This window comes from Parabacteroides sp. D25 (genome assembly GCF_000307475.1).
Taxonomy (GTDB): Bacteria; Bacteroidota; Bacteroidia; order Bacteroidales; family Tannerellaceae; genus Parabacteroides; species Parabacteroides distasonis.
The window spans coordinates 439310-494424 of record NZ_JH976503.1; the positions used below are offsets into that span (position 1 = coordinate 439310).

At 46.4% G+C, this 55115-nt stretch carries 50 protein-coding genes and 1 pseudogene; 34 read left to right on the top strand and 17 right to left on the bottom strand.

Going from position 1 to position 55115, the window contains the following annotated elements; all coding sequences use genetic code 11:
- Window positions 1-98 (bottom strand): annotated as a pseudogene (locus HMPREF0999_RS23325) (integrase); the annotation flags it as partial.
- 66 nt (window positions 99-164) lie between these two features.
- Here HMPREF0999_RS23325 and HMPREF0999_RS12445 point away from each other — a divergent pair.
- The 3 genes from HMPREF0999_RS12445 to HMPREF0999_RS12455 all read left to right on the top strand — a co-directional run bounded on the left by HMPREF0999_RS12445 (window position 165) and on the right by HMPREF0999_RS12455 (window position 3600).
- A complete protein-coding gene (locus tag HMPREF0999_RS12445) occupies window positions 165-1655 on the top strand; it encodes a cobyric acid synthase (protein WP_009276059.1) in 1491 nt (496 codons plus the stop codon).
- 4 nt (window positions 1656-1659) lie between these two features.
- A complete protein-coding gene (locus tag HMPREF0999_RS12450) occupies window positions 1660-2982 on the top strand; it encodes a Gfo/Idh/MocA family protein (protein ID WP_008771916.1) in 1323 nt (440 codons plus the stop codon).
- A gap of 108 nt (window positions 2983-3090) precedes the next feature.
- On the top strand, window positions 3091-3600 hold the full coding sequence (locus tag HMPREF0999_RS12455; protein ID WP_005856408.1) for a ferritin-like domain-containing protein: 510 nt from the start codon (window positions 3091-3093) through the stop codon (window positions 3598-3600).
- 88 nt (window positions 3601-3688) lie between these two features.
- Here the strand turns inward: HMPREF0999_RS12455 and HMPREF0999_RS12460 are convergent, their stop codons facing one another.
- Window positions 3689-4261 carry a DJ-1 family glyoxalase III gene (locus HMPREF0999_RS12460; RefSeq protein WP_005868262.1) on the bottom strand — a complete coding sequence of 191 codons (573 nt, stop codon included), beginning with the start codon at window positions 4259-4261 and terminating at the stop codon, window positions 3689-3691.
- An 11-nt stretch (window positions 4262-4272) separates the two neighbouring features.
- Entirely contained in the window at window positions 4273-5544 is a 1272-nt protein-coding gene (locus HMPREF0999_RS12465; protein WP_009276060.1) for a PAS domain-containing protein, read from the bottom strand.
- A 197-nt stretch (window positions 5545-5741) separates the two neighbouring features.
- Here HMPREF0999_RS12465 and HMPREF0999_RS12470 point away from each other — a divergent pair, with 197 nt between their 5' ends.
- The 6 genes from HMPREF0999_RS12470 to HMPREF0999_RS12490 all read left to right on the top strand — a co-directional run bounded on the left by HMPREF0999_RS12470 (window position 5742) and on the right by HMPREF0999_RS12490 (window position 11633).
- Window positions 5742-7043, top strand: coding sequence for a phenylacetate--CoA ligase family protein (locus tag HMPREF0999_RS12470; RefSeq protein ID WP_009276061.1), 1302 nt, complete (start codon window positions 5742-5744; stop codon window positions 7041-7043).
- A gap of 23 nt (window positions 7044-7066) precedes the next feature.
- Window positions 7067-7492, top strand: coding sequence for a hypothetical protein (locus tag HMPREF0999_RS12475; RefSeq protein ID WP_005856397.1), 426 nt, complete (start codon window positions 7067-7069; stop codon window positions 7490-7492).
- Between the two features lie 13 nt (window positions 7493-7505).
- The gene (locus HMPREF0999_RS23330) at window positions 7506-7649 is read left to right on the top strand and encodes a symporter small accessory protein (protein WP_005856393.1); all 144 of its coding nucleotides are present in this window, start codon (window positions 7506-7508) and stop codon (window positions 7647-7649) included.
- Window positions 7646-9199, top strand: a complete 1554-nt coding sequence (locus HMPREF0999_RS12480; protein WP_005856391.1) for a sodium:solute symporter — start codon at window positions 7646-7648, stop codon at window positions 9197-9199. Before HMPREF0999_RS23330 ends, HMPREF0999_RS12480 begins: the two co-directional genes overlap by 4 nt.
- Window positions 9200-9369: 170 nt before the next feature.
- Window positions 9370-10278, top strand: a complete 909-nt coding sequence (locus HMPREF0999_RS12485; RefSeq protein WP_008778290.1) for a hypothetical protein — start codon at window positions 9370-9372, stop codon at window positions 10276-10278.
- On the top strand, window positions 10275-11633 hold the full coding sequence (locus tag HMPREF0999_RS12490; protein WP_005856386.1) for an ATP-binding cassette domain-containing protein: 1359 nt from the start codon (window positions 10275-10277) through the stop codon (window positions 11631-11633). The genes HMPREF0999_RS12485 and HMPREF0999_RS12490 overlap by 4 nt, the downstream gene beginning before the upstream one ends.
- A gap of 22 nt (window positions 11634-11655) precedes the next feature.
- Here the strand turns inward: HMPREF0999_RS12490 and HMPREF0999_RS12495 are convergent, their stop codons facing one another.
- On the bottom strand, window positions 11656-13164 hold the full coding sequence (locus HMPREF0999_RS12495) for an ATP-binding protein (protein WP_005856384.1): 1509 nt from the start codon (window positions 13162-13164) through the stop codon (window positions 11656-11658).
- Between the two features lie 152 nt (window positions 13165-13316).
- Between HMPREF0999_RS12495 and HMPREF0999_RS12500 the strand changes: the two genes are divergently transcribed.
- Window positions 13317-15443, top strand: coding sequence for a Tex family protein (locus tag HMPREF0999_RS12500; protein ID WP_009276062.1), 2127 nt, complete (start codon window positions 13317-13319; stop codon window positions 15441-15443).
- Window positions 15444-15446: 3 nt separating this feature from the next.
- Complete coding sequence (gene ybaK, locus HMPREF0999_RS12505; protein WP_005856380.1) at window positions 15447-15929, top strand: Cys-tRNA(Pro) deacylase; 483 nt, start codon at window positions 15447-15449, stop codon at window positions 15927-15929.
- Window positions 15930-16053: 124 nt separating this feature from the next.
- On the opposite strand, the gene HMPREF0999_RS12510 is transcribed toward ybaK, so the two are convergent.
- Window positions 16054-16458, bottom strand: a complete 405-nt coding sequence (locus HMPREF0999_RS12510) for a lipocalin-like domain-containing protein (protein ID WP_008771908.1) — start codon at window positions 16456-16458, stop codon at window positions 16054-16056.
- 159 nt (window positions 16459-16617) lie between these two features.
- On the opposite strand from HMPREF0999_RS12510, the gene HMPREF0999_RS12515 reads away from it, so the two are divergent.
- The 6 genes from HMPREF0999_RS12515 (at window position 16618) to HMPREF0999_RS12540 (ending at window position 22291) form a co-directional block, all read left to right on the top strand.
- Window positions 16618-17199: an HdeD family acid-resistance protein gene (locus HMPREF0999_RS12515; protein WP_005856375.1), complete on the top strand. Its 582-nt coding sequence runs from the start codon at window positions 16618-16620 to the stop codon at window positions 17197-17199.
- Between the two features lie 95 nt (window positions 17200-17294).
- A complete protein-coding gene (locus HMPREF0999_RS12520; RefSeq protein WP_005856373.1) occupies window positions 17295-18131 on the top strand; it encodes an AraC family transcriptional regulator in 837 nt (278 codons plus the stop codon).
- Window positions 18132-18405: 274 nt separating this feature from the next.
- Window positions 18406-19251: a prephenate dehydratase gene (locus HMPREF0999_RS12525; protein ID WP_008771907.1), complete on the top strand. Its 846-nt coding sequence runs from the start codon at window positions 18406-18408 to the stop codon at window positions 19249-19251.
- A complete protein-coding gene (locus tag HMPREF0999_RS12530; RefSeq protein ID WP_008780461.1) occupies window positions 19226-20404 on the top strand; it encodes a pyridoxal phosphate-dependent aminotransferase in 1179 nt (392 codons plus the stop codon). The genes HMPREF0999_RS12525 and HMPREF0999_RS12530 overlap by 26 nt, the downstream gene beginning before the upstream one ends.
- Before the next feature lie 34 nt (window positions 20405-20438).
- Window positions 20439-21509, top strand: a complete 1071-nt coding sequence (locus HMPREF0999_RS12535) for a bifunctional 3-deoxy-7-phosphoheptulonate synthase/chorismate mutase type II (protein WP_009276063.1) — start codon at window positions 20439-20441, stop codon at window positions 21507-21509.
- A gap of 8 nt (window positions 21510-21517) precedes the next feature.
- Window positions 21518-22291 (top strand): prephenate dehydrogenase, encoded by a 774-nt coding sequence (locus HMPREF0999_RS12540; protein WP_005856360.1) that lies wholly within the window; start codon window positions 21518-21520, stop codon window positions 22289-22291.
- A gap of 22 nt (window positions 22292-22313) precedes the next feature.
- Here HMPREF0999_RS12540 and HMPREF0999_RS12545 read toward each other — a convergent pair whose 3' ends face one another.
- Both HMPREF0999_RS12545 and HMPREF0999_RS12550 read right to left on the bottom strand, forming a co-directional pair.
- The gene (locus HMPREF0999_RS12545) at window positions 22314-23693 is read right to left on the bottom strand and encodes an MATE family efflux transporter (protein ID WP_009276064.1); all 1380 of its coding nucleotides are present in this window, start codon (window positions 23691-23693) and stop codon (window positions 22314-22316) included.
- 85 nt (window positions 23694-23778) lie between these two features.
- The gene (locus HMPREF0999_RS12550; protein WP_010182830.1) at window positions 23779-24342 is read right to left on the bottom strand and encodes a Crp/Fnr family transcriptional regulator; all 564 of its coding nucleotides are present in this window, start codon (window positions 24340-24342) and stop codon (window positions 23779-23781) included.
- A 319-nt stretch (window positions 24343-24661) separates the two neighbouring features.
- Here HMPREF0999_RS12550 and HMPREF0999_RS12555 point away from each other — a divergent pair, with 319 nt between their 5' ends.
- Window positions 24662-26008, top strand: a complete 1347-nt coding sequence (locus tag HMPREF0999_RS12555; protein WP_009276065.1) for an MATE family efflux transporter — start codon at window positions 24662-24664, stop codon at window positions 26006-26008.
- A 5-nt stretch (window positions 26009-26013) separates the two neighbouring features.
- Here HMPREF0999_RS12555 and HMPREF0999_RS12560 read toward each other — a convergent pair whose 3' ends face one another.
- The gene (locus HMPREF0999_RS12560) at window positions 26014-27411 is read right to left on the bottom strand and encodes an MFS transporter (RefSeq protein WP_009276066.1); all 1398 of its coding nucleotides are present in this window, start codon (window positions 27409-27411) and stop codon (window positions 26014-26016) included.
- 86 nt (window positions 27412-27497) lie between these two features.
- Here HMPREF0999_RS12560 and HMPREF0999_RS12565 point away from each other — a divergent pair, with 86 nt between their 5' ends.
- From HMPREF0999_RS12565 to HMPREF0999_RS12615, 14 genes are all read left to right on the top strand, one after another.
- Window positions 27498-28847 carry a sigma-54-dependent transcriptional regulator gene (locus HMPREF0999_RS12565; RefSeq protein WP_009276067.1) on the top strand — a complete coding sequence of 450 codons (1350 nt, stop codon included), beginning with the start codon at window positions 27498-27500 and terminating at the stop codon, window positions 28845-28847.
- A complete protein-coding gene (locus HMPREF0999_RS12570) occupies window positions 28837-30156 on the top strand; it encodes a sensor histidine kinase (protein WP_009276068.1) in 1320 nt (439 codons plus the stop codon). Before HMPREF0999_RS12565 ends, HMPREF0999_RS12570 begins: the two co-directional genes overlap by 11 nt.
- A 348-nt stretch (window positions 30157-30504) precedes the next feature.
- Window positions 30505-31758 carry an Nramp family divalent metal transporter gene (locus tag HMPREF0999_RS12575; protein ID WP_009276069.1) on the top strand — a complete coding sequence of 418 codons (1254 nt, stop codon included), beginning with the start codon at window positions 30505-30507 and terminating at the stop codon, window positions 31756-31758.
- Between the two features lie 52 nt (window positions 31759-31810).
- A complete protein-coding gene (locus HMPREF0999_RS12580) occupies window positions 31811-33550 on the top strand; it encodes a glutamine--tRNA ligase/YqeY domain fusion protein (protein ID WP_008778287.1) in 1740 nt (579 codons plus the stop codon).
- A 10-nt stretch (window positions 33551-33560) separates the two neighbouring features.
- The gene (locus HMPREF0999_RS12585) at window positions 33561-35018 is read left to right on the top strand and encodes a tetratricopeptide repeat protein (RefSeq protein WP_009276070.1); all 1458 of its coding nucleotides are present in this window, start codon (window positions 33561-33563) and stop codon (window positions 35016-35018) included.
- A gap of 17 nt (window positions 35019-35035) precedes the next feature.
- On the top strand, window positions 35036-35953 hold the full coding sequence (locus HMPREF0999_RS12590; RefSeq protein WP_009276071.1) for a DUF368 domain-containing protein: 918 nt from the start codon (window positions 35036-35038) through the stop codon (window positions 35951-35953).
- A gap of 128 nt (window positions 35954-36081) precedes the next feature.
- A complete protein-coding gene (locus tag HMPREF0999_RS23165; RefSeq protein WP_226766767.1) occupies window positions 36082-36183 on the top strand; it encodes a helix-turn-helix domain-containing protein in 102 nt (33 codons plus the stop codon).
- A gap of 65 nt (window positions 36184-36248) precedes the next feature.
- The gene (locus HMPREF0999_RS21970) at window positions 36249-36476 is read left to right on the top strand and encodes a ferredoxin family protein (protein ID WP_005856324.1); all 228 of its coding nucleotides are present in this window, start codon (window positions 36249-36251) and stop codon (window positions 36474-36476) included.
- 14 nt (window positions 36477-36490) lie between these two features.
- The gene (locus HMPREF0999_RS12595) at window positions 36491-37570 is read left to right on the top strand and encodes a 3-methyl-2-oxobutanoate dehydrogenase subunit VorB (RefSeq protein WP_005856322.1); all 1080 of its coding nucleotides are present in this window, start codon (window positions 36491-36493) and stop codon (window positions 37568-37570) included.
- A 5-nt stretch (window positions 37571-37575) separates the two neighbouring features.
- Complete coding sequence (locus HMPREF0999_RS22715; protein ID WP_005856320.1) at window positions 37576-37746, top strand: hypothetical protein; 171 nt, start codon at window positions 37576-37578, stop codon at window positions 37744-37746.
- Between the two features lie 12 nt (window positions 37747-37758).
- Complete coding sequence (locus HMPREF0999_RS12600; RefSeq protein ID WP_005856318.1) at window positions 37759-38523, top strand: thiamine pyrophosphate-dependent enzyme; 765 nt, start codon at window positions 37759-37761, stop codon at window positions 38521-38523.
- Window positions 38524-38541: 18 nt separating this feature from the next.
- Entirely contained in the window at window positions 38542-39084 is a 543-nt protein-coding gene (locus HMPREF0999_RS12605) for a 2-oxoacid:acceptor oxidoreductase family protein (RefSeq protein ID WP_005856316.1), read from the top strand.
- Between the two features lie 104 nt (window positions 39085-39188).
- Window positions 39189-41270, top strand: a complete 2082-nt coding sequence (locus tag HMPREF0999_RS12610) for a putative porin (protein WP_010182819.1) — start codon at window positions 39189-39191, stop codon at window positions 41268-41270.
- 9 nt (window positions 41271-41279) lie between these two features.
- On the top strand, window positions 41280-42104 hold the full coding sequence (locus tag HMPREF0999_RS12615) for a transporter substrate-binding domain-containing protein (RefSeq protein WP_005856312.1): 825 nt from the start codon (window positions 41280-41282) through the stop codon (window positions 42102-42104).
- A 2-nt stretch (window positions 42105-42106) separates the two neighbouring features.
- Here HMPREF0999_RS12615 and HMPREF0999_RS12620 read toward each other — a convergent pair whose 3' ends face one another.
- Entirely contained in the window at window positions 42107-43975 is a 1869-nt protein-coding gene (locus tag HMPREF0999_RS12620) for an ATP-binding protein (protein ID WP_009276073.1), read from the bottom strand.
- A gap of 136 nt (window positions 43976-44111) precedes the next feature.
- Here HMPREF0999_RS12620 and HMPREF0999_RS12625 point away from each other — a divergent pair, with 136 nt between their 5' ends.
- Entirely contained in the window at window positions 44112-45392 is a 1281-nt protein-coding gene (locus HMPREF0999_RS12625; protein WP_010182817.1) for a DEAD/DEAH box helicase, read from the top strand.
- 96 nt (window positions 45393-45488) lie between these two features.
- On the opposite strand, the gene rho is transcribed toward HMPREF0999_RS12625, so the two are convergent.
- The 6 genes from rho to HMPREF0999_RS22720 all read right to left on the bottom strand — a co-directional run bounded on the left by rho (window position 45489) and on the right by HMPREF0999_RS22720 (window position 53089).
- Window positions 45489-47471, bottom strand: a complete 1983-nt coding sequence (gene rho, locus HMPREF0999_RS12630) for a transcription termination factor Rho (protein WP_005856306.1) — start codon at window positions 47469-47471, stop codon at window positions 45489-45491.
- 201 nt (window positions 47472-47672) lie between these two features.
- On the bottom strand, window positions 47673-48989 hold the full coding sequence (gene tilS, locus HMPREF0999_RS12635) for a tRNA lysidine(34) synthetase TilS (protein WP_009276075.1): 1317 nt from the start codon (window positions 48987-48989) through the stop codon (window positions 47673-47675).
- 73 nt (window positions 48990-49062) lie between these two features.
- Window positions 49063-49827, bottom strand: a complete 765-nt coding sequence (locus tag HMPREF0999_RS12640; RefSeq protein ID WP_005868214.1) for a zinc ribbon domain-containing protein — start codon at window positions 49825-49827, stop codon at window positions 49063-49065.
- A 1-nt stretch (window position 49828) separates the two neighbouring features.
- The gene (locus HMPREF0999_RS12645) at window positions 49829-50926 is read right to left on the bottom strand and encodes a Nif3-like dinuclear metal center hexameric protein (RefSeq protein WP_009276076.1); all 1098 of its coding nucleotides are present in this window, start codon (window positions 50924-50926) and stop codon (window positions 49829-49831) included.
- A 111-nt stretch (window positions 50927-51037) separates the two neighbouring features.
- Complete coding sequence (gene aspS / locus HMPREF0999_RS12650) at window positions 51038-52795, bottom strand: aspartate--tRNA ligase (protein WP_009276077.1); 1758 nt, start codon at window positions 52793-52795, stop codon at window positions 51038-51040.
- A 120-nt stretch (window positions 52796-52915) separates the two neighbouring features.
- A complete protein-coding gene (locus HMPREF0999_RS22720; protein WP_005856296.1) occupies window positions 52916-53089 on the bottom strand; it encodes a hypothetical protein in 174 nt (57 codons plus the stop codon).
- Between the two features lie 86 nt (window positions 53090-53175).
- Here HMPREF0999_RS22720 and HMPREF0999_RS21975 point away from each other — a divergent pair, with 86 nt between their 5' ends.
- A complete protein-coding gene (locus HMPREF0999_RS21975; protein ID WP_095231483.1) occupies window positions 53176-53313 on the top strand; it encodes a DUF86 domain-containing protein in 138 nt (45 codons plus the stop codon).
- A gap of 44 nt (window positions 53314-53357) precedes the next feature.
- Here HMPREF0999_RS21975 and HMPREF0999_RS12655 read toward each other — a convergent pair whose 3' ends face one another.
- Both HMPREF0999_RS12655 and HMPREF0999_RS12660 read right to left on the bottom strand, forming a co-directional pair.
- Window positions 53358-54170, bottom strand: a complete 813-nt coding sequence (locus tag HMPREF0999_RS12655) for a glycosyltransferase family 2 protein (protein ID WP_005868212.1) — start codon at window positions 54168-54170, stop codon at window positions 53358-53360.
- Between the two features lie 222 nt (window positions 54171-54392).
- On the bottom strand, window positions 54393-55115 hold a 723-nt coding region (locus HMPREF0999_RS12660), incomplete at its 5' end, for a hypothetical protein (protein WP_009276078.1).

Sequence of the window (55115 nt, forward strand, 5' to 3'; positions counted from 1 at the left end):
GCATCTTGATAACTCTTCGCCGTGGAATACCGTTTTTTCTCACGCAGACAAGCCATGTAGATGGACAGGCCCATAACAAAATCTTCTTCTTTTTTCATATCTTCTCCTTAATAAAAAGGCCAAAAATACTACCTTTGTACACTGTGTAAATAAAATCTATACAGATGAAGCAACACCTACGACCGATTATGTTTGTCGGAACCTGCTCTGATGCGGGTAAAAGCGTTATCAACGCGGCGTTTTGCCGTATTTTCAAGCAAGATGGCTATCAACCGGCACCGTTCAAGGCACAAAATATGTCCCTCAATTCCTACTCTACCCCGGAAGGCGGCGAGATGGGCCGGGCGCAAGTCGTACAAGCGGAGGCGTGCGGCATTTCCCCGCATACGGATATGAACCCGGTATTGTTGAAGCCTACTAATGATAAAAGCTCGCAAGTCGTATTAAACGGAAAGCCTCTCGGCAATATGTCCGCCAAGGATTATTTCGGGATACAAAACCAGAAGGAGGAGCTATTCAAGGAAGCTATCGAAGCTTTCAACCGTCTGGAAGCTCGCTATAACCCGATCGTATTGGAAGGTGCCGGAAGTATCTCCGAACTAAACCTGCGAGACCGGGATATCACCAATATGCGTATGGCGATCGCTGCCGGAGCCTCTACCTACTTAGTGGCGGATATAGACCGGGGCGGCGTATTCGGCTCCGTATATGGGACGATCACCCTGTTACGGCCGGAGGAACGGGCCTTGATGAAAGGGGTTATCATCAATAAGTTCCGCGGAGATGCCTCTCTATTCGAGGAAGGACGGAGACTGTTAAAGGAATTGACCGGAATTCCCGTGGTTGGCGTAATCCCATGGTTCCGGGATATCAAGATAGAGGAAGAGGATTCCGTAGCGTTGGATATGAAAAATAACACCTATAAGGACGGGAAAATCAATGTAGCTATCATCCTGCTGAAACGAATGTCTAATTTCACGGATTTCGACGTATTGGAAATGGATCCTCGCTTCAATCCGTATTACACCAATAATATCAATGAGATAGAGAAAGCCGACATCATCCTGCTCCCCGGCTCAAAGAATACGTTATCGGACTTACAGAGCCTGCGGGCCAATGGGATAGCGATGGCGATTATCCGGGCGCATAAAGCGGGTAAAAAGGTGATCGGTATTTGTGGTGGCTATCAAATGATGGGGGTCCGCTTGGAAGATCCGGAAAGTATCGAGGGAAATATCCCGGCGATTCCCGGTCTCGGTCTTCTGCCTCAATGCACAGTCATCGAGCAGGAGAAGATCACGAGACAAAGCGACTTTGCTTTCCTCCCCTCCTCGGAGAATAAGGATTGTAAAGGATACGAAATACATATGGGACGAACCACCCTATTGGGTGACGCCCCCGAACAGCCCGTAGCCCGACTGGAAGACGGACGAACGGACGGATATTACCTCAACAACCGATGCTGGGGAAGTTATATGCATGGTATCCTTGATAATCCGGCCGTATTGGACAACTTAGCTGAAGGCTTTGACACGGAAACGACTACAGGTCCTTTCGATTATGCCGCTTTTAAGGAAGAGCAGTATGACAAACTCGCCGCCCTCGTAAGGGAGCACGTGGATATGGAATATATTTATAACAGTATTAAAAACTAATATCATGAACAGACGTACTTTTATGCAAAAAACCGGACTTATCATGTCCGGACTTACTTTATCGCCGCTTATCGGTAAATCGTATTCCTCCATATACGGACAAACCGCCCCTAGCAACAAAGTAAAGGTAGCCCTCATAGGATGCCGTAGTATGGGATACGGGGATTTGAATACTTTTCTTGATTATCCGGAGACGGAATGCGTGGCTCTTTGCGATGTCGATGACGAATGGTTAAACAAACGGGCTGCCGACGTTGAGAAGAAAACAGGGAAAAAAGTACCTCACTTATATAAGGACTGGCGACGAGTAATCGATAATAAAGACGTAGATGTAGTCATTATCGGTACGCCGGACCATTGGCATTGCCTTCCGACGGTCTGGGCTTGCCAAGCGGGAAAAGACGTATATGTAGAGAAGCCGCTCTCCAATACGATCGAGGAATGTAACCTGATGGAAAAAGCCGCCCGTAAATATAACCGGATCGTACAGGTAGGCCAATGGCAACGTAGCGACCCGCATTGGGACGAGGCGGCTAATTTCTTGAAAGCCGGAAATATCGGACGGATCCGTACGGTCAAGGTCTGGGCTTACCAAGACGGCAAGCCGACACTTCCGGTTAAACCGGATTGCGACGCTCCCGCCGGTGTGGATTACGATATGTGGCTAGGCCCGGCTCCTAAACGTCCGTTCAATCCTTATCGCTTTCATTATAATTTCCGTTTCTTCTGGGACTATGCCGGAGGCTTGATGTCGGACTGGGGCGTACATTTACTGGATTATGCCCTTGAGGGAATGAACGCGGGTCTTCCCACCCGTGTATTCTCAGGCGGCGGCAAGTTCGCCTATCCGGACGACGCTATGGAGACACCCGATACTTTAATGGCGACTTATGCCTACGATGATTTTAATATCATCTGGGATCACGCTTGCGGAATCAATCACGGACTCTATAACCGTAAGGAAGGATTAGCGTTCTATGGGGAGAATGGTACAATGGTACTCGACAGGGCCGGTTGGGAAGTCATACCGGTCGTATCCAATAACGTAGCTCGCATGGAAGCCGTTCCTTTCAAGAAAGGAGAAGGCAAAGGACTTTATAATCATGTGGGAAACATGTTGAGCTGCATTAAAAGCCGTGAGCTTCCGAACGCCGATGTCGCTATCGGTGCCCGTGTAGCGAAGATGGCTCATCTGGCGAATATCTCCTGCCGGGTTCAACGGGAAGTTCATTGGGATGATAAAAACAATTTGTTTGTCGGCGATAACGAAGCTACCGCCTTGTCGAAAGCCTATTACCGGGCACCTTGGGAATTACCTAAATTGTAACAATCGCAGCATAACGTTAAAATTTTGACAAACAATAAACAATGCCCTAGTAAGCTTGTTAGAACTATAAAAAACGAACAATACGTTTAATTCTAAATTAATACAGCTATGGCAAAAGAAAGCGTCAAAATTTTAAGAGGGAAATTGGATGTCGACAATTTATTATCTCAACTAAACGCCGCGTTAGCGGAAGAATGGCTAGCATACTATCAATATTGGGTAGGAGCCTTGGTCGTTGAAGGAGCCATGCGTTCCGACGTACAAGGTGAATTCGAGGAACATGCCGAGGAAGAAAGGCATCACGCCCAATTATTGGCAGACCGGATCATCGAATTGGAAGGAGTTCCGGTACTTGATCCGAAACAATGGTTTGAATTAGCCCGATGCAAATATGATTCACCGACAGACTTTGACGTAGTAAGCCTTCTGAACCAGAATGTCGCCTCCGAGCGTTGCGCCATCTTGCGTTATCAAGAAATCGCTAAATTCACGGACGGCATCGACTTCACGACTTGTGATATCGCTAAGCATATCTTAGCTGAGGAAGAAGAACACGAGCAAGATCTGCAAGACTATTTGACAGATATCGCACGTATGAAAAAATCTTTCCAGAAATAATTTAGGAAAGGGAAAACTCTTTACAACAAAAATCCCTTGAGAGAATGTCTTAGAGACATTCTCTCAAGGGATTTTAATTTCAAGCACATTAATGCTTTGTCCCATGCAACAAAGCGTCATATAATAAGGCATCCGCCACTTCCAAAGCGATTTCCTCATCTTTCAGATTCCTCAAGATCGTCAAGCCGAACTCAAACATAAAACCCGGCCCCTTGCTTGTGATGATATTTCCATCCTGCTCTACTCCATTATCCGTAGGGGTAGCGCCTACCATTGTTGGCTCGAAGAAAGGAAAACAGGTAGCCCTTTTCCCTTTTAGCAATCCAAGACCACCTAAAACCATCGGTCCGGCACAGATAGCACCGATTAATACGCCTTCCTCCGTTTTCTCCTTGACTAATTCTTTCAAATGGGCATGCGCATTTAAATGGTTGCTTCCGGGTATTCCACCCGGCAAAATCAAGGCATCGACACAACTGAAATCCGCCTCCTCGAACAGGTAATCAGCCATTACCGGAATATCATGAGCTCCTATCACCAATCGGTCACCCGTAATAGATACCATCATAACCCGTACACCACCACGCCTCAAGACATCAATCGTACCCAAGGCCTCTATTTCCTCAAAGCCTGTCGCTAAAAAGACAACCGCATTTTTCATTTCTTTTTTATTTAATATAGTTGACATTCACTTAAAACAGAAGGATCATCCTTCTCCACAACAGCCTTATCCGTAACAACCAATGGTAAGGTGAACCAGAAAGTGGAACCTTTGCCAAGCTCAGATCGCACACCGATCTCACCACCCAACTGCTCTACAATCATCTTGCAGATAGGTAGTCCCAAACCAGCCCCTTGATAAAAATCATCCAATTTCACGAAACGCTCGAAAACAGACTCCAGCTTTTCCTCTGATATCCCGATTCCGGTATCCATGACAGAGACACGTACGAACATATCTTCCACCTCATAAAAAAGCGAGATAAAACCTTTGGAAGTAAACTTAATGGCATTAGACAAGAGATTTAACAAGACCTGTTCTACCCGGTGCGGATCGATCCACAGACGAACAGAAGGCATGGCGACCGAGTTATATAATAATGCCACATCGGAAGTCATCTTCAAGGATTGTACCACATAGGCCTCTTGGCAAATATCCCTCAACTCAACTTCCGACACGTTATAGTTTAACCGACCGGACTCGATCTTCGACAAATCCAGGATATCGTTAATCAGTTTCAACAATAAATCGCAATTCTTATTTATAATCGAGAAGTATTCTCTTTGTTCGCTGGCATTAGTCGTTTCCGTCACGAGATGGGCAAAGCCAACGATAGCATTCAGCGGGGTCCGGATCTCATGGCTCATATTAGCGATAAAAGCGTTTTTCATCTTATCCGCCTCTTGTACTTTCATCAGCGCCAACTGGTCTTGACGTTGCTCCGTGATATCATTCAACATGACCAATAACAGAGGTGAGGCTCCCGGATCCGGATTCGTGATCAGTAGACGTACGATATTTACGATTCTCACCTCTCCATTCGGTTTCTCATACTCTACCATTTTCTTTACCATACGCCCCGTCTTGATCGTATGGTAATCTTCCGTTCGGATCTCATGCGCCCGCCGGGAATCAGGGAAAAGCTCGAAATCCGTTTTTCCTATGATATCCTCCGCCTTGACTCCCGTGAATTCCTCCGCCGCCTTATTAAAATAGATATACCGGAAACCGTTGAAAATATCTTTCACCGTGATCTCCACAAATACGTTCGACAAGATCGTATCCATCAAGATATTTAAGAAGTTGATCGTATGCTGGCTTTGGCGCATCTCAAGTTCGTTATCGCTCGCGGATGGTGTCAAAGTGGCTTTTTCCAGATCGGCTTCCAGTCTCTCAATCCTTTGAATCAACTCTTCTTTGGAAAGGTGGTCATATTTTCCCATGGCCCATGATAAAGTTAAATTGCGTAATGGGCAAAAATAACTATTATTTTTTTATTTACAACGGCTTACCGCCTAATAATTCTCATTTTCAAAAGGTCTTTACTAATATTTTGACACAAAAGCATGGCGTTATCCAAAATAAAAGATACATTTGCAATCTAATTTCATGAATTAAACACACTCTAATTGAAAAAACGATGATGTATTGGCAGAAAGAAATAGAAACCATGGATCGTAAAGATCTGGTAAAACTTCAACTGGAACGACTGAAACAAACCATAGAATTGGCGGGTAACTCCCCTTTTTACCATAAGATATTCAAAGAGAAAGGAATTACCCCGGACAGTTTTCAGTCCTTGGAGGATTTACAAAAACTTCCGTTTACAACGAAAGATGACCTTAGAAATAACTATCCATTCGGATTGGCAGCCATCCCGTTACAGAAATGTGTACGTATCCACTCTTCCAGTGGAACGACAGGTAATCCTACCGTTGTCTTACATTCCGCCAAGGACTTGGACCAATGGGCTAACCAAGTAGCTCGTTGCATGTATATGGTGGGGCTAAGGGATACGGACGTATTCCAAAATACATCCGGTTACGGTATGTTTACCGGTGGTCTCGGTTTCCAGTATGGAGCAGAAAAACTAGGTGCGTTGACAGTGCCTGCGGCGGCCGGTAATACCAAACGACAGATTAAGTTCATCACCGATTTCGGCACCACCTGTTTACATATCATACCGAGCTATGCCACTCGTTTGGCTGAGGTTATGTATGAGGAGGGAATAGACCCCAGAAAGGATACCAAACTACACACCGTATGTATCGGTGCCGAGCCACACTCGGAAGAACAACGTAAACGCATCGAGCAGCTTCTGGGTGTCAAGGCTTACAACTGTTTCGGTATGTCGGAGATGAACGGGCCGGGCGTGGCGTTCGAATGCACGGAGCAAAACGGCCTGCATATCTGGGAAGACAACGTGATCGTAGAGATCGTAGACCCGGTTACCTTGCAACCGGTACCCGAGGGAGAGGTCGGGGAATTGGTATTAACCACCATCAACCGGGAGGCGATGCCTTTACTCCGTTATCGTACCCGCGACCTTACTTGCATCTTACCGGGCGATTGCCCTTGCGGACGTACCCATAAACGCCTTGCCCGTTTCAAAGGACGTAGCGACGATATGATAATCTTGAAGGGCGTGAACCTGTTCCCCATCCAAATCGAAAAGATATTGATGCAATTCAAGGAGTTAGGCAGTAATTACTTGATCACCCTCGAAACGATCGGTAACAGCGACGAGATGTTGATCGAGGTAGAGTTGAGCGACCTATTCACCGATGATTATTCCGCCTTGCAGCGCTTGACGAAAGGTATCACCCGTCAGTTGAAGGACGAATTATTACTTACACCACGTATCAAGCTGGTAGCCAAGGGATCTTTGCCAACCACAGATGGCAAGGCGGTACGAGTGAAAGATCATCGCAAGCTTTGTTAAATAAACAATTAAAATAACACCTTATGACAGTCAATCAAATTTCTATTTTCCTTGAAAACAAGTACGGGAAATTAAGCGAGATATTAGCGTTATTGGCGGAAGAGCGCATACGCATCATCGCGGCCACCGTAGCCGACACCTCCGAGTATGGAATCCTTCGTATCATCGTAAGCGATCCCCAGAAGGCTTACAAGATATTAAAAGAGAATAATGTCAGCGCCAACCTGACCGACGTATTAGCGATCGTAACCAGCTCATGCGCCGGAAGTTTTGCCAATACATTATCTTATTTCACGAAAGCGGGCATCAGCATAGAATATATGTATTGTTTCTCCATCCGGGAAAAAGCGATCTTGATCTTGCGTACGAACAACCGGGAAAGCGCCCGTGAAGTAATCCGCCGTCAGAATCTCGAGTATATCTGTGAAAGTGATCTAATAAAACTTTAATAGGCACGGATATATGTTCGGAATCAGCGACCCCGGTATTTGGCTGGCTTACCTTCTAGCGTTCGCCTGCCTCCTATTTTCTATTTGGTTCGGGATAACCACTTGGAATAAAGAAGACGACGAAAAAACAAACCCTACTAAAGAATCACGAAAATGAGTACGCTAACATTAGGCATTATTGTCATCATTTACATGTTTGTAATCGCTTGGTTAGGGTATCTCGGATACAGGCAGACGAAAAATGCCAGTGATTATTTATTAGGCGGACGAAAAGTAAACCCCATTATCATGGCCCTGTCTTACGGGGCGACCTTTATCTCGGCATCGGCGATCGTTGGTTTCGGTGGCGTAGCCGCTACGTTCGGCATGGGTATTCAATGGCTTTGCTTATTGAACATGTTCATGGGCGTAGTGGTAGCCTTTATCTTTTTCGGACGAAGGACCCGGAAGTTAGGCGAGGCACATAACGCACGGACTTTCCCGCAATTATTGGGATTACACTATAAGTCCCGGTCTATACAGATCTTCATCGCCTCGATCATTTTCATCGGCATGCCCCTCTACGCCGCCGTGGTGATGAAGGGAGGAGCCGTCTTCATCGAACAGATGTTTCACATCGACCTTCATCTGGCCTTGTTGATCTTCACCTTGATCGTAGCGGCCTACGTGATTACGGGCGGTATCAAGGGAGTACTTTATACGGATGCGTTGCAAGCGGTTATCATGTTCGCTTGTATGCTATTCCTGCTATTTTGGTTTTACCATATCATGGACATGGGCTTTATCGAGGCGAACCAGAAGTTGACGGATATCGCCCCCATGGTGCCCGAACGCTTCAAGGCCTTGGGACATCAAGGATGGACAGCTATGCCCATCTCAGGCTCTCCACAATGGTATACATTGGTTACCTCATTGATCCTTGGCGTAGGAATCGGTTGCTTAGCGCAGCCACAACTAGTCGTACGCTTCATGATGGTGGAAAGTACCAAGCAACTCAACAGGGGCGTATTGATCGGCTGCGTGTTCTTGATTGTCACGGTAGGGGCGATTTATCACGTGGGAGCCTTGTCTAATTTGTTTTTCCTCAAGACGGAAGGTGTAGTCGCCTCCGAGGCGGTAAAAGATATGGACAAGATCATCCCCCTATTTATCAATAAAGCGATGCCGGAGTGGTTCGGGGCGGTTTTCATGCTTTGTATTCTCTCTGCCAGTATGTCTACCCTTAGCGCGCAATTTCATACCATGGGAGCGGCTTTCGGGGCAGACGCATTCCCCAAACTAGGACGTAGCAAAAATCCGAACTCTACATTAGGTGTACGTATCGGCGTGCTATGCTCTATCTTGGTCAGCTACGTTATCTGCTATACGCTAAGCGCAAGTATTATCGCACGAGGCACCGCCTTGTTCATGGGTATTTGCGCGGCTACATTCCTACCTACCTATTTCTGCTCGCTATATTGGAAAGGGGCTACCCGGCAAGGGGCCTTGGCCAGCTTATGGGTAGGAGGCTTGGCCAGTTTATTCGCCATGTTGTTCCTTCATAAGGCGGAAGCGGCTCCGGTAGGACTTTGCAAGGCTTTATTCGGACAAGACGTCTTGATCGATGTATATCCGTGGCATGCGATAGATCCGATCTTATTTGCTTTGCCATTATCGGCGATAACGATTGTTTTGGTTAGCCTAGCGACTCAAAAGAAGGTTTTTTAGCTTTTCTTATGAACCTCAAAACACTAATTAGCATTTATTCTATTGACAGATATATAGAAAACAGTACATTTGCACTGTGGTTTTTTCATAATAGTATTAGATTTAAGGTTAACAAAGTTGGTTAGGGGTTGCCGGGAGGCAATCCTTAATTGTTTTATAGAGGTCTAGATATGATTAAATACATTTTTCTACTATTCATACTTTGTTGCTCCGGTTGCCGGCACGCACAAACGGAAGATACCGTAATCAAGGTTTCGGTACTTCGTGGTCCATCCGTTATCGCATTCGCCGATTGGCTTGAGAATCCTCCAATTATAGATAACAAAAAAGTACAAGTAAAAGTGGTAGACTCGCCTGATCTGGCGCAAGCCTTACTGATCAAGCAGGAGACCGACATAGCCGTACTCCCCATGATCAATGCGGCGAACTTGTACAATAAAGGGATCAAGATTAAACTAGCGGGATGCCCGATCTGGGGAACCCTTTACCTCGTCGAGAAAACACCCTTAAAAGAACCGGCATTGTATGTATTCGGCAACGGTACGACTCCCGATATCCTTACCCGGTACTATCTCGGCCGCCAGCGATCAGACTATCCGTTGAATTACGCCTTCAATACCGCCGGGGAAATCACCCAAGGCATCTTAGCCGGAAAAGTAAATCGTGCCGTGCTCGGGGAACCGTTTCTAAGCATCGCTTTACGGAAAGACAGCAGCTTACGAATAACTGCGGACTTGAATCACTTAACAGACAGCGATACCCTCGGATTCGCCCAAACAGCGGTCGTATACACCCCGACGATGGAGAAATATCGTATCGCTTTTGAGGATGCCTTACGAGCCTCCTGCCAAAAAGCCGTACGATATCCGAAAGAGACCATCCATTCTTTGGAAGAACATGGAATCTTCGCCCAAGGGGCCTTAACTCCTGAGAGTATCGAGCGGTGTAAAATCCATTATTTATCGGCTATCGAGGCGAAAAACGCCGTCATGGATTTCCTGCGTCTCATCGAACAGTATGAACCCAAGGCCGTCGGCGGGAGGCTTCCCGATGCCGGATTTATCCCCGAAAAACAATGAGATTGCGAAAAACAATCACTACAATAGTCGCTACCGCTATCCTCTTGGCGGGATGGCAACTATTCGCCGTTATAGCCAACCAACCGGAGCTGATACCTTCACTTCCCCGACTCGTACGGACACTTTGCGAATGGCTCGTCTCCGGTAGTTTCTATCAGTCGGTCGGAGCGACTATACTCCGGGGAGTCTTAGGCATGTCGATCTCATTCGTTTGTGCGATAGGGATGGCCGGGTTATTCGCCCGTTTTGAATGGGTGTATGAATTATTCAGACCTCTGCTTGCCATCATGCGCTCGATCCCGGTCATATCCTTCATACTTTTGGCGCTTATATTCCTAAATCCGGAAAGCATCCCTTTGATGATCGCCTTTCTCACCATGTTCCCGCTACTAACAGAGAATCTGACACGGGGAATCCTCGATCTACGTCCGGGTTTATCCATTATGGCACGTCAATTCCATATAAGACGTTCCAATGTCTTATTCCAGATCATCTATCCGCAGCTAAAGCCATTCTTATATAGCGGACTTGCCTCCGCCGCCGGATTCGGCTGGCGTGCGATCATTATGGGAGAAGTCTTGTCGCAATGCGCATTCGGAATCGGAAGCGAGATGAAAAGGGCGCAAAACTTTATCGCTGTCCCTGAGCTGCTCGCTTGGACAATCGTGGCGGTATTCATCAGTTTCTTTTTTGACAAAGGAATTAGCAAAGTCGCTGATATCACCCCTAAAATATCTTTCGCAAATGAGGATCAGACCATCCCCACCCCTACATTATCAGTTTTAGACACGAAAGATATAAGTTACCAATATGGCATACAGCACTTTTCCCATTCCTTTCAAAAAGGGATTATTTATGGAATTAGCGCACCTTCAGGCAAAGGAAAAACAACGTTATTAAACCTAATCGGAGGTATCTTATTGCCTACGGAAGGAGAGATACATCCCACAAGACACTTTGGAATCGCCACCATATTCCAACAACCGCAACTCCTGCCCCATCTAACCGCAGAAGAAAATATCATCCTCCCCCTCTCCTCTTTTCTCACGGAGGAAAAAGCCCGGCGAATTGCCCAAAAACACTTACAGGAAATGGAAATGGAGCCCTTCGGGAACCGATATCCTAAAGAGCTTAGTTACGGACAGCAACAACGTATCGCTATAGCGAGGGCATTGGCATACCCTTCTCCTCTCCTTTTGATGGACGAGCCGTTCAAAGGCTTGGATGAAGCCTTAAGCCATCGTATTATAGAACGAATACGAGAAAAGCAAATGAAAGAAGAACGGATCATTCTTTTCACGTCACATAATCCGGATGAGATTCGGTTGTTGGCGGATGAGGTGATTTACCTATAAATCCCAACCAAACTTGAATGTCTTATTTCACTTTCATCGGTTGGCAAGGTATCGTAAACCAGAATGTAGAGCCCTTTCCCTCCTCCGACTCAACCCCGATTTTACCTTTCAACTTCTCAATTATCGTCTTGCAGATAGAAAGCCCTAATCCTGTTCCTTGCTTAAAGCTGTTCAATTTCACGAAACGATTGAATATGCTCGCTTGAGACTCCTTACTGATTCCCATACCCGTATCCGTTACGTAGACATAGATACCATCATCGGTCAAACGATAACCAAACCGTATAGAACCCGAGCTGGTGAACTTCACGGCGTTGGAAAGGAAATTGGTCAAAACCTGAGTCAAACGGGTCTTCTCCGACACAATACAATAGTCATTACCGTCCGACTCAAAGATAACCTTTACATCCGGGGCCACTCTCAAGGCGAAAGCTTGCTGCTGGGGAGCGAATATCTCACTCAAACGCAGGGTCGTATAAATAAACTCCATCTTTCCGGACTCGATCTTCGAGATATCCAAGATATCACCGATCAACTGCAACAAAAACTCATTGCTACTCTCTATGATCCTCAGATATTCCTTTTTTTCCTCCTCATCGTCACTCTCCGCCAATAAGGTAGAAAAGCCGACGATGGCATTTAAAGGGGTACGTATCTCATGGCTCATGTTAGCGATAAAAGCGGACTTCATCCGGTCGCTCTCTTCCGCCAAACGCTTGGCCTGCACATCCGCCTCGTGCCGTTTATCGACGGTCATATCCCGAAGGATTCCGATCGAGCGGATCGGTTTGCCGTCCGGATCGGCCTCATAGACCTCACCGATCTTCTCCAGCCATACATACTCATCCGAGAAATAACGACAAGGGAAACTGAATCGCATGGAATCGATCTCGCCCCGCATGAAAGCGGTTGTAATATTCTCATAGACCTTCCGGTAATCCGGATGGATCTTCTCCGTAAAACTAGCGTGGGTGATCTGCACATGCTTGATCTGGCCGTTTTCTTCCAAGGAAAGCTCCGCCGTACCGTTTACCAGATCCCAAAGCCACGGGTAGATCTTACCCGCTTGACATGCGAGCGCCAAGCGCTTATTATAGCTATGCAACTCCTCCTCGACCTGCCTTTGCTTTGTAATATCCCATGAAATCCCTACTAAATAAGGAGGCTTATCCTCACGGGGCGCTAGCAGTTTCATCGTATCCATAGTACGCAAGATACCTTTCGGATCGATCATTTGCTCCACGAAACGCTGCATCTTACCCGTTTTCACCACCTCCTCGTCCATATCCCTGAAAGATTGGGCGACGACCGGATCTAGAAATAGGTCAAAATCTGTTTTCCCGACCACATCATTATGATATCGTCCGTAAAGTTGGTTCATCAAAGGGCTGGAGTACACGTACCTGAAATTATCACCCGTATCCTTCACGAAAAAGTAGATGGGCAACGAGTCCACGATATTAGATAACAATCCTGCTAAATCCCTATAATCCTGTTCCAAAGTTTTGTTCTCCGTAGTATTAACTTCCATGTTGATTTTTTTAATCAAAGGCTTGAATATTCCGGCCGTAAAATTCTTGAAAATTAATGAAAGATACAAATAATAAGCCCAAGAAGTGAGTATCCCGACCGAAAATATAAGCAAAACCGTATATTTGTACTCCAATTCTAAGAAAACTAGATATGATAAACGTATTTCACACGCTTATAGCCCGTTTTCTACAAATTCCGGAAGGACAAGTGGAACGGACAATCGGGCTCTTGAACGAAGGCGCTACCATACCTTTTATAAGTCGTTACCGGAAAGAGGTGACCGGAGGATTAGACGAGGTGCAAATCGGTGCCATCAAAGATCAACTGGATAAACTGACGGAACTGAGCAAACGAAAGGAAACGATCCTCGCCACGATAGAAGAGCAAGAAAAACTTACTCCCGAGCTCCGGAAACGCATCGAGGAGTCTTGGGATAGCACCGAGATCGAGGATTTATATCTCCCTTACAAACCGAAACGGGTCACCAAGGCGGAGATCGCACGCCGAAAAGGACTGGAGCCCTTGGCTAAGATCGTTATGATGCAAAACGAGAATAACCTATCCGCACGTATCAAGAGCTTTATCAAGGGGGAAGTGAAAAACGCCGAAGAAGCCTTGCAAGGGGCACGGGATATTATCGCCGAATGGATCAACGAGAACGAATCGGCACGTAATACCGTACGTAACTCTTTCGCTCATACCGCCATGATCACATCCAAAGCGATCAAGGGGAAAGAAGAGGAAGGCGCCAAATACCGGGATTACTTTGATTTCAGCGAGCCTTTGAACCGGGCCAGTTCCCATCGCTTATTGGCTCTCCGACGGGGAGAGGCGGAAGGTATCCTTCGTGTAAGTATCTCTCCCGACGCGGAATCTTGTCTGGATCGCTTAAACCGGCGTTTCGTAAAAGGCCGTGGAGAGGTTTCCGAGCAAGTGGCTACAGCTGTCGACGATTCTTTCAAACGCTTGCTGAAACCCTCTATCGAGACGGAGTTCTCCAACCAGAGCAAGGCGAAAGCCGATGAGGAGGCGATCCGGGTATTTGCCGAGAACCTCCGGCAATTGCTGCTCGCTCCTCCCTTGGGACAAAAACGGGTATTAGGCGTAGACCCCGGATACCGTACCGGATGTAAGTTGGTCTGTCTGGATGCGCAGGGGAATTTACTGCATAACGAGGCGATCTTCCCGCATCCGCCCCAGAACGAGAAGGGCAAAGCCGCCGCTAAGGTCGCCCAGTTAGTAGCCACTTACGCCATAGATGCCATTGCCATCGGTAATGGTACCGCCAGTCGTGAAACCGAGCAGTTCATCACGAATATACGATACGACCGCAAGGTACAAGTGTTCGTAGTCAGCGAGAACGGAGCCTCTATCTATTCCGCGTCCAAGATCGCTAGGGAGGAGTTTCCCGAATACGACGTCACGGTACGCGGAGCTGTCAGCATCGGTCGCCGGCTGATGGACCCTTTGGCCGAGTTGGTCAAGATCGACCCGAAGAGTATCGGTGTCGGCCAATACCAGCATGACGTAGAGCAAAACGCCTTGAAAAAGAGTCTGGATCAAACCGTGGAGAGTTGCGTGAATTTAGTAGGTGTAAACGTGAATACGGCGAGCAAGCATTTGCTGACTTACATCTCGGGATTAGGCCCTACGTTAGCGCAAAACATCGTGAATTACCGGGCGGAGCACGGACCCTTCACTTCCCGGAAAGAACTGATGAAAGTCCCCCGTATGGGAGAGAAGGCTTTCGAGCAAAGCGCCGGATTCCTACGGATACCCGACGGAAAGAACCCGTTGGACAACTCGGCCGTACACCCCGAGAGCTACCCGATCGTCGAACGGATGGCCAAGGACCTAAAATGCTCGGTAGCCGACCTGATCACCGACAAAGCGCTTAAAAAGAAACTAAAACTAACGGACTACCTTACGGATAAGGTCGGGATGCCTACCTTGCTTGATATCATGGAGGAACTGGATAAACCGGGCCGTGATCCCCGCCAAACGATCCAAGTATTCGCGTTCGATCCCACGGTGAAAACGATCGAGGATTTGAAAGAAGGACAAGTATTGCCCGGTATCGTGACCAACATCACCAACTTCGGTTGTTTCGTCGATGTAGGAATCAAGGAAAACGGGCTTGTCCATATCTCCGAGCTGGCGGATCGTTTCGTAAGCGATCCTACCCAAGTGGTCTCCATCCATCAGCATGTCAAGGTGAAGGTTCTAAGCGTAGACCTATCCAGAAAACGTGTTCAATTATCCATGAAAGGGATCTAAACGATGAAAGAGAAGATTAATAAGACAAACGTGGCACGCCTGCTGGACAAGGCTAAGATCGCCTACCAGCTCGTGCCTTATGAAGTAGACGAGAATGATCTGAGCGCTACGCATGTAGCGGAGCAGCTAGGGGAAGATATCGCCCAAGTATTCAAGACCTTGATCTTACATGGCGATAAGAGCGGTTATTTCGTATGCGTGATCCCCGGAGCGGACGAGGTGGACTTAAAAAAGGCGGCCAAGGTATCCGGGAACAAGAAATGTGAGATGATCCCCGTGAAAGAGTTGTTACCGCTTACCGGTTATATCCGGGGAGGATGCTCGCCTATCGGCATGAAAAAGCATTTCCCTACATATATCCATCCTACGGCATCCGGCTTCGATAAGATCTATGTAAGCGCCGGACAACGAGGCTTGCAGATACAGATAGCCCCCGCCGATTTAATCAAGGTGGCACAAGCTATAGAAGCGGATTTGATCGCATGATCTAACATCGCTGAGAGTACTTCGTAAGAAGTACTCCAGTACTCCGCAAAGAGTATCGCAGTACTTCCTAGGGAGTACTGGAGTACTCCTTATGAGGGACTGAGATCAAACAGCACATGATATCTTAGAATTTCTTAAACGTATACGTTCTTCCTTCGCAGCTCATTACCAGATTCGTCACAGATGACTGCTCGATCGTGAAAGTTTGTTTAGGTGAGGTCCAATCCGTATAACGCATGAATTGTTCCAAAGGTGTACCTCCATAGTTGACCAACTCCAGATCCAGTCTCGTATCTCCCTCCAACGTCTTATAACCGAAATTCGTACGATATACGTCCTTTGCCGGGTCATATAATTGGTACTCGAACAAAGAGGTCTGGAAGTTATACCAAACCGTATCCACCGTCTGGACCACCCCATTCGCCTCTACGGTTTTCAATTGCCATTTCCCTTCCAGCTTATGTTCCACCTTATTACAAGACACCAACGCCACGACAAAACAAGTTATCGCTATCAAATTTTTCATCATAATCCTCGTACTTATATACCTATATTGATTTGAAACGTCAAAGAAAAGAATTAATTTCCAAAGGACAAAGTTTTTAAGGATATCCTAGCCACAAATACCCAGAACTTTTTCTTCCTTCCCTTTGTTAATTGGGTAATTACAATACAAATATTATCCAATATGAAAACATTTATTGATAAAATGGATTATGCGGTCAAGAATTGGTGGTTATCACTATTGGTCGGACTGCTTTACATCATCGTCGCTATTTATTTAATGTTCGCGCCATTGGCGAGCTACGTAGCGCTTAGTATCTTATTCAGCGTCTCTATGTTCGTAAGCGGCTTGTTCGAGATCGCTTTCGCCTTGGCGAACAAAAAGGGTATCAGCAGTTGGGGATGGTATTTGGCCGGAGGTATTATCGACTTGATCTTAGGTATATTCTTGATGGCAAGCCCGGGACTTAGCATGGAGGTGCTTCCGTTTGTCTTGGCATTCTGGCTTATGTTCAGAGGCTTCTCGGCTACCGGTTACTCGATGGACCTGAAACGATACGGCACACGGAACTGGGGTTGGTACATGGTCTTCGGTATCTTGGCTATCCTTTGCTCCATCGGTGTTATCTGGCAACCCGCCCTAGGGGCCTTCACGTTGGTTTACATGATCGCTTATGCCTTATTAATAATAGGTATATTCCGTGTCATGCTATCCTTCGAACTGAAAAGCTTGCATAAACGGAATAAGGAAGCACAAGCGGAATAAGTCTGATTCAAGGATTAATTGGTCTATTTTTAAATTAAGAAGTGAATCAACAGCACTTTTACTACTTTTGTGTTCGATCATTAATAAAATAACGGATGAACGCAAACTTACCACAATTAGATTTGCCCCGGGATTATGTCGTAGGAAACGACATTACCGAGGCAATCTTAAACTTTTACAAGCAGACTTGCCGGTTAAAAGCAGGTATTTTCGTGTTATGCGTTGAAGGAAATTTACGGGCTTCCATCAACTTGACGGAGTACACGTTGAAACCGAATGATTTCATCACCTTGATGCCGGGAAGCATTATTCAGTTCTGTGAGCAGAAAGAGAGTTTCCGCCTTTCCTTTATAGGATTCTCATCCGAGTTCATGGACTGCGTGAACATGATAAAGTCTACGATGAGCGCCTTACCTACTATCTACGAGAATCCGATCATATCACTGAGTGAGGACCGGGCGGACTTCATTAACGATTATTTCCATTTGCTAGAGCGGGTACAAGCGAAAGAGAAATCCATAAACAGGGAGATGGTGAAACATATCCTGCTTACCATGATCCATGGGATCAGTGATTTGTATCAAGGAAAATCATGGCCTAACAAGATAACGACCCGTAGCGACGAGATCCACAAGAAATTCATCCAACTGGTGATGAAAAATTATACCTCAAAGCGACAAACGGCTTTTTACGCCAGCCAACTAAGTATTTCTCCCCAGCATCTCTGCATGATCATCAAGCAAAAGACCGGACGTTCCGTATCCGATATCATAGCCGATATGATAATCATGGACGCAAAATCGCAATTGATGGCTACGGACTTGACTATCCAAGAGATATCTTACTCCTTGAACTTCCCGAATGTATCCTTTTTCGGTAAATACTTTAAACGGTACGTAGGCGTATCTCCACAGAAGTTCAGAAACAGTTAAGATAAAATTTAAATGTAACAGAAAAAAATATCACTTTTTGCTTGTAGTTTCCAAAAAAGCGTTACTTTTGCTGCGTATTTAAAAACAAACAGACAATGAATCGATTTAGCTTTACATATTACTTTTATTACTTTTACTTTAGCAGAGTAAGGGCAGGAGTTTGTATGTAAAGCGTTGATGATTGAATATAAATATCAATAAAATATAAAGTCCTGCCGGTTTCGGTGGGACTTTTTTTGTTTGTAACAGTTTAGAGTAAAAATAGAGAAACAAGATGAAAAAGAAAGTAGCAATACAGGGAATAGCCGGTTCGTATCACGACATCGCCGCCCGTAATTATCATGAAGGTGAAGAAATAGAAATCATCCCTTGCAATACGTTTCGGGATGTTATCACGACGATCAAGAAAGACCCTTCCGTACTGGGCATGATGGCCATCGAGAATACGATAGCGGGAAGCCTCCTTCAAAACCATGAGCTGATCCGTGAAAGCGGGCTGAGCGTCACCGGCGAGTATAAGCTACGTATCTCCCATTCCTTGGTAGCGCTTCCGGGAACCTCGATACACGAGGTAACAGAGGTCAACTCCCATCCGATAGCGTTGATGCAATGTACCGATTTCCTCGATACTCTGCCCAACGCCAAGGTGGTAGAGAAAGAGGATACCGCCATGAGTGCCCGGTGGATCTCGGAAAACCAACTGAAAGGACATGCGGCGATATGCGGGAAACTGGCTGCCCAGATCTACAAGATGGAAGTCCTTGCCGAGGGGATCGAAACTAACAAACGGAATTTCACCCGCTTCCTCGCTATAGCGGACCGCTGGACGGCGGATGAGATGCTTCGAGGAACCGATAAAAACAAATCCTCTCTCGTATTCGCTCTTCCCCACACCTCCGGCAGCCTTTCCAAAGTCCTCTCCGTTCTCTCTTTTTACGACATGAATCTTTCTAAAATACAGTCCTTGCCTATTATCGGGCGTGAATGGGAATACTTGTTCTACATCGATCTTACTTTCACGGATTTTACCCGTTACAAACAAGCGTTGGACGCTATCAGACCGTTAACAAAAGATTTAAAAATATTAGGCGAATATGCAGAAGGAAGACAAAGTGTGTAATATTACACCCGCTAACCGTGTAGGTAGCGTACAGGAATACTACTTCTCCAAGAAATTGAAGGAAGTAGCCGAGATGAATGCCGCAGGCAAGAACGTCATCAACCTTGGCGTGGGCAGCCCCGACCTTCCACCTTCGGAACAGACCATCGAGACGTTGTGTGAACATGCCCGTAAAGCGAACGAGCACGGTTATCAGCCGTACGTGGGCATACCGGAACTGCGTAAGGGATTCGCCGACTGGTACAAGACGTGGTATAACGTAGACTTGGACCCGAAAACAGAGATCCAGCCGCTCATCGGCTCCAAAGAAGGTATCTTGCATATCTCGCTGGCATTCTTGAATCCGGGGGATGGCGTACTGGTTCCGAACCCGGGATATCCGACATATAGTTCCGTCAGCAAACTGGTAGAGGCCCGTTTGATCCCTTACGAGCTGAAAGAGGAACTGGGATGGCAACCGGATTTCGAGGAACTGGAGAAAATGGATCTCTCCAACGTAAAGCTGATGTGGACCAATTACCCGAATATGCCCACAGGGGCGAACGCTAGCGTAGAGCTATACGAGAAACTGGTGGCCTTCGGCCGGAAGCACGGTATTATTATATGTAATGATAACCCCTATAGCTTCATCTTGAACGAGCATCCGCTAAGTATCTTAAGCATACCGGGAGCCAAAGAGATCTGTATCGAGATGAACTCCATGAGTAAGGCTCATAATATGCCGGGTTGGCGTATGGCGATGCTGGCTTCCAACGCCCAATTCGTCCAATGGATACTGAAGGTAAAAAGCAATATCGACTCCGGGCAGTTCAAGCCGATGCAATATGCGGCGGTAGAGGCCCTGAGCGCAAAGAAAGAATGGTACGATAACATGAATCGTGTCTACCGTAGCCGCCGGGACCTTGCCGGACAAATCATGCGTACCTTGGGATGCGAGTACGACGAGAACCAAGTAGGTATGTTCCTTTGGGGACGTATCCCCGACTCCGCCGAGAGCGGCGAGGCAATCGCCAACAAGGTGCTATACGAGGCAAACGTATTCCTTACGCCGGGATTCATCTTCGGTAGCCGTGGCGAGCGTTATATCCGTATCTCCCTTTGCTGCAAGAACGAGACTTTAGAAGAAGCCTTGAAGAGAATTGAGAATTTATAACTGAAAATTGAAAATTAAAATATAGATCACAAAGATGGAAATGAAGATTGAACCGTTAGCATTACCGGGAGTTGACACACAACGTCCTATCGTAATCGCAGGCCCTTGTAGCGCCGAGACAGAAGAGCAAGTGTTAGAAACAGCCCAAGGATTAGCCTCCAGAGGCGTTAAGATATTCCGCGCGGGTATTTGGAAGCCTCGTACGAAACCGGGTGGATTCGAGGGGATCGGAGCCGAGGGATTGGCTTGGTTGAAGAAAGTGAAAAAAGAGACCGGTATGCTGGTATCTACCGAGGTAGCGACTAAAGATCATGTATTCGAGGCATTGAAAGCCGGTATCGATATCCTTTGGATCGGAGCACGTACGACGGTAAATCCATTCGCTGTCCAAGAGATCGCCGATGCGTTAAAAGGGGTTGATGTACCTGTATTGATCAAGAACCCGGTTAACCCGGACTTGGAGTTGTGGATCGGAGCGTTCGAGCGTTTGTACGGAGCGGGCATTCATCGTTTGGGTGCTATCCATAGAGGTTTCAGCTCATACGACAAGAAGATCTACCGTAACCTTCCGTTGTGGCATATTCCTATCGAGCTTCGCCGCCGTATGCCGGACCTGCCTATTTTCTGTGATCCTAGTCACATTGGTGGTAAGCGTGAGCTGGTAGCCCCACTTTGCCAGCAAGCGATGGACTTGAGTTTCAACGGATTGATCGTAGAGTCTCACTGTAACCCGGATTGCGCATGGAGCGACGCTTCCCAGCAAATCACCCCGGATGTATTGGACTACGTATTGAACCTATTGGTGATCCGTGACGTAAACCAGACTACCGAGAACCTGACCGCTCTTCGCCGCCAGATCGATGGTATCGACGAGCAATTATTGGAGCTTTTAGCTAAACGTATGCGTATCTCCAAGGAGATCGGCGTTTATAAGAAAGAGCACAATATGCCGATCTTGCAGTCTCCCCGCTACAGCGAGATCTTAGAGAAGCGCTCCAGCATGGGTGAGCAAATGGACCTGAGCCCGGACTTTGTAAAGGAGATCTTGAAGGAGATCCATGAGGAATCCGTGCGCCAGCAAATGATTATCATGAACGAACAATAATTTATAAGATGAAAATATTGATTTTAGGCGCAGGAAAGATGGGTTCTTTCTTCACCGACCTGCTTAGTTTTGATCATGAGGTAGCCGTATTGGAGAAAGATCCGAAACGTATGCGTTTTATCTATAACGCCCTTCGCCTACAAAGCCCGGAAGAGGTTAAGGATTTCAATCCCGAGTTGGTCATCAACTGCGTGACGTTAAGTTACACGATAGAGGCTTTCAAGGCCGTGATGCCTTACTTGCAACCGTATTGTATCATTTCCGATATCGCTTCCGTGAAGACTTATTTGAAGGAGTTTTATGAGACATGCGGTTTCCCGTATGTTTCCACTCACCCGATGTTCGGACCGACATTCGCCAATCTGGGGCAACTGGAGAAAGAGAATACGATTATTATCTCCGAGGGCGATCATCTGGGCAAGATATTCTTCAAGGATATTTATTCCAGCCTCCGCCTGCATATCTGCGAATACACGTTCGAGGAGCACGATAAAGTGGTAGCCTACTCACTAGGTATCCCTTTCGCCTCCACTATGGTATTTGCCGCTACGATGAAGCATCAGGACGCTCCGGGTACGACGTTCAAACGCCATATGAAAATCGCCCGCGGCCTTTTGTCCGAGGACGATTTTCTATTGACCGAGATCCTTTTCAACCCCCGTACCCCTCGCCAAATCGAGCGGATACAAGAGGAATTGCATATCTTGCAAGAAATCATCAAGGATAAGGATTCCGAGAAGATGAAAGAGTATCTGACGAAGATACGGAAGAATATCGAATAAGAAATTAAGAAGGTTGTGCTGATTAATTTTTCAGCACGACCTCTTTTAAAAGTTCTCTCCTTACCAACATAAAGGAGATAAATAACGTACACAACTCCGCCACCGGTACATTATACCAAATACTTTGGATGCCGAATAAAGAAGGATAAACGATAATACCAAAGGTTACGAATACCAAGCTACGCAGCATAGAGATAACAACTGACAGCTTAGCGTTGCCGATAGCCGTGAAATAACTGGAGGCCAATATATTCAGCCCACTCATCAAGAAGGTGAAGCAATAAATCGTTATGCCGTAATTAGCGATCGCCAAAGCGTCCAAAGCCTCTCCTCCCTTAAAGAAAAAGGACGTGATCTGTTGCCCGAAAAAGAATAAGATGGCGAATAACGTTATACCTATCATAAAATTAACACGCCCTGCTAATCTCAGCACTTTCTCGATCCGGTCCAATCTTCCCGCCCCGAAATTATAACTGATAATCGGTATAATTCCATCGGATATCCCTAAGAATACCGTGGTGGCGATAAACAAGATATAGTTAATCGCCGTAAAGGCGGCGACTCCATCCTCTCCTAAATATCGCATCATCGTTATATTGAACAAAAAAATTGTGATTCCGGCAGATAGCTCGGATATTCCTTCCGAAGAGCCATTGTATAACGCATTCCAGACCAAAGGCCAACGGAAACGTCCTCTTTGTACCGCTACGACTTGCCCTCGCTGGAACATCCGGGGAATATTGAACAGCGCTCCCAAGGTAAAGGCCAAACCTGTAGCCAATCCCGCCCCCTTAATCCCTAAACCCATTACCGGGATAAACAAAAGATCCAGACCGATATTAATCAACACCGTACTTCCCATTACGATCATGGCATAAAGCGGATGCCCCATCGCCTTAATCATATAATCTCCTAAGAACATCAATGATAATAAAGGGAAAAACGGGACAAGGGAACGAATATAATCCACGGCTCCCGTAACCAATACGTCATTCGCACCTAACATACGGGCAATATCTCCGGCGAATATATAAATCAACCCGCTAATCAAAACGGATATTCCTCCAAGAAACAAGAACGAGGTAGTTATAGCGTTATTCGCCTCTTGCCGATCCGAACGTCCGAGGTTTATACCGATCAAGGTCTGGCACCCTACTCCTATCACGATAGACAAAGCCGTCATCAAACTATAGCAAGGTAAGATCAGATTCACGCTGGCCAAAGCGTTCGCCTCGACAAACCGCCCTAATATCACACCATCAATCACCGACTGAATCCCGAGGAATAATAGGCCGGCTACTCCCGGTATCGTATATTTCAGAAATAGTCTTGAAATCTTTTGGGTTAGTAAACCACGCTCCAACTCTTGGCGATGGATCGCCTTTTCTCCACTCATTTTCATATTATCCACTTCACGTTTTTAACGACGCGAAGATATGGCTATTGAAAACAAGAAAAATTACCCTATGATAAATAATGACTTTTCCCTATTTTTTTACGGAAGCACGGATACGGCTCAATGACTGTGGGGTTATCTGTAAATAGGAGGCGATATGTTTCAAGGGTAGTTTCAAGATCAAGTCCGGACGGGTTTTCAGCAATGACTCATATTGTTCACGAGCTTCCATCCAACTATCGTTTATAAAATAGTTCTCATATTCCCGAAGATAGTAATCTTGTATTTTCAACCCCCAATTGGCCAACTCAAGGGAGCTCCGGCATAGGTAATCCAATTTCGTTTTCGGTATTCTCAATAATGTCGTATTCTCCACCATTTGAACATTATAGGCGGAGATATCCCGATAAACAAAATTGATCACCTCGCTATCCGAGGCGAACCATAACGAGATATCTTTCCCCTCACGCTCCACGAAAGCCCGGACCAATCCGGTTTTCACGAACCAAACAAACGGATCTCTTTCTCCCTCCCGAATCGATAATTCTCCCTTAGCAAAAGAAACCTCTTTCATTTCTTCCAACAGCTGCCCCACGATCTCATCTGATAAAGGAGACACCTGCCTTAATTGTTCTACGAACTGATCCATAATCATTCATTTATCTTATATCCGTAAAGATATAAAAAAAGTGCGATCCCAAAAACAAAGGTAATTTTGAAGGTTTGCGGATTCCAGTGATTTTACGTAATTTTGCGCCGCTAAATCTAAGAAGAGGTATGAGCTGTAAATTCGAATATTATTTTTTTACGACTAAAAGTATCTTGTTCGTCCATTGGACTACGAGAGGTTCTACCGTATCCGCACCCTATTCCTTCTAATTTATCTTTACATTTTCATTTAGAACAACTCTATCGTATATCCGGCATATACGATCAAGGATTTTTACACCATCATTAATAACAGAACAATACATATGTACAATAGAATAGCGGGTTACAAACAATATTATAAATCCTTAGTAATGCTAGGGGTACCTATCATCATCGGACAATTGGGGGCTATCATCACCGGATTGGCAGACACCATCATGGTGGGACAACACAGTACGGAGGAACTAGCGGCGGCATCGTTCGTCAATAATGTAATAAACGCATTTATCATAATGGGAACCGGATTCTCCTATAATCTTACCCCGCTGATCGGACAGAATTTAGCGATGAATAAAAAGATCGTGATCGGAGGCTGGCTCAAAAACAGTCTGGTTGCCAATATGACTACCACCTTATTATTGATAGCCGTCTTACTGGGGATTTACCTAAACCTAGACTCTTTAGGCCAACCCGAAGAACTCTTGCCATTGATAAGACCTTATTTCGCAGTCTCATTAGTCTCGATCATATTCGTAATGCTTTATAATTCATTCCGTCAATTCGTGGAAGGCATAGCCAACCCATCCATATCCATGTGGGTCCTATTGACAGGGAATCTGCTGAATATCATCGGCAACTATATCCTCATTTACGGAAAATGCGGAATGCCGGAACTCGGACTGCTCGGGGCAGGTATAAGCACCTTTATCTCGCGTATCATCATGCTATTGCTTTTCATCGCCGTATTCATGCTGCGAACCGACTATAAGCCTTACCGGAAAGGTTTCACTCATATTCGTATCAATAAGCAGAGTTGGAGAAGGCTGAATTCCATAGGCTGGCCGATCAGTCTGCAACAAGGCTTGGAAGCGGGAACATTCTGCGTCACCGCCATCATGGTGGGTTGGCTGGGTAGCCTTGAGCTTGCCGCCCATCAAATAGCCATTACCATATCAACGATCAGTTTTACCATCTATTTAGGTCTTGGAGCCGCCGTAGCGATTCGTACCAGTTATTATAAAGGGGCGAACGACTGGTATATGGTGCGTAAGATCACCATTGCCGGGCTTCATCTGGGGCTTATTGTCGTTTGTATTGTCTGCACCACCTTATTCATGACCCAATCCGGGCTTGGATTGATATTTACGGATAATCTTCATGTCAACGCAATCGTGAAGACACTACTCCCCATATTGATGCTCTATCAAATAGGCGACAGCGCACAAATCATTTTAGCGAACTCCTTACGAGGGCTAGCCGACGTGAAAGCGATTATGTGGATCTCGTTTCTCGCTTATTTCATCATAGCCATACCTGCCGGATATCTATTGGGATTCACGTTCCATTGGGGTATCGCCGGGATTTGGATGGCTTACCCATTAGGCTTCTTATGCTCCGTATGCCTGCTGGGATACCGGGCGAAAATGCAGGTAAAATCGCATCTCGCCTAATCCGATCAAGCCTTACGATTGATCCGGGAGAAACTAATAACCGCCCCGATCAAGGCCAACACACTTCCCAGCCATAACGCCGCGGGCATGCTATGGCCGGGAAATAACTTAAACATCAAGGCTACCAGCGAAGCCCCGCAAGTTTGTCCCAGCAAACGGGCCGTACCCAACATACCACTAGCCCCTCCACTCCTACTTTCCGGAGCGGCCCCGATCATGAGGCTATTGTTAGGAGTCTGGAACAACCCGAAGCCACAACCACAAAGCGCCATGCGCCAGATAATATCCAGATCGGAAGGATGCGCCGGTAATTCCGCCAACGAGAACAACCCTCCCGAGAAGATAATCAACCCGATACCACTCAAGACCCCGGCATTCATTTTCTCCGACAAGATCCCGGCCAAAGGGGCGCACACCATTGTCGCCAAAGGCCAAGGAGTCAATAATAAGCCGGTCGCCACCTCATCGCGTCCCAGTACCCGCTGCAAGAAAAACGGGAAAGAGACCATAGCCAGCATCTGAGCGATGAAAGAAAACACAGACGTAATGATAGAAAGGGTAAAAAGAGGAATACGCAGCAAGTCTATCGGCAATAATGGATAGGCCTGCCGTTTCTCTCTCCGGACATAGAAATACCCACAGAACAATACGATAACAATCGCCGCTACTATCAATGAGATATGTACATCATGCGTGAACGCCTCGATAATCGCTATCACCAAACCGAATGTCAATGCGTTCATGAGTGCCGCCGTAACATCAAACTTACGTCCGACAGCCTTCACCGGATTTTGCGGCAAGAACTTAAAGCTCAATATCAAAGCGGTAATACCTATCGGGATATTTATAGCGAACAACCAAGGCCAGTTCCCCACGGACAATATACCAGCGGCTATCGTAGGACCAGCGGCGGCCGATACGGATACCACCAAGGCATTAATCCCCATACCTCGCCCCAGAAAACGTTTGGGATAAATAATACGGATCAAGGCCGTATTCACGCTCGCTATGGCAGCGGCGCCAAAACCTTGTAGCGTACGGGCGATAATCAGCGTAAACAAGGAATCGGATAAAGCGCAGGCCAAAGAGGTACAGCTAAATAACAGCAACCCGATCGTATACACCTTCCGATACCCCCAGATCTCTCCCATCGACGATAACGACAGCAAAGAAATCGTGATCGCCAACTGATAAGCGTTCACCACCCATATAGAAGCAGACGGACTCGTATGGAGATCGCCGGCAATCGTAGGTAAAGCCACGTTTGCGATCGCCCCATCCAACACCGACACGGTAACACCAAGCCCAATCGCTAGGATCGCCCAATAACGGCTAGGGATTGGCAAGCCATCCGGGATATTCCCTCCCGTCTGACCATTTATATTCGTTATTTCTTTATCCATACGGTATATGAAACAGAAATAGGATGTATCTGGTTTAGGAAGTATCGACCAGATCGAGTATCTTTGCCCGTATAAATGGACATGACATGGCAAAACAAGGCACTATACTAGTTGTGGATGATAATAAAGGTATCCTGACCGCCGTACAAATGCTGTTAGGAACTTGCTTCGAGAAGGTTATCACCATCTCTACCCCGAACAAGATAAAAAACACGCTGCACGACGAGAACGTGGATGTCGTATTGCTCGACATGAATTTCAGCGCCGGTATAAACAGCGGCAACGAGGGGTTGTTCTGGCTCTCCGAGATCAAGAAGGCTTATCCCTCGATACAAGTCGTTCTCTTTACCGCCTACGCCGACATCGATCTGGCGGTACGAGGAATCAAGGAAGGGGCTACCGATTTCGTGGTAAAGCCTTGGGACAACGCTAAATTATTGGAAACCTTGCAAGCCGCTTACCAAATCCGCTCGGCCAATCATAAAGGCGGTGTCGGCAACAAGCAGTTGGTATCCAAGGAAAGCGGTATGTTTTGGGGAGACAGCAACGCCATGCAGCAACTACGGATGCTGATAGAGAAAGTAGCCAAGACAGACGCCAATATATTAATCACGGGAGAGAACGGAACCGGTAAGGAAATGCTGGCCCGGGAAATACACCTGCTATCCCCCCGCAAGGATGAGGCCATGGTACCGGTGGATATGGGCGCTATCACGGAGACGCTGTTCGAGAGCGAGCTGTTCGGACACGTAAAAGGGGCCTTCACCGACGCCCGGACGGATCGCCCCGGTAAGTTCGAGGTAGCGAACAACGGAAGCTTGTTCCTCGACGAGATCGGTAACCTGTCTTATCATCTGCAAGCCAAATTACTGACCGCCTTGCAACGCCGGAGCATCGTACGGGTAGGTAGCAATACCCCGATCCCCATCAATATCCGCCTGATCTGCGCCACGAACCGGGACTTGCAGGAGATGGTACAGAAAGAGCAATTCCGCGAGGACTTGCTGTATCGTATCAATACGATACACGTAGAGATCCCGCCCTTGAGGGAGCGGCCGGAGGATATCGTACCGCTTGCTGAGATATTCATCACGAAATATACCAATATCTACGGTAAAAAGCCCATGGCCCTCACCGACGACGCCAAGGAAAAGCTGAAAGCCCAACCTTGGCTGGGTAATATCCGCGAACTGGAACATACCGTGGAGAAAGCGATTATCATTGCCGATGGTGATACTTTAGATGGCAGCAATTTCGATTTCCCTCGTAAGCGGGAGGCGCCCGTCAAGAATGACATCACTACGCTCGAGGAAATGGAGTATACTATGATCAAGGCCGCCATGGATAAATTTGGCGGTAATCTCTCGCTCGTGGCGAACCAGTTGGGTATCTCACGGCAAACGCTTTATAATAAGATCAAGCGGTATGAACTTTAAAGGCATTTATTACAGCCTCACCTTCCGCCTCGCCCTCGCTATCGGGCTGACGGCGGCACTCACCTACCAGGCCTTGGAGAAAGAATGGGGATGGTTCCTGTTCTTAGGCATCGGATGGCTGGCTGCCTTGCGGGGCATCAGCCTTTTGTTCAAGCGGAACGCGCAAAAGGTAGCCTTCATGTTCGACGCGATCGACAATAGCGATTACGCCTTCAAGTACGCTACCCGGGGGCGCTCCTCCAACGACAAGCTGGTTAGCGAGTCCTTAAACCGCATCACCCAAATACTTTTTCAAGCGAAAGCCGAGGCGATCCAGAAAGAGAAATATTACGAGTTGATCATGAACCAAGTGAATACGGGTATCATCGTAGAAGATGATAAGGGCAATATTTTCCAGACCAACAACGAGGCCTTGCGACTGCTGGGATTGACGGTCTTTACCCATGCCCGCCAGCTCGGACGTATCGACGAGAATCTAGAGCGCCTCATCAGCGACGTTCGTCCCGGCGAGAAACATCAGATCTCTTTTATCAACGAGCGGGGCACGGTACATCTCTCGGTCCGTGTCTCCGAGATGACGCTCCAAGAGAAACACGTCCGCATCATTGCGATCAATGATATCAACAGCGAGCTGGACGATAAGGAGATCGAGTCATGGATACGACTGACACGGGTCTTGACCCATGAGATCATGAACTCCGTCACCCCTATCACCTCCTTGAGCGACACCTTGCTTTCCCTCCACCAGAATGTCGACGAGGAGATACGGGGCGGCTTGGAGGTAATCAGCTCTACCGGAAAGAGCTTGATCGCGTTCGTCGAGTCGTACCGTAAGTTTACACATATACCGACGCCTCAGCCCTCTTTATTCTACGTCAATAAGTTCGCCGAACGGCTCACGCGGTTGGCCCGCCACCACAATAACTACCCGAACATAACCATTCGTATCGACGTGGAACCGGAGGACTTGATCGTCTACGCCGACGAGAACCTGATCACGCAAGTAGTCTTGAACCTCTTGAAGAACGCCATGCAAGCGATCGGGCACGAGCAAGAAAACGGCCTTATCTTGTTCAAGGCGTATTGCGACCCCAACGAGGCCGTTATCCTAGAAGTGACGAACAACGGCCCCATCATCCCCCCCGAGGAAGCCGAGCATATATTCGTGCCGTTCTTCACCACGAAAGAAGGTGGAAGCGGTATCGGGCTGTCCATCTCACGACAGATCATGCGCTTGTCCGGCGGCAGCATCGCATTGAGAAGCAACCCGGCCCAGCGGCAGACCACCTTCGTGTTGACATTCCCGTAGCTCGTTTACCGTATCCGCATAAACGCGGACACGCGGCCGGGCGGATACGCGGACACACAAGCCCGGATACACGGGCGCGACCGTACGGGTACGACCGCATATCCGTACAGCTGCCCATCCGTATCCGAGTAGCTACATCTTTGTATCCGGGCAGCTACATCTTTGTATCCGAGTAGCTACATCTTTGCAGCCGTACGGATACGGACGGACAGCCGGGCAGCTACAAGAGGACAGCCGTACGGATACCCGCCATCGGCCGTACGAACGTATTTCCGGCCACCGTTGGGTAACAACGAAACTATTCGTATCTTTACGCTGTTTTTTTAATTTAAAAGTATCTATACAAACATGAACTTACTAGACAAACTGAAGATCAACCACCGCCCCCGTTCCGGGGCATTGGATTTACTAAAATATATCGGCCCCGGATTACTTGTCACCGTAGGCTTTATCGATCCCGGAAACTGGGCGACGAATCTCGCGGCAGGCTCCGAGTTCGGCTACGCCCTCCTGTGGGTCGTCACCTTCTCGTCCGTCATGCTGATCATTATCCAGCACAACGTGGCCCACCTCGGTATCGTGACCGGCCTCTGCCTCTCGGAGGCGACCAACAAATACATGCCACGCGTGCTAAGCCGCCCGATCCTAGGATCGGCCATGCTCGCCAGCATATCCACCTCCCTCGCCGAGATACTCGGTGGAGCCATCGCCCTCCGGATGTTGTTCGGTATGCCGATCAAGGCGGGAGCGGTGATCGTCACCATCGTATGCCTCGCCATGCTATTCAGTAATACATATAGTAAGACCGAACGCTGGATCATCACGTTCGTGTCCATTATCGGGCTCTCGTTCCTATACGAGCTGGCGTTGGTCGACGTAGACTGGGGGCAGGCCGTGGTAGGCTGGGTGAAACCCACCTTCCCCGAGAACTCCATGCTGATCATCATGAGCGTACTGGGAGCCGTCGTGATGCCTCACAACCTGTTCCTGCACTCGGAGGTGATACAGAGCCGGGAATGGAACCTAGAGGACGAGTCGGTCATCAAGAAACAACTGAAGTACGAGTTCTACGACACGCTCCTGTCCATGGTGATCGGCTGGGCGATCAACTCGGCAATGATCATCTTGGCCGCCTCTACCTTCTTCAAGCAAAACATCGCCGTAGACGAGCTGGACCAAGCGCAACAGTTATTGGTACCCCTCGTAGGAAATAACGCCGGGGTGATTTTCGCCGCCGCCCTATTACTGGCGGGTATCTCCTCGACCATCACATCCGGTATCGCCGGGGCTTCCATCTTCGCCGGATTCTATGGCGAGGCGTACAATCATACCGACCTGCACTCAAAGCTGGGAGTCCTGCTATCGTTCGTCCCCGCCTTGGCCATCATCTTCCTGATCGGCGATCCGTTCAAGGGATTGATCCTGTCGCAGATGTTGTTGAGCGTGCAATTGCCAATCACGGTCTTCACGCAAGTGTACCTCACTTCCAGCAAGAAGGTCATGGGTGTCTACGCGAACAGCCGCTCTACGACCATCCTCCTCTTGCTGTTGGGAACGATGGTAACCGTCCTAAATATAGCCCTGCTCATCAGCCTATTTTAAAAAGAAATCGCTACCTTTGCCCCATTCGAAGAAAAACTATCAATTTTTAAGTATGAGCGATATCAATACAAACGAAGAAGAAGGCAAGAAGAACCTGAATTTCATTGAGGCAGCCGTAGAGAAAGATTTAGCGGAAGGCAAGAACGGAGGACGTGTACAAACCCGTTTCCCGCCCGAGCCCAACGGATACCTTCACATCGGCCACGCGAAGGCCATTTGCCTAGATTTCGGCATCGCTGAACGCCATGGCGGTATCTGCAACCTCCGTTTCGACGACACGAACCCGACGAAGGAGGATGAGGAATACGTGGAGGCGATCAAGGAGGATATCCAATGGCTGGGATATCAGTGGGGAAATATTTATTACGCGTCCGACTACTTCCAGCAATTGTGGGATTTCGCGATCCGCCTCATCGAGGAAGGTAAAGCATATATTGACGAGCAGACATCCGAACAAATAGCCCAGCAAAAGGGCACGCCTACACAACCGGGCATCGAGAGCCCGTATCGCAACCGTCCGATCGAGGAAAGCTTAGCTCTCTTCAAGAAGATGAACACGGGTGAGATAGCGGAAGGTGCCATGGTACTTCGCGCGAAGATAGACATGGCAAACCCGAACATGCACTTCCGCGATCCGATCATCTATCGGGTGGTTAACCATCCGCACCATCGTACGGGCACGACGTGGAAAGCGTATCCGATGTACGACTTCGCCCACGGACAGAGCGATTTCTTCGAGGGCGTAACGCATTCCTTGTGTACCTTGGAGTTTGTCGTACACCGTCCTCTGTATGATTTGTTTATCGACTGGCTGAAGGAAGGCGAGGACTTGAACGACAACCGCCCCCGACAGACTGAGTTCAACAAATTGAACCTAAGCTACACGCTGATGAGCAAGCGTAACCTGCTTACATTGGTAAAAGAGAACTTGGTAAACGGCTGGGATGACCCCCGTATGCCGACCATCTGCGGTTTCCGCCGCCGGGGTTACTCTCCGGAGTCTATCCGTAAGTTCATCGACAAGATCGGTTATACGACTTACGACGCCCTGAACGAGTTCGCCTTGCTGGAAAGCGCCGTACGCGAGGATCTGAATGCCCGCGCCATCCGTGTATCCGCCGTGATCAATCCGGTGAAACTGATTATCACCAACTATCCGGAAGGACAGGTCGAGGAGCTGGAAGCGATCAATAACCCGGAAGATCCGGAAGCCGGCAGCCATACGATCGAGTTCAGCCGTGAGTTGTGGATGGAACGTGAGGACTTCATGGAAGACGCCCCCAAGAAATATTTCCGGATGACACCGGGACAGGAAGTTCGTCTGAAGAACGCTTATATCGTAAAATGTACGGGCTGCAAGAAAGACGAGAACGGTGAGATTACCGAGGTATATTGCGAATACGATCCGAATACCCGCAGCGGTATGCCGGACGCTAACCGTAAAGTAAAAGGTACCTTGCACTGGGTAAGCTGCGCCCATTGCCAAAAAGCGGAAGTACGCTTATACGACCGCCTTTGGAAGGTGGAGAACCCTAGAGACGAATTGGCCGCTATCCGGGAGGAGAAGAATTGCTCCCCGCTAGAGGCCATGAAGGAAATCATCAACCCGAACTCCTTGGAGATCCGGAAAAACTGTTACGTAGAGAAGTTCGTGGCTACCTTGCCCAAGCTTTCCTACCTTCAATTCCAGCGTATCGGCTATTTCAACATAGATAGCGAATCCACCCCCGACAACTTGGTATTCAACCGTACCGTAGGACTAAAGGACACGTGGAGCAAGATTAATAAATAAAGAATAGTAAATGAAAAAAGACGATATCTCACGCTTGTTACAACATTATCTTTCAGCGAAGGAAGAGGGTAAGGAGCCTTATTTCGACGCTGATCAAATCGATGAAATGTTGGACAGCTTTGAAGATTCGAACGATTATACTTACTTTGATGAAGTCTTAGCCCTCGGGCTAAAGCTTCATCCCGGTAATTCCGCCTTGCAAATCAAGAAAGGCAGGCAATTCGCGTATAACGAGGATTATGAGAGCGCTCTCGCTCTGCTCGAGAATATAGCGGAGACTGATAACCAAGATCTGGATATGTTAAAAATGGAATGCTATTGCTCGCTCAACCAATATCCCAAGGTTCTGGAGATCACGGAAGAGTTGATCACTAGGGATTGTGACTATTTGGAGGAAGTCTTCGAGTACATCTCCCCCATCCTGAATGATTTAGACATGAACAAAGAGGCCCGCGATTTCGTGGACCGTGGCTTGGCTTTATTTCCGGATAACTTGATCCTTAAGAATGAGCTTTGCTACATCCTCGAGACGGAAGGAGACATTCCCCGGGCGATCGAGTTATGTAATGAGCTAATCGATAAGAATCCTTTCTCATACGAGTATTGGTTTACGCTGGGAAGGCTACATTCCATGGTTGGCGATTACGAGAAAGCGATCGAGGCTTTCGACTTCGCCTTGACGTGTGATGATTCCGATACGGAACTGAAAATATTGAAAGCGTACTGCCTGTATATGAACGAGAGCTATGAGAAGGCGATCGAGGAATATCAAGAAATCGAGGGTGATGAGGAGGTGATGCGCCGTATCTCTCCACTCATGGCGGAATGTTATATGAAGCTGGAGCAATATGAGAAGGCTTACCAACTGCTTTCCACGATCATAAACGATCCGGATATGGAGGATGGGCCGACCAATTATATCAATTATATCCGTTGTTGTACCGAGACTGAGCGTGACAACGAGGCTTCCATCATGTTATTCAAGGCGGCGCAATTGTATCCGAACAATGTCCGTCTCCTTTCTCTTTTAGCGCTTTGCTTGCTTGATAGCGGGAAAAAGGAGGAGGCTATCGCTATTACGAATAAGATATTCAAGATCATCGATAAGAAAAGTATCAATCCGGAAACTCAAGAAGAATGCAACAGCCTGCTTCATGCCGGACAATATTTGCTTTCTAAGGGAGATGTAGATAAAGCGATCTCTTATTACAAGAAAGTCCTTCAAATCAACCCGAAGACTCCAATGATTCATATCCATTTGGCTATGGCTTATCTGGATAACCGTGATATGGAAAATTTCATGGAGCATATCGGCCAAATATCCGGAGATGATCTTCTTTATTTGCTTCGTAAAGTGGGGCCAGAAGTATTCGCTGACTTTACCATCGATCCCGATAAAGAGAAGAAACATATCCAACCCGAGGATCTGGTAAAAGAGTTTTTAAAGAATAAAGATAACAGTAATTAGACAATTAATAATGTAATATGCCTAACAAACGAAATCTCAAGGACTACGGTTTTTTAGTATTAAAAGGTATGGGTATGGGAGCGGCGGATGTCGTTCCCGGCGTGTCGGGAGGAACGATCGCCTTTATCGTAGGTATCTACGAGGAACTGATCGACTCTATCAAAAGTATTAACGGGACGACATTGAAACAATTATTCACGGGGAAAATAGCGGCCTTCTGGAAAGGGATCAACGCTAATTTCTTGCTTTCTATCGTGGGTGGTATTGGTATTAGTATATTCTCCCTAGCGAAGATCATTACGTATCTCTTGGTGTATCATCCGATCTTGGTATGGTCTTTTTTCTTTGGTTTGGTGCTGGCCTCTACTTGGTTCGTCTCTAAGGATATCAAGCAATGGAACTGGAAGACGATCTTGAGTTTTGTTGTCGGAGCGGTGATCGCTTTTTATATCACCGTGGCGACTCCCGCCGAGACTCCGAGTAATTTACTCTTTATCTTCCTCTGTGGGGCGATCGCCATTTGCGCCATGATCTTGCCGGGTATCTCGGGTAGCTTTATCTTAGTGTTGCTCGGAAAATACTTCTATATCATGGAGGCGGTCAAGACGTTTAACGTTCCCGTTATGTTGGTGTTTATAGCGGGTGCGGCTATTGGTATCACGACGTTCTCCCGCGTGTTGTCATTCGCCCTTCGTAAATTCCATGATATAACGATCGCCGTATTGGCCGGATTCATGTTGGGTTCGCTTAACAAGGTATGGCCTTGGAAAGAAACGATCGAGACCTATGTGGATAGCCATGGCATGACCAAGCCGTTGGTTGAGGCGAATATCGCTCCGAATCAGTTTGTTTGGGAGGCCGTCGGATTGATGATCTTAGGTTTCGGGATCGTATATTTCCTAGAAAAGCTCTCACAAAAAAGCACTAAGGCGTAACCCAATATTACAATGGGCATTATAAGGTGATTAGAATGCCCATTCTTATTTGCCTACATTTTATCATCGCACATCGTACTTTTCCAATAAGCGAAATCCTCTCTATACTAATAAAGTGATAAAGAAGTATCAAAAGTAACTATAACCGTACCCTAGTCGCCGAGGTGTTAAATATCAGTAGAAAGACGCTATTCAACAAAATGAAACGTTATAATCTTGGCAACGAGTAATTTTTTACTAACTTTGATGCCTCAATAGAAATGTGTTACATTTAGATTTTAAATAAACAAGTATTATGGCGAAAATAAAAGGAGCTGTTGTTGTAAACACAGAGCGCTGCAAGGGATGCAACCTTTGCGTAGTAGCCTGCCCGTCGGATGTACTGGAGTTGCACCCACGAGAAGTAAACAACAAGGGGTATCACTATGTGTACATGAAGAACCCGGACGCATGCATCGGTTGCGCTAGTTGCGGGTTAGTTTGTCCGGACGGTTGTCTAACGATCTACAAAGTAAAAATATAAAGTTATATCAAGATATGGCAGAAGATATAAAATTAATGAAGGGTAACGAGGCCATCGCCCATGCGGCTATCCGCTATGGCGTGGACGGTTACTTCGGCTATCCGATCACTCCGCAGTCGGAGATATTGGAAACCCTTATGGCAGAGATGCCGTGGGAAAAGACCGGCATGGTAGTCTTACAAGCGGAGAGCGAGGTAGCCGCTATTAATATGGTATACGGCGGAGCCGGCACTGGAAAGAAAGTGATGACCTCTTCTTCCAGTCCGGGCGTGAGCTTGAAACAAGAAGGTATCTCTTATATCGCAGGAGCGGAGCTTCCTTGTCTGATCGTGAACGTTATGCGTGGCGGTCCCGGATTAGGAACGATCCAGCCGAGTCAGGCTGATTATTTCCAGACCGTGAAAGGCGGTGGTCATGGCGATTACCGCTTGATAACCTTAGCTCCCTCTTCCGTACAGGAGATGGCGGATTTCGTAGGCCTTGGTTTTGATCTGGCTTTCAAATACAATAACCCCGCTATTATCTTGGCGGACGGTATCATCGGACAGATGATGGAGAAGGTGGTATTGCCTCCCTATCAACCCCGCCGTACCGAGGAAGAGATTATCGCTCAATGTCCTTGGGCCGTACAAGGAAAGAAGGGCGGACGCAAGGGTAACGTCATCACTTCCTTGGAGCTAGACCCGGCGAAGATGGAAGAGAACAATATCCGTTTCCAAGCGAAATATCGCAAGATCGAGGAAAACGAGGTTCGTTACGAGGAGTTCCAATGTGAGGACGCTGATTATCTATTGATCGCATTCGGTTCTTCCGCCCGTATTTGCCAGAAGGTAGTCGAGATCGCCCGTGCGGAAGGTATCAAGCTTGGCTTGTTACGCCCGATCACGTTATGGCCGTTCCCGACAAAAGTGATCGCCGCTTATGCGGATAAGGTAAAAGGTATGTTATCGGTTGAGTTGAACGCCGGACAGATGGTAGAGGACGTTCGCCTAGCTGTAAATGGTAAGGTGAAGGTAGAGCACTTTGGCCGATTGGGTGGAATCGTATTCACCCCGGATGAGGTATTGAACGCGCTGAAGGAAAAATTATTCTGATCCGTATGACACGAGGAAGTAAAGCTGACGAGATATTGACGCTGGTTTTTATGCTACTGGCCATAGCTGCCGTGGTATGTTACTTCGCTGTTAGCGATAAGGCCGTATTCTTGTATTGCGGCGGAGCGGCGATCGTATTGCGGCTGGTGCAATATGTCCTAAGATATATACATTAATAATTAAAGATTATGGAACTCAACGATATAATTAAACCGGAAAATCTGGTGTATGAAAAGCCCAGATTGATGAATGAAAATCCCATGCACTACTGCCCCGGTTGCAGCCACGGTGTGATACATAAGCTAATCGCCGAGGTTATAGCCGATATGGGTCTGGAAGATAAGACAATCGGTATCTCCCCCGTGGGATGTGCCGTATTCGCATATAACTACTTGGATATCGATTGGATCGAGGCAGCCCACGGACGTGCGCCAGCCATAGCTTCTGCTGTTAAACGCTTGAATCCGGAGAAGATGGTATTCACGTATCAAGGAGATGGTGACTTGGCGGCTATCGGTACGGCCGAGACGATTCATGCAGCCAACCGTGGCGAGAATATCGTGATCGTATTCGTAAATAATGCGATCTATGGTATGACCGGCGGACAGATGGCTCCGACTACACTGGAAGGTATGCCCACGGCTACCTGTCCTTACGGACGCAACATCGCCTTGAACGGTTACCCGCTGAAGATCGGTGATTTATTAGCCCAATTGGAAGGAACTTGCTTGGTAACACGCCAAAGCGTACAGACGGCCGCAGCCGTACGGAAAGCGAAGAAGATGCTTCGTAAGGCTTTCGAGAACGCTATGGCCGGTAAGGGTACTTCTGTGGTAGAGTTCGTCTCCACTTGCTCATCCGGCTGGAAGATGACTCCGGAAAAAGCCAATAAATGGATGGAAGCGAACATGTTCCCTTTCTACCCGCTGGGCGACTTAAAGAATGTTGAATAAGTAATACGGTAAACGACAATGAAACAAGAAATAATTATAGCAGGCTTCGGTGGACAAGGTGTATTGTCTATGGGTAAGATCTTGGCCTATTCCGGTTTGATGGAAGGCAAGGAGGTTAGCTGGATGCCTTCATACGGACCTGAGCAACGTGGCGGTACGGCCAACGTAACCGTTATCTTGAGCGACGAGCGTATCAGCTCACCCGTATTGAATGAATATGATATCGCTATTATCTTGAACCAACCTTCCATGGATAAGTTCGAGAGCAAGGTGAAACCGGGCGGTATCTTGATTTACGATGGTTATGGCATCCATACGCCAGCGAAACGTACGGATATTAACGTATATCGGGTAGATGCCATGGACGCCGCTACCGAGATGAAGAACGAGAAGGCATTCAATATGTTGATCTTAGGCGGGTTGCTTAATATCGTCCCGATGGTTCAATTGGAGAACGTCATGCTAGGATTGAAGAAATCCTTGCCCGAGCGTCACCATCATTTGTTGCCGATGAACGAGGCTGCCATTAAGAAAGGAATGGAGATTATACAGAAAATATAAGAAGCTCATTCATTGATGTGCCGATATGCCAATTAAGTTTTCTGATTGGCATATTGGCATATTTTATAATTGGCACATTATTTTTTGTTATATCTTTGCAACCCATGAAGTATTATCTATACATATTACTTTTTCTGATAGGAACGGCGGCTTCCGCGCATGCGCAAGGACGTTCCGGGAGCCGGGGAGGACGAGGTGGATTCTCGTTATCTAATTTATCATCCTCAAACAAGGAAATACCGGATAGCTTGCTGCAAACAGATAGCGCGGCGCTGAAATCAAAACGAATCATCGGTTATCGGCTCACGCCTCTTTTGGGAGAACGTTATATCGCTCCTATGGATACCAATCGATTAAATTTCGGGAATAGTACGTTGGTGGAAGCGAACTCATTGGCCGTAGGTTATCTGGCGAATGTGGGATCGCCGGCGCAAACCCGTATTTTTAACGAACGTAAGGAGGAACGTGATTTCATCTTCGCCGATGCCTATGATTATTATATCACGACCCCAACAAACGCTTATTTCTACGATACCAAAGTACCCTATACCCAAGTGACTTATACGACAGGAGGAGCCAGCCAGAATAAGATGGACCGACTGAAAGGGGTATTGACCATGAACTTTGGCAAAAAGATCAATGTCGGTGGCGAGATGGATTATATCTATAGCCGCGGATATTATAACTCCAACGGTAATAAATTATTAAGTTATCGTTTTTTCGGAAGTTATATCACCGACCGTTACGAGTTAAACGCTTATTTAAGTAATTTCAATTTCGTAAACTACGAGAACGGTGGACTTACAAATGACCAGTATATCACGAATCCCGATGACTTGGCCGAGAATCAAAGAAATATCGATAGTAAATCATACCCTGTCCGTTACACGGACACATGGAACCGTGTCCGTGGAAAACAATATTTCCTGACACAGAGATACAATCTCGGTTTTACTAAGGAATTGGAAGAAACCGATGAGGAAGGGAACGTAAAAGAGGTATTCATTCCGGTTTCCAGTATCATCCATACCATCGATTACGAAGATAACCGCAGACGCTTTATCTCTAATGATGCCGGGATCGATACCTGCTACACTCATCTTTATGGTATGGACGCATCTTTGAATGACCAGACTTCCTCTTGGAATTTAAAGAATACCTTTGCGTTGGCCTTGCGGGAAGGTTTCCAAGATTGGGCTAAGTTCGGGCTGACCGCCTTCGTTACTTTCGAGAAACGCCGGTTTAGATTGGCATCCCAAGTTCCCGGACTGGACTACGGTCCGGATGGTCGTGGAAGCTCTGAGCCAAGCACATTAAATTTCCCTACTTCCGAAGTATATGATGAGTTTACTACCTACATCGGCGGCGAATTATCCAAACGCCGTGGTAGCCTTCTTACCTACAATGTCCGTGGAGAATTAGGACTTGCGGGAAGTGACGCCGGAGAGGTCCGAGTGAGCGGAGACCTGCAAACAAAATTCAAACTTTTTAAGAAAGACGCTACGATCAAGGCGGAAGGATACATCAAGAACATCACCCCGGCGTTCTACCAACGTCACCATCATGGGCGTTACTATTGGTGGGATCTATCATTGAAAAATGTGCAAAGGATTTACGCCGGAGCGAAAATCAACTTGGAATCCACCCGTACCCAGTTATCCGGAGGAGTGGAAAGTATCCAGAATTATGTATTCTTCAACGGCAAAGGTTTGCCGGAGCAAAGCAGTAAGAACATCCAAGTTGTCTCAGCCCGTATCAAGCAAGATATCATGTATCGTGCGTTCGGATGGGAGAATGAGGTGGCCTATCAGCTTTCTAGCGAGAAGTCTCAACTTCCGTTGCCGGATATCAGCGCATACTCGAATATATATCTAGCGTTTAAGTTGGCGAAAGTATTAACCGTACAGATTGGCGCGAACGTATACTACAACACCGCTTATTACGCTCCTTATTACGAGCCGGCTACCCAGCAGTTCCAAGTACAGGAAGAAGACAAGAAAGTGAAGGTCGGTAATTATCCGTTGATCAACGCTTATGCGAATTTCCATTTGAAGCAAGCTCGCTTCTTCATCATGGCATACAATCTAGGCTCTAAGTTCGTTGACCCGAATTACTTCTCTCTTGCGCATTATCCGTTGGACCCGATGGTCTTGAAAATGGGTATCTCCGTGACTTTCAATAATTAATCGATTGCCATGAGATCTAAGAAGTTGCTTATCCTATACGCTTTTCTACTGATTGTCGCTGTAGTGACAATGGTACAGCTTTGGAGACTTAACCAACGTCCCCAAGAGATCGGACCTCGTGATTATCCGGAAATCAAGGAAGAAGGAATTCTTCGGATGATAACCGAGTACAATCAATCCGGATATTTCGTATCCGGCGATACGGTGCAAGGTTTTCAATACGAGCTTAGCCAAGCGATCGCTAAATTATCCGGATTGGAGGTTCAGACGCATTTGGAAATGAGTTTAGCGAAAAGCTTCGAGGAATTATCGGACAACAAATGCGACGTAATCGCAAGAAACATACCCATCACCTCCGAGATGCGGGAAAACTACCTGTTCACCGAACCGATCGTTCTCAACAAGCAAGTCTTGGTACAACGTACGGCAGAGGCGAACAACGGACAAGCCCCTATCCGTAACCAATTGGATTTAGCCCAAAAGACTTTATACATACCGAAAGATTCCCCGGCCTTATTGCGTCTGCAAAATCTGGGACACGAGATAGGCGATACGATCTACGTGGTGGAAGATGAGTTATATTCTACCGAGCAGCTTATGATCATGGTAGCCAAAGGCGATATCGATTATGCCGTATGCGACCAACAAATCGCCCGCATGACCCAGAAAAAACTGCCGGAAGTCGATATCCTAACGGATGTCAGTTTTACCCAATTGCAATCGTGGGCGGTCCGTAAAGACTCTCCTGTCCTACTGGATAGCCTAAATAGTTGGCTCCAGCAAATCAAAGACAGTGGATTATACGACCAGATTTATAAGCGCTATTACAAATAGGGCTATTCATGAGACGGCAAAATAAAGGAGAACTCCGAACCCACCCCTAATTCAGACGTAACATGTATCGAACCTCCCATCTTCACAACCAATCCTTTGCAGATAGCCAGTCCTAATCCGATTCCTTCCATATAGTCGTTTATTTTCACGAAACGGTCGAAGACATCTTTCAATTTTTCCTTATCGATGCCGATTCCCGTATCCCTTACGTAAAAACGTAATTGATCATCCGGTTGAATGGTATATCCCATCGTGATGCTACCTTCTTTCGTGTTCTTGATAGCGTTGTTCACCAAATTATTAATCAACTGCAACAGACGCATGCTATCCGTACCGAACATATGGTGGTCAGCCTCTTTCTCCAAAACCAACTTGACTCCTCCCGGAACCCGTAACTTGGCGGAAGCATAAATCGTATCCATCAATTCACTGACATCTAATTGCTCATATGTGATCTTTATCGCATCCGCCTCGATCTTCGAGATATCCAAGATGTCATTGATCAATTGCATCAACAATTGGTTATTCATCTTGATCACATCGTAGTACGACATACGTTCCTCATCCGTATCAGCAAAAGCCATCAATTCAGAGAAACCGGTAATCGCATTCAAAGGAGTCCGGATCTCATGGCTCATATCCGCCAGATATTTCGATTTCATCTTATCAGCGGCCTCAGCCTTCACCTTCGCCTCCTCAAGGCTTAATTCTTGATTCTTCCGTTCCTGAATATTCGTTGAACATCCAAGGATAACCGAAGGTCTTCCTTTCTCGTCCCGTTCATACACGGTAGCGAATACCTCTCTCCAAACATATTCCTTCTTGCCGGGAAATAGCATACGTGCCTCGATCCTTGCCTCAGAGATTTCCCCTCGGCAAAGACGGGTAAACATATTATGATAATGTTCTTGATCATCCGGATGCGCCCGGCTGATAAACTGCCCCCATGACACCTCTATCATATCTTCCGACATGGTATTCCAATCGTTCAAGGTCACAACGGAATCCTTGAAATTATGGGTACTGTCCGGATCGATGAAGATCGAGCATGTACGTATATCACTTATCCGCAATGCCATTTTCGTCAAGATCCGGGTTCTTCTCAAAGTATTCTCCGTAGCCAACTCGGAAGTTATATCTCTCCATAAAGCCAAGACAAGCGGCTTGCCATTATTTAGGGAAATAGGATATTTAGCGACCTCTATATCCCGGTAATCGCCGGAGGCCGATTTTACCTTGCCCTTGAATCTAGCGGTCAGTCCTGTCTTGATCACGTTCATATCGGTTTCCAGACGCTCCTCGGCAGTCATCAAGGCATTATAATTCACCTCGAAATCATCATGTCCCTCGATCTCCCGGGTTTCAATACCCGTTATTTCCTCCATAAAATGATTCCAATACAGGTAATTAAAATGGTTATCCCCATCTTTCACGAAAACCCCCAACGGTAACCGATCTAATATCGTATTGATCAGTTCTTGTAGATTTTTTTCTGTTTTCAGAGAAGATACATCGCACGTATAAACGATCACAAGCTCCTCATTAAAAAGGCTTGCTTGCGATAGATAATAATAGTTCTTTCCTTCAAAAGAGACCTCAAAAGAGAAATCCACTTTCACTTGCTCCTCGAAAACACGTTTAACCGCAGCTCTATAGATCTCATATTGATCGTAGTTCTTCCCGTCCGGGAACAACGCTTGAGGTTGCTTTCCGATACAGTTATTCGCTAAATAATGATAATAATCGTCTTTTGCAGAAATAACCTTGACAAGAGTAAGATTTCGATCTACTAATACGATCGTATCGGGACTCTTCTCCATGATCATCTCTAATCCAGACTGAACGTTACTTCCGCTTTCTAGACTATTCATATTAATTCTTTCGTTTTTGGGGTATAACTCGGGGATAAAGGTATTTATTTTTCTATTTATCACCAAAGAGAAACCTACCTATTGCATAATATTTCTAAATAATCTTTATCTTTACCGGGAATTTGAATGTAAAAAGATGAGATTTGATGAATTAGATTTGGAAGATGCCGTATTAGACGGGCTTTATGACATGAATTTTGACGAAACGACTCCAGTCCAAGAGTTAACGATTCCTGTCATTTTAGAAGGTAAAGACATCATCGCTTGCGCACAGACCGGAACCGGTAAAACGGCGGCATATGTTTTACCAGTTATTAATGAACTAAGCAAAGGTTGTCATCCGACAGACGCGGTGAATGCGGTCATTATGGCACCGACCCGGGAATTGGCTCAACAAATAGACCAACAAATTCAAGGATTCACTTATTTTATACCTTCCGTATCCGCAGTAGCCGTGTATGGAGGTACCGACGGAATCGCTTGGGAACAACAAAAGAGAGGTTTAGAGATGGGTGCGGATATCGTGATCGCTACCCCGGGACGTTTATTGTCCCATATTAAGTTAGGTACTGTAGATTTGTCTAAAGTGTCGTTCTTCGTCTTAGACGAGGCGGACCGCATGCTGGATATGGGTTTTTATGACGACATCATGCAGGTTCATAAACAGCTGCCCCCCTACTGCCAGACGATCATGTTCTCGGCTACCATGCCGCCTAAGATCCGGACGTTGGCTAAAACCATCCTAAAAGATCCGGAAGAAGTCAAGATCGCTATCTCACGCCCACCCGAATCTATCATGCAAACCGCATATATCTGCTACGATCCACAAAAGCTCAAGATTCTACAAGATCTCTTCACTCAAAGCCGCCCTCAACGGGTAATTATCTTCTCCTCTTCTAAAATGAAGGTGAAAGAATTAGCGTCTACCTTAAAAAGATTAAAGTTCAATGTAGCCGCCATGCACTCGGATCTAGAGCAATCCCAAAGGGAGGAGGTCATGAAAGAATTCAAGAGCGGACATATCGATATCCTTGTGGCTACGGATGTCGTAGCACGTGGAATTGATATCAATGACATCAAGTTGGTCGTGAACTTCGATATCCCGCATGATCCGGAGGATTACGTACACCGAATCGGACGTACGGCACGGGGTACGAACGGCGAAGGATTGGCGATTACTTTCGTATCGATCGACGAACAAGCACAATTCAAGCGCATAGAGGATTTCTTGGAAAAAGAGGTTTATAAGATACCGGTCAGCCCGGAATTCGGCGAAGTGCCCTTGTATGAGCCGGAAAAATACGGTATGAATAAAAGAGGCAGAGGACGGCCTCGTAAAAGTGAAGATAAAAGATCATCCTCGAGCCCACAAAAACGAAATATGGGACATCGTGGAAGACCTAAAAAGGTGCAATAAAAGCACTATACTTTTTAATAGAAAAACACTATACTTTTGGAGCTAAAACAATATTGCTTTGAACTCAAAAGTATAGTGTTTTTTTATGGGATATTATCAACCGTTCATGGATGCCAAGAATTCCATATTATCAACGGTTTGTTCCATCCGTTGCTTAACAAATTCCATAGCCTCCATAGAGTTCATGTCTGATAGATATTTGCGTAAGACCCACATACGGTTCAACGTGCTCTCATCCTGCAATAAATCATCACGGCGAGTGCTGGAAGCCGTGATATCCACAGCCGGATAGATACGTTTATTGGATAATTTACGATCCAATTGTAACTCCATATTACCCGTACCCTTGAATTCCTCGAAGATCACGTCGTCCATCTTAGAGCCAGTCTCCGTAAGGGCGGTGGCTAGAATCGTAAGGCTACCGCCATTCTCAATATTACGGGCGGCACCGAAGAAACGCTTCGGCTTCTGCAACGCATTTGCGTCCACACCACCGGAAAGCACCTTACCGGAAGCCGGTTGTACCGTATTATAAGCACGAGCCAAACGAGTGATCGAGTCAAGAAGAATCACGACATCATGACCACATTCTACCATTCGTTTCGCCTTGTTCAATACGATCTCAGCGATTTTCACGTGACGTTCAGCTGGTTCGTCGAATGTAGAAGCGATTACTTCCGCATCCACGCTACGAGCCATATCCGTAACCTCCTCTGGACGTTCGTCGATCAATAATATAATCATATAAACCTCGGGATGGTTGTAAGCGATAGCGTTCGCGATATCTTTCAGCAACATCGTCTTACCGGTTTTCGGTTGAGCGACGATCAAACCACGTTGCCCTTTTCCGATCGGGGAGAATAAATCAACCACACGTACGGCGATATTATCGTATACTTTCGGTGATTTACGTGCCGTAAGCATGAATTTCTCATCCGGGAATAACGGGGTCAAATGATCGAAAGGAACCCGGTCGCGAACCTCTTCCGGCGTACGGCCATTGATCTTGTCCACTTTCACCAACGGGAAATACTTCTCACCTTCCTTCGGCGGACGAATCGAGCCTTCTACCACGTCACCCGTTTTCAAGCCAAATAACTTGATCTGGGATTGAGAGACATAAATATCGTCCGGTGAAGTCAAATAGTTATAATCTGAAGAACGAAGGAAACCGTAACCATCTTGCATCATCTCCAACACGCCGGTTCCTGTAAGGATGCCGTCAAACTCATACATTTTCTCTTGAGCCTGCTGGTTGTTATTAGCGTTATTGTTATTACGGTTGTTATTATGATTATTCTGTCGATTGTTCTGTCGAGGATTATTCTGCTGGGGAGCGGCCTCGGGTTGAGGTTTGTTAGCCTCGGGTTTCGGAGCGGAGAACGGGAAAATCTGATCCAATACGGATTTAGCGTCCGGATGGCGAAATACGATGCGCTTAGGCTCTTCTTCCGTCGCTTGTGGTGAAGTGGTTTCTTCCGCTACCTCTACCGGAGTCGTATTTTCCGGCAAAGCGGCTTCTTCTTCCGTTTCAAGTTCCGCCACAACAGGAGGCAACAACGGTTTCTCCACCGGGCTCTCTACTACCGCCGGAGTTTCCACGGCCGAGATTTCCGTTACCATAGAGATCGTTTGCGGCTCTTTCGAAACCACCACTTCCTTGTTATCCTCGGAAGGAGCGATAGCGCCCGCTACCTTTTCCTTTTTCTCGATACGGACTCTTTTCTTACGTTCAGGCTGCTCTTTTTGCTCTTTCTTGTCAGCCGGAGCAGCCACTGGCTTTTCCGAAGCCTGTTGGGCACTCTCTGCAGCTTCGGCAGTCTCAGCCTTCGCCACTTTAGGAGAAGCGGCTTTAGCCGGACGGCCTCTCTTACGGCCCTCTACAGGCTTCTTAGCCTCTTTCTCTTTCATCTTTTCAGCCTGAATGCCGGCATAGGAGATCGCTTGCTCATCAAGAATCCGATAAACCAACTCTTCTTTCTTTAAGCTGCTAACTTTTTTTATTCCCAACTCTTCCGCGATACTTTGAAGTTCGGGAAGAAGTTTTTCATTTAGTTCTAGAATGTTATATTTCTGCATATTGCGAAGTAATAATATAAATGGCACATACACACGGATCACATATGCAAACACGACGTACGCCCAATGGTATCATTGTATCTTTATTAAATTATAATTTTCATGTAATAACCGGATTGTTCAGCTAATTTGAACCATTAGTAACATATCTGCGGAGTAAATCTTCGCAAATGTAAGAATATTTTTACAATAAACGAGGATTTAGCCCAAAAAATTCACAATTAGCACACGCTTTGTTGATTCGTCTATACGAAAACGATTATCAGTCCTTTCTCCTACCACCCAAACGATAGCGTCGCCACTACAAAGAAGCCATGTGCGCTCCTTCTCAATCCGGCTAAATTTATGATCGGAGAAATAGTCACTCAACTTCTTACGTCCTTTCATTCCGAAGGGAATAAACCAATCGCCTTCTTTCCAAGTCCGCAATGTTAAAGGGAAATCGAGTTTATCATAATCCAAATAAGCGATCCGCTTATTCTTCTCGATAGGGAAATCTATAGTTATAACAAGTTTTTGGAAAGATAGTTCAATAGGTTCATGATTAATGCCCTTTTCTGGATCTAAAACGAAGGTTCGCTTTTCCTTCTTCTCTAAAGAAGTGATCCATAAATAATCCCGATCCTTCAGCAAACGATGGGTGGAAGAGTAAAACAGCTTACCAGGCTCCTTGGTCAAGGCAGCGAAAATATCGTCCGAGACCAGACGGGTAAAACCATATTCTTTTAATAACTCATACAAAATCGTCTCCGGAGCCGGAAACCGCATCAACGCCCCGATAGAAAGACGATCATCCGATACGACAACCTCTTTCCGGGCTTGTTCCAATACATATATATATATAGTCTCTGCGGCAGAAAGATGCTCGGCGGAACGTGCGATGGTATTCCGGGCCGATGGATTTATCTCCTCCAAAAGCGGCAACACATTCAAACGGATGAAATTACGGGTATAAGCATCCGATAAATTCGTGCTATCCACCATATAGGCGTAGCCTTGATCCGCCAGCCAAGCCAAGATATCCTCACGGCTTACGCACAGCAAAGGACGGACGATGAAACCATTCCTCGGACGGATCCCGCTCATCCCCCGGATTCCCGTGCCCCGTATCAAATTCATCAAGACCGTCTCCACATTATCGTCCCGGTGATGGGCGACGGCGGTCGCCTGCCCTCCCAGCCGCTCCCGCATCTCCTCAAACCAAGCATAGCGCAATTCACGGGCAGCCATCTCTATCGAGAGATGCTTCTCTCCGGCATAAGAGATCGTATCGAAATCTATCTTATGAAAGGGTACTTCCAAAGATTCCGCGAACTCACAGGCAAATGCCTCATCCCGATCCGACTCCTCCCCACGCAAATGAAAGTTACAATGAAGCGCTATACACGGATATCCCAAACGCACCAATACGCCCAACAAAGCCACAGAATCGGCACCACCGCTCAATCCGACCAAAACCGGACGATCCTCGGATAACAGCCGGTACTTCTCTATATATAAACGTATCGTATGTATCATAACATCTTTGTATTAAAAACAATAATGGCCCTAGCCGGTTTTAGCTAGAGCCATTACTTATAGATCTTTTGAATTAATCTTCTACACCTGCTAATTCCGGGTCGATCATAATACGACCACAGTATTCGCAAACAATAATTTTCTTACGCAACTTGATATCCAATTGCTTCTGAGGCGGGATCTTGTTAAAGCAACCACCGCAAGCGCCACGTTGCACATAAACAACAGCCAAACCGTTACGAGCACCTTTACGGATACGCTTGAAAGCGGTCAACAAACGAGGTTCGATAGCAGCTTCCAGCTTCTTCGCTTTCTCACGAAGTTTCTCCTCATCCTGCTTTGTCTCGGAAATGATCTGCTCCAACTCACTCTTTTTCTGAACCAAGTCAGCCTTACGGCCTTCCAGCTTCTCAGTCAGTTCAGCGATATCTTTTTTCTTAGCGTCTACCGCCTCTCCGAATTCACGAATTTTTTTCTCTGAGAACTCAATTTCCAAACCTTGGAACTCGATCTCCTTAGACAGGTTATCAAACTCCCGGTTATTACGCACATTATCTAATTGTGCCTTATAGCGATCTATCAATGTGGTAGATTCCGTGATCTTATGCTTTTGCTCAACAACAGAAGTCTCAAACTCCTTGATCTCCGCTTGATAGTTCTGGAGACGTGTTTCCAGTCCTGCGATCTCGTCCTCCAAGTCTTGAACCTCCAGAGGAAGCTCACCACGAAGGGTCTTGATCTTATCAATTTCAGTCATCATCGTCTGAAGTTGATACAGCGTAGAAAGCTTTTCTTCAACCGTATATTCCTTTTCAGCTGATTGTTTATCTGTAGCCATTCTATAAATATTTTACTGGGTTTGAATTAACATTCGAAAAATGTACCGCAAAGGTAGGGAATTTTTTCGATATTATGTTATAAAATATGTCTTTTGTACAGATTTCCGATTCATAATGACCGATAACCGCCAGTAGAATCTGGTCCTCCACATCGTAAAAATCGTTGTACTTCGCCTCCCCCGTTATAAAGACATCGGCACCATACGCGATAGCGTCCTTGATCAAGAAAGCGCCGCTGCCTCCGCAGATAGCGACCTCTCGGATAGACTTACCCGTAAATGGGGAATGCTTCACGCAACCGACGTTAAACAGGGCCTTGATCCGTAACAAGAAACTTAACTCATCTTCCTCGGCAGGCAACTCTCCCACTACACCGGAACCTGCCTGTTCCCATGTGTTTGATAACGAATAAAAATCAAAAGCCGGCTCCTCATACGGGTGAACGGATAACAGAGCACGAGTCACCGCTGTCTTCTTGAATGCCGGAAGGATCATCTCCATACGCACCTCTTTCTCTACATGCACCTCGCCGATCTCACCACAAAACGGATTGCATCCCGCATTGGCACGGAATGTTCCCTCGCCATGTAAATTATAACTGCAAGCATCATAGTTCCCGATACTTCCCGCACCGGCATTGAACAAGGTATTCCGCATGATCTCGGCATAAGCCTCGGGGACAAACGTCACCAACTTCAGCAAAGCGCCTTTTTGGGGGCTCAAGATCCGTACATTTTGCAAGCCGATCAACTCTGCCAAACGGTAATTCACGCCTCCTACGGCATTATCAAGATTGGTATGGGCGGCATAAACCACCAAATCATACTTACACGCCTTCATCATGCAACGCTCGATATAATTGGAGCCAGTCAACGACTTAAACGACTTAAAGGCCAAAGGATGATGAGAGATGATCAGGTTGTATCCTATCTCGATCGCTTCATCAAGCACCTCCTCGGTAACATCTAGGCATAGCAACACACCCGTCGCATGCTGGTTCACGTCGCCAACTTGCACACCCGCATTGTCAAAACCTTCTTGAAGCGGCAGCGGGGCGTAATGCTCGATTTCTCTCAATATATCTTTAACCTTTACCATGCTAAATATCTTTTGATTTATGTTCGGGAGAAAAAGTAATTCCTTTCGGAAGAAAAGAAAATTCCATTCAGATGGAATAAGATTCCCATTCGAATGGAATTTCAGATTGGATTATTTCTTGATATCAACGATCAAATTCAGTTCGTCCAACTGGGCCGGATCCAAGACACCCGGAGCATCGAGCATAACATCTCGTCCAGAATTGTTCTTCGGGAAAGCGATACAGTCGCGGATAGAATCCAAACCGGCGAACAAAGACACGAAACGATCCAAGCCATAAGCCAAACCTCCATGAGGAGGCGCTCCGTACTTGAACGCATTCATCAAGAAACCGAATTGCTCTTGCGCTCTTTCTTCGGTGAATCCTAACAGCTTGAACATCTTATCCTGTAATTGGCTGTCGTGGATACGGATAGAACCACCACCCACTTCAACGCCATTGATAACCATATCATACGCATTCGCACGAACAGCGCCCGGATCCGTGTCCAACAACGGTATATCATCCGGATTCGGAGAGGTAAACGGATGGTGCATAGCGTAGAAACGTTGATCGTCCTCGTTCCATTCGAACAGTGGGAAGTCGATTACCCACAAGCAAACGAACTTATCCTTGTCACGAAGGCCTAATTGATTACCCATCTCTAAACGCAACTCGCAAAGTTGCTTACGAGTCTTCATCACATCGTCGCCGGAAAGGATCAAAATCAAATCACCCGGCTTAGCGCCGAACGCATTCTTCATTTCTTGAAGAACCTCTTGGCTATAGAATTTATCTACGCTTGATTTTACGTTACCATCCGCTTCCACACGGGCGTAAACCAAACCTTTAGCACCTACCTGCGGACGTTTCACGAATTCAGTCAGCGCATCCAGTTGTTTACGGGTATAGCTTGCAGCACCTTCCGCACAGATACCCCCTATGTAAGCGGCGTTATCGAATACGGAGAAACCATGGCCTTTCATGATGTCCATCAACTCGACGAACTTCATGCCGAAACGCAAATCCGGTTTATCGCTACCATATTGTTTCATAGCATCTTGCCAAGTCATACGCATAAACGACTCCTTGAACTCGACACCACGGATTACCTTAAACAAATGTTTCGCCATGCCCTCGAACATATTCAAGACATCCTCTTGCTCCACGAAGCTCATCTCACAGTCGATCTGCGTGAACTCCGGCTGGCGATCCGCACGCAAATCCTCGTCACGGAAACATTTTACGATCTGGAAATAACGGTCGAAACCGGAAACCATCAACAATTGCTTCAAGGTCTGTGGAGACTGAGGCAAAGCGTAGAACTGTCCCGGGTTCATACGGGAAGGAACCACGAAGTCACGGGCACCCTCCGGGGTAGAATTTACAAGAACCGGAGTCTCTACCTCCAAGAAACCTTGCTCATCCAAATAGCGGCGAACCTCGAACGCCATTCTATGACGAAGTTCCAGATTCTTACGAACGCAAGCACGACGCAAGTCCAGATAACGATATTTCATACGCAAGTCATCACCGCCATCTGTCTCCTCCTCGATCGTGAACGGAGGGGTAAGCGCAGTGTTCAGGACATTTAATTCAGAAACGATCAACTCAATATCACCTGTCGGGATATGCGCATTCTTGCTGGAACGCTCACGAACCGTACCCGTAACCTGAATCACGAATTCACGGCCCAGTTTATTCGCCTTTTCGCAAAGAGCTGCATCAACCTCCTGATTAAATACCAACTGAGTAATACCATAACGGTCGCGGATATCGACAAATGTCATTCCTCCCATTTTGCGGGTTTTCTGCACCCAACCGGCCAGTGTAACCACCAGACCTTCATCCGCAAGGCGCAAGTCGCCACAAGTTCTTGTTCTATACATCTTTATTATTTAATTTGCTAGATTTACCAATCTTTATACCTCGGTTTATTACAAACCGCAACCACAAAGATAATACTATAAATCTTAATAATTATTCTTTTAAGCAAATTAAAATACGTTTTACCCTCTGCTACCCAAGCTGTCCGTATCGGGATTAATCTCTTTCACAGCCTCCTTTACATCCTTGGCCGTTATTTTCTTCTCATTTTTAACAGCGATTTGCTCTACAGGATACTTTTCCTCCATCTCCTCCAATTTAGAGTCTACGGATGTTTTTGAATCATTTGTTCTCATATTCTCTATTTTATTAACGTAATAATGGCTATTAAACAAGCAAGTACTGCCAATGGTTTATAGCGATAGCGACATTGTCCGTGAACATGGAAGGAGTTATGGGAATGCGAGACATTATAGCACATCATTATTTCGATATAGACGCTGTTATAGTGTTTGATGTGATGAAAAATAATCTGCCAGCCATAAAAATGACTATTGATAAAATGTTATTTGATATTTGAGACACCTTCCGTGAGCGATACTGTGGATGAGGACAAAAAGCTATTTACCCCCGGATGAGCCTCTTATAGAGCAACGAACGCAAGCCATTAGGGAGAAGACGGGTCACTAAGCGAATACAGACATTCTTTAGCAAGGAGAAAAAGCCGATAAAACCCATCTTGTAAAACAGCGTCTGCAACCTCACTTCCGTTACGGCATACCGCCATCCTCCCCGCCGCCGAAACATATCCGGCGAGAAGCGGAAAAAGAGCAGGCTCTCTTGTATATTATAGAACCGGGCACCATTCATCAGCATCCGTACCCACAGATAATAATCCTCGAACAAAGGAAAATGCTTATATCCTCCAGCCTTTAGCACGGCCGACTTCCGAAACATCACCACCGGATGGTTCACCGGACACCTTCCCTTGGCAAACCTCAAGATATTTTCATGCTGCTCCGGCACTTTCCGCATGGAAAGTACATTTGATACCTCCCCTTCAAACTCATCGATCCAAGCCCCCACTACATCAATTTCCGGATGTTCCAAAAATATCGCCAATTGCTTCTCAAAACGATCCGGCTTAGCGATATCATCCGTGTCCATACGAGCCACAAGGTCATACGAACAATGCTTCAGCCCCTCGTTAAGAGCCTTGCCGAGACCTCGGTTGGTGGGCAAAGAAATCACTTTTAACTCAGGATGCTGGCTTGTGAATTCTTTTATGACCGCATACAGCTCATCCGTCAAAGGACCATCTTCCACCAAGACAACTTCTATAGGCAATAGCGTTTGCGTGAAGATACTGGTCAGACTTTGACGTAAAAATAGTGGGCTCTCTTTATGATATAAAGAAAGTAATACGGAAAATAACATAGACTTTCAGGAAAAGTATTATATAAGAAAAATTTCTATATGTACATATAAGATGTATCCGGAACACTTGAAGATTGACTCTTTACAGAGTCTGTACGTAAAGAACCGTCTCAAATCTATCTTTCTCATTCTCATGATCCTAATCTGCCTCATAAAAAAAACAACTCTCTGATTTACAGAATTAAAAAACATAAACATTCTTCATAACCACATTACACCAGCTCATCTCTTCGTTGCAAATTTCATACCCACTCTACTTAAGACATTTTTTAGCGCTCTCCGTTGCTTAGGTGATATTTTCCACTGAAGCCAATTAGTCATATCAATCTTTATCTGTTGAGAGAGAGGAACAATGCCTCTACCAGAATCTATATACAAGCTCAATCTACTCAAATTTTCAACAGCATGCCTAATCCATTTACCTTTATATACTCCATGTATATATGGCAAGATATATTCTGAAACTGCCACCACATCTTTATAATCCTCTGATGGAGCAACAGCGGCTTGTTCATTTATTGAGTTTTCAATATCCCATGCACTAAGAGAGCCATCGCCTAACAGCTCAACAAAAAGATCCTTTCGAAATATTCCAAATTGAAGATTGATAGCATAGGGGATTTGCTTATTGACACTACGCAATAAAGGAAAAGATTTAATTTTAGATCCTTTAGGAGTAGGGCCTAAATTACAATACCTTATCTCGTGGCTATCCATATAGTCAAGTAACCGCTCTATTAATGAATTGTCAACATTGTCACTCAAGATAATGTCATCACACATCAACATTACATACTTCGATTTTATAACTGGCAAAGCCGCTATAGTACGCTCAACCCAAGTATCATTTTGCTTATTATTGCATATACAAGTAATACCTTCATACGATTTGGTATTGGTGGTTAGAATAAACTCATAGGGACAATCACTCCAATATCTCCGATA

Coding starts and splice junctions, on each gene's coding strand:
- HMPREF0999_RS12615 (WP_005856312.1), top strand. CDS start 41,280: ATGAGATCTAAGAAGTTGCTTATCCTATACGCTTTTCTACTGATTGTC.
- HMPREF0999_RS12460 (WP_005868262.1), bottom strand. CDS start 4,261: ATGAAAAATGCGGTTGTCTTTTTAGCGACAGGCTTTGAGGAAATAGAG.
- HMPREF0999_RS12545 (WP_009276064.1), bottom strand. CDS start 23,693: ATGAAAATGAGTGGAGAAAAGGCGATCCATCGCCAAGAGTTGGAGCGT.
- HMPREF0999_RS12610 (WP_010182819.1), top strand. CDS start 39,189: ATGAAGTATTATCTATACATATTACTTTTTCTGATAGGAACGGCGGCT.
- HMPREF0999_RS12500 (WP_009276062.1), top strand. CDS start 13,317: ATGATAAACGTATTTCACACGCTTATAGCCCGTTTTCTACAAATTCCG.
- HMPREF0999_RS12595 (WP_005856322.1), top strand. CDS start 36,491: ATGGCAGAAGATATAAAATTAATGAAGGGTAACGAGGCCATCGCCCAT.
- HMPREF0999_RS12520 (WP_005856373.1), top strand. CDS start 17,295: ATGAACGCAAACTTACCACAATTAGATTTGCCCCGGGATTATGTCGTA.
- HMPREF0999_RS22715 (WP_005856320.1), top strand. CDS start 37,576: ATGACACGAGGAAGTAAAGCTGACGAGATATTGACGCTGGTTTTTATG.
- HMPREF0999_RS12535 (WP_009276063.1), top strand. CDS start 20,439: ATGGAAATGAAGATTGAACCGTTAGCATTACCGGGAGTTGACACACAA.
- aspS (WP_009276077.1), bottom strand. CDS start 52,795: ATGTATAGAACAAGAACTTGTGGCGACTTGCGCCTTGCGGATGAAGGT.
- HMPREF0999_RS12470 (WP_009276061.1), top strand. CDS start 5,742: ATGATGTATTGGCAGAAAGAAATAGAAACCATGGATCGTAAAGATCTG.
- HMPREF0999_RS12620 (WP_009276073.1), bottom strand. CDS start 43,975: ATGAATAGTCTAGAAAGCGGAAGTAACGTTCAGTCTGGATTAGAGATG.
- HMPREF0999_RS12550 (WP_010182830.1), bottom strand. CDS start 24,342: ATGATTATGGATCAGTTCGTAGAACAATTAAGGCAGGTGTCTCCTTTA.
- HMPREF0999_RS12465 (WP_009276060.1), bottom strand. CDS start 5,544: ATGGGAAAATATGACCACCTTTCCAAAGAAGAGTTGATTCAAAGGATT.
- HMPREF0999_RS12485 (WP_008778290.1), top strand. CDS start 9,370: ATGATTAAATACATTTTTCTACTATTCATACTTTGTTGCTCCGGTTGC.
- HMPREF0999_RS12585 (WP_009276070.1), top strand. CDS start 33,561: ATGAAAAAAGACGATATCTCACGCTTGTTACAACATTATCTTTCAGCG.
- rho (WP_005856306.1), bottom strand. CDS start 47,471: ATGCAGAAATATAACATTCTAGAACTAAATGAAAAACTTCTTCCCGAA.
- HMPREF0999_RS22720 (WP_005856296.1), bottom strand. CDS start 53,089: ATGAGAACAAATGATTCAAAAACATCCGTAGACTCTAAATTGGAGGAG.
- tilS (WP_009276075.1), bottom strand. CDS start 48,989: ATGATACATACGATACGTTTATATATAGAGAAGTACCGGCTGTTATCC.
- HMPREF0999_RS23330 (WP_005856393.1), top strand. CDS start 7,506: ATGTTCGGAATCAGCGACCCCGGTATTTGGCTGGCTTACCTTCTAGCG.
- HMPREF0999_RS12540 (WP_005856360.1), top strand. CDS start 21,518: ATGAAAATATTGATTTTAGGCGCAGGAAAGATGGGTTCTTTCTTCACC.
- HMPREF0999_RS12480 (WP_005856391.1), top strand. CDS start 7,646: ATGAGTACGCTAACATTAGGCATTATTGTCATCATTTACATGTTTGTA.
- HMPREF0999_RS12590 (WP_009276071.1), top strand. CDS start 35,036: ATGCCTAACAAACGAAATCTCAAGGACTACGGTTTTTTAGTATTAAAA.
- HMPREF0999_RS12575 (WP_009276069.1), top strand. CDS start 30,505: ATGAACTTACTAGACAAACTGAAGATCAACCACCGCCCCCGTTCCGGG.
- HMPREF0999_RS12560 (WP_009276066.1), bottom strand. CDS start 27,411: ATGGATAAAGAAATAACGAATATAAATGGTCAGACGGGAGGGAATATC.
- HMPREF0999_RS12625 (WP_010182817.1), top strand. CDS start 44,112: ATGAGATTTGATGAATTAGATTTGGAAGATGCCGTATTAGACGGGCTT.
- HMPREF0999_RS12600 (WP_005856318.1), top strand. CDS start 37,759: ATGGAACTCAACGATATAATTAAACCGGAAAATCTGGTGTATGAAAAG.
- HMPREF0999_RS12570 (WP_009276068.1), top strand. CDS start 28,837: ATGAACTTTAAAGGCATTTATTACAGCCTCACCTTCCGCCTCGCCCTC.
- HMPREF0999_RS12525 (WP_008771907.1), top strand. CDS start 18,406: ATGAAAAAGAAAGTAGCAATACAGGGAATAGCCGGTTCGTATCACGAC.
- HMPREF0999_RS12530 (WP_008780461.1), top strand. CDS start 19,226: ATGCAGAAGGAAGACAAAGTGTGTAATATTACACCCGCTAACCGTGTA.
- HMPREF0999_RS12450 (WP_008771916.1), top strand. CDS start 1,660: ATGAACAGACGTACTTTTATGCAAAAAACCGGACTTATCATGTCCGGA.
- ybaK (WP_005856380.1), top strand. CDS start 15,447: ATGAAAGAGAAGATTAATAAGACAAACGTGGCACGCCTGCTGGACAAG.
- HMPREF0999_RS12510 (WP_008771908.1), bottom strand. CDS start 16,458: ATGATGAAAAATTTGATAGCGATAACTTGTTTTGTCGTGGCGTTGGTG.
- HMPREF0999_RS12555 (WP_009276065.1), top strand. CDS start 24,662: ATGTACAATAGAATAGCGGGTTACAAACAATATTATAAATCCTTAGTA.
- HMPREF0999_RS12455 (WP_005856408.1), top strand. CDS start 3,091: ATGGCAAAAGAAAGCGTCAAAATTTTAAGAGGGAAATTGGATGTCGAC.
- HMPREF0999_RS12645 (WP_009276076.1), bottom strand. CDS start 50,926: ATGGTAAAGGTTAAAGATATATTGAGAGAAATCGAGCATTACGCCCCG.
- HMPREF0999_RS21975 (WP_095231483.1), top strand. CDS start 53,176: ATGGAAGGAGTTATGGGAATGCGAGACATTATAGCACATCATTATTTC.
- HMPREF0999_RS12655 (WP_005868212.1), bottom strand. CDS start 54,170: ATGTTATTTTCCGTATTACTTTCTTTATATCATAAAGAGAGCCCACTA.
- HMPREF0999_RS12495 (WP_005856384.1), bottom strand. CDS start 13,164: ATGGAAGTTAATACTACGGAGAACAAAACTTTGGAACAGGATTATAGG.
- HMPREF0999_RS12565 (WP_009276067.1), top strand. CDS start 27,498: ATGGCAAAACAAGGCACTATACTAGTTGTGGATGATAATAAAGGTATC.
- HMPREF0999_RS12490 (WP_005856386.1), top strand. CDS start 10,275: ATGAGATTGCGAAAAACAATCACTACAATAGTCGCTACCGCTATCCTC.
- HMPREF0999_RS12445 (WP_009276059.1), top strand. CDS start 165: ATGAAGCAACACCTACGACCGATTATGTTTGTCGGAACCTGCTCTGAT.
- HMPREF0999_RS12515 (WP_005856375.1), top strand. CDS start 16,618: ATGAAAACATTTATTGATAAAATGGATTATGCGGTCAAGAATTGGTGG.
- HMPREF0999_RS12475 (WP_005856397.1), top strand. CDS start 7,067: ATGACAGTCAATCAAATTTCTATTTTCCTTGAAAACAAGTACGGGAAA.
- HMPREF0999_RS12640 (WP_005868214.1), bottom strand. CDS start 49,827: ATGGCTACAGATAAACAATCAGCTGAAAAGGAATATACGGTTGAAGAA.
- HMPREF0999_RS21970 (WP_005856324.1), top strand. CDS start 36,249: ATGGCGAAAATAAAAGGAGCTGTTGTTGTAAACACAGAGCGCTGCAAG.
- HMPREF0999_RS12580 (WP_008778287.1), top strand. CDS start 31,811: ATGAGCGATATCAATACAAACGAAGAAGAAGGCAAGAAGAACCTGAAT.
- HMPREF0999_RS12605 (WP_005856316.1), top strand. CDS start 38,542: ATGAAACAAGAAATAATTATAGCAGGCTTCGGTGGACAAGGTGTATTG.